We start from the raw sequence: 54,800 nt of genomic DNA on the forward strand, positions 1-54,800 counted from the left end.
GGGCGGCGGCAAAAACTGAGTGCAACACCTGACCTTTCCGGTACGGTGCTGCCCCTATGTCTTATACCGAACTCAGCGTTGAAGAGCGCGCCACCATTCAAATCGGTCGTACCCAAGGCTTCAGCCTGCGCAGGATTGCCTGCTTGATCAACCGATCCCCTTCGACCATCAGCCGTGAGCTGCGCCGTAACCGAGGTGCTTGCGGTGGCTACTCGGCCCGCCTGGCCCAGCAGCAAATGCAGGCCCGCCGCCAGGTTTGTCGACCGATGCGAAAACTGTTGCCGGGTAGCGAGCGCTTCGAACTGGTGACCCATATGCTGCGTGAGCGTTTGTCTCCCGAGCAGATTGCCGGCAAGCTGCGCAGCATGAACATACCCAACCTGCGAGATGCCTACGTCTGTCGCGAGACGATCTACAACGCGATCTATGCCCTGCCAGTGGGTGAGCTGCGTAAGGAGCTGATCATCTGTCTGCGCCAAGGCAAGACGACGCGCCGGCCGCGCTCTGGTGGCGTGGATCGGCGCGGCCAGATCCCCGAGATGGTCAGTATTCATGTGCGCCCGCCGGAGATTGAAGACAGGCTGATGCCGGGGCATTGGGAAGGCGACCTCATCAAGGGTAAGGCCAACGCCTCGTCCGTCGGTACGCTGGTGGAACGCACCAGTGGCTACCTGATGTTGGTGAAGATGAACGACGCGACGGCGACTTCGGCGCTGGAAGGCTTCAGCGCCGCGCTCAATAGCATGCCGCTGGCGATGCGCAAGAGCATGACTTACGACCAGGGCCGGGAGATGGCGCGACACGCCGAGATCACCCAAAGAACCGGCGTGGCGATCTACTTCTGCGACCCGCATAGCCCCTGGCAGCGCGGCAGCAACGAAAACATCAACGGCCTGATTCGCCAGTACTTGCCCAAGGGCACAGACCTGTCGGTACATAGCCAGGAGGAGCTGGACGCCATTGCGCTGCAACTGAACATGCGACCGCGCAAGCGCTTCGACTTCAAATGCCCCATCGAGGTGATGGGAGAGGTCATGCAAAATGCCATGGCAATGCGGCATGATGCTCCGGCTTCAATTCAATAACCGTGTTGCACTCAGCTCCTGCAACCGCCGAGTATCTCTTGAAATCAGTATTATCTGTTGGGGTTTTGGGTACAGCGCTGTTGCTTTCGGGGTGTATTGTTTCGGAAGAGGAGCACCGCAAGTTAGAGGAAAAACTAGATATGGTGCAACAAGAGCTCCGCTCTACGCAGCAGGCGCTCGGTCAGTTTCGCTATATGGCACTCGATCCAGAATTGGAGTTTTCTCTGTCAGATCAGGAGTTTTCTGACGCAGATAATAAATACTCCAGCCCGACCGTAAAATTCAAAGCGAACCTCCGCCAAACAAACAATGACTTCCCTTTGGATAATTATGAAATCCTGATCGGCTTCTCGGTTCTTGCTAACAATGACCAAGAGATAAGTGAGTTTACCGTCAACTCAACAGTAAAAAATGGCGTTCTAGCTTTAGCAGAAGAGAAGAGCCTGTATAGCCTCAAAAACAGGAGCTTGGAGGGCCTGCGGCTAACCGTAAAAGATTACGCTTGGTATCCAACTCGCAGCTTCGAGCCCAAATAATGGTTAACAATTGCAGGCACGGCGACACCCATTACATTGCGCCTTCCGCTCCATCCCATGGGTGCGCATGCTGCAGGCGTTAAATTGGAGCGGTATGACCACCACAATATTACTCACCATTTTATCTTGCTGCGCTGGTTTTGTTGCGTCGGCATGTTTTGCTTTCGGTTCAACATTCAACAATGCGCGGAAGCTTGCCGCACTATCACGCCAGACATGGAAAGCAAATGAGCAGCTTCTTGAGTCTACTGTAATGCAGTCCGCTCAATACATGACCGGCTCAATTTTTTGCAGTTTTCGGGCATTGGCTTCGCTATCGCTCCGCAACTGCGCACTGTCAAAAGCCGGGTTGCAGCGCCCTGTTTTACAAGAAGTAAATTAGAGGGGTAAAAAGGTGAGAGAATTTCTCTCACCCTCCCTGACTGCGATCAGCAGGCTGCGTCAGCGTTTGTTGCTCCGGCTGCCCACAGGCGCGATTAGCGGGTACGGCGACATCCATCATTTTGGGATTCGGCAGATTCAGATTGCTCATCAACTCCACGTAGGCCTGCACATCCTTCACTTGCAGGCGCGGGTTGTGCGCCTTTTCTTCATCAATCGTACTCATGGTCCAGCCCTTATAGTCATGGGCGGGATACACCAAGGTATCGCCGGGCAGTTGCAGCAGTTTGGCAAATAAGCTGTGGTATTGATCTACCGCGCTGCCGTTTTGAAAATCCGTGCGACCGGTGCCGCGAATCAGCAAGGTATCGCCAGTAAATGCGTAAGTTTGTCCCTGATGACGCAACACAAAGGTGTAAGAATCGTCGGTATGACCCGGTGTAAACATCGCTTGCAGCGTGAGCTTGCCAATCGTTACTTCATCACCATCGCTCAGCAATTCAGATACGCAGCTGGATTGCGCTTTTTCACCCAGCAAGGTGATACACCCGGTAGCATCGCGCAAATCACCGGCACCGGTTACGTGATCGGCGTGCGTGTGCGTATCCAGAACATAAACCAGTCGAAGATTCAGCTCGTCCAGCAACTGCAGATATTTGGGCACCTCTTCTTTGACGGTATCAATCAGTGCTGCCTCGCCGGTTTCGCGGCAACCAATGAGGTAAGTGTAAGTGCTGGATTCTCGTTCAAACAGTTGGCGAAAAATCATAAGTCACCTCATGCAATATCAATAACAGGGTTTAGTCTTCAGCTGGGTGTAAACATCACTGGCGCCAGCTTTTGTATCAACGTTAACAGCGCAATCATTAACAGCGTCAGGGCAAATAATTTTTGCAGCAGTGCGTTAGCGATTCGGTGACTGACCTTCTGCCCTGACCACATTCCAATCACCCCGCCAAATACCACCAGCGCCAGCAGCGAAACATTATTTTGCTCGCTCAACAGCAGGTGACTAATAAACCCCGAGCTACTGACCAGCGCGATAACCATCAGCGATGTGTTAACCGCCTGCGCCATACTGATAGGGCTTAACGCCAATAACAGTGGCACGATCAGAAAGCCACCACCGACACCGAATAAACCGGACAACAAACCGACCACCACACCGCCGATCAACAATCCACTGACGCATCGCGGCCGTAATTCAAACTGTCCACTCTGACTCAGGTTACACAGCAGCCCCGGCCGCTCGGTGTGCGAAAAATCACCGGCGCGAACGATGGTCGCCGCTTCAGGATCACGCACCGCGCTGTACCACATACGCAGCGCAATAATTAGCGCCAGCACACTGAAACCCACTACGAGCAGCTGTTCATCAATCCGCAATCCCAGCCATTTTCCGAAAGGTGCGGTGAGCGCACCCACCGTGGCCAGAATGACGCCGGGCTTCCATAAAATCGGATGCTGCTGAAACCCGCCCCGCAGGCTGCCATATAAGGTGCTGGCGGCGACCGTGCCTAATGACAGGCCCACCGCTTCGGTCATAGGCAAACCGGCGAACATCAACAAAGGCACCGCAAAAACCGATCCGCCTGCGCCGGTCAAACCCAGCACCAAACCAATCACCAGCCCGATCAGGATCAAGGTCATCATGAGTCGACTCGCTGCTTATTTATTCCAGGGCGCGCGGGCCAGCAATTTGCCCATCAGGCAGGCATTGGTTACGCCCGCAAAAATCAGCCCCGCGCCGACAAATGCCGAGAGTCCGTAAAAGCCGGCGTGAACCCAGGTTCCTAACACGACACCCACTAAAACCAGTGTTCCCGCCACAATACGCACCTGCTGTTCAAGTGACATTGGCTTTGTTGTCGCGCTCTGCGTCACGGCGATATTGCACTTTTGCACTTCGTTCATGCCGCCTTCAATCACGCACAGTTCCAGATCAACTTTGCCTGTCAATTGCTGCGCCGCCTGTTCCGCCCGCTTACCGCCCTGGCATAACAGATAAACACAAGAACCCTGCTTGCCCGATTTTTCGAGCTCGCTGCGCAAACGCTCCGGCGTCAACTCGTGTAGTGGAATATGCAGCGCTCCGGGCAAGCCCGCCGCCGCGACTTCGGGTGCGGTGCGCACATCTAACACGCACAGCTCGGCAGAGGCATTGGTTAACAAATCTCTCGGATGAATACGTTTCATACTTACCTCTCCTCGGTGGGACAATAAATGGATTGCAACACCGTAATAATTTTGGTCGCGGCATCACCCTTCAGACGGTAATACACCGTTTGCGCTTCTTTGCGCGTCTCGACCAATTCAGACTCGCGCAAACTGGCCAGGTGCTGAGACAGAGCCGACTGACTCAGCGGCACCCGCTCATTGAGTTCGCTCACCGACATTTCGCCACCGACCAGCGTGCACAAAATCATCAAACGATTTTCGTTCGACAGCGACTTCATCAGCGCCGCCGCAGCGCGAGCGTGCTCACGCATAGCGGCTAGACTTTCACTTGTAATCATCAATGCACTACCTCAGCGTAAATCGATATTTTAGTATATTAGCAATTAATAAATTAGCAAGTACTAATGTATTGATCTGCATCAAGCCAGTGCTAAACAGGGCAATTTACTTTCTCGCCACCTTGCGCGGGACTCACTCCAAACCCGGCCGCTAAAGCCGTATAATGCCCGCCTTTTCTCGATGACTGTTCGCACCCGCATTGCTCACTCTCCCACCGGCGATCCACACGTCGGCACCGCTTACATTGCACTGTTTAACCTGTGCTTCGCGCGCCAGCACGGCGGCCAGTTTTTACTGCGCATCGAAGACACCGATCAGACCCGCAGCACGCCAGAATCGGAACAGGCAATATTTGACAGCCTGCGCTGGTTAGGTCTGGAGTGGGATGAAGGGCCAGACATGGGCGGCCCACACGGTCCCTATCGCCAAAGCGAACGCATGGACATCTACGGTAAATACGCCCACGGTTTACCTCACACCGTACTGTCGGTGATAAAGGATACGGATTAATGGCAGATAGGATGGTTGAGCTGGCTTCTTCACAGCCTGGGTTTCTCGGCATTGAGTCCGCAAGAGAAGAGGTCGATATAACCGTTTCGTACTGGGCCGATATCGAGTCAATCACAGCATGGAAGGCTAATGTTGAGCATCGGGAGGCACAGGAGAAAGGTCGTAGAGAGTGGTATTCTGATTTTAGAGTAAGAATATCCAAGGTTGAGCGCGAATATGGCATTTAACAAGCGCAAGCAGTCAGAAATATTTTCCGTTCCTTGTTTTGCGGTTTAACGCTACGCTACCGCAAAACAATCCACTCCAAATATTCCGCTGTTGCGGGCGTTATGAAGGCCAAGGAGGTTCGGGTTGTGATTCATGATTGCCCTTCTTGCTCACTCGCAGAGGCATGGTTTGAAGAAGATGGCTCTGATATCTATCTCAACCTGAACCGGGTGGCGACTGAAGAGGACCTCGAAATTGACCATTATCTTGAGTACGAAGGTCAAACAATCGAGACTGTAAAAATTCTTGTGGCGTTCTGCCCATATTGCGGCCAGAAACTCGGAAGTTCTGATCGAGTAGTCGTTCCGCAGTTTCAGCACCATAATTTTGGCGGTAGGAAATGAGCGTTCATAACCAAGCGCATCACTACGCAGCCTTCGGCTGCCGGATGCTCGCAAGCTCGCACCGGTGTGCGCGGCGTTATGTGATGGTAATAATCGAGTTTAGAGCATGGCCATAAGTGAATTTGAAGTAAAGCGCTGCGAAAAGGAACTCGAAAAATTCCTGGAAGAAAAGCGACCTCCGGCTCATGTTCGAGCGCAGGTTGACCTGGACTATCGCATCTCGGGCCAGAGTGTCGAGATATTCGAAGTCAGGCCAAGTTTTCGAGACCCTAGCGAGAAGACAGAGATGGCGGTTGCTAAAACAACCTATGTGAGGTCCCAGAAGGCCTGGAAGGTGTACTGGATGCGGCAAGACCTAAAATGGCATAGCTATCCTCCGGCCCCGCAGGTACGGCACTTTGAGGAATTCCTTTCCTTAGTCAAGGAGGATGCAAACGGATGTTTTTTCGGGTAGCAAAATCACATAACAATCACATCAAGTCCGCTCACTTCGTTCGCCCGACGCTCGTACCTCGCGCGGCTTATGTGAAGCGTTAGGGATCCGAGTTACCCACATTCAGTAGACACCTTCTATAGTTAGGTAGCCCCTAGCAGGAGGTGCATCATGACCAAGAAGCGGCATGCATATACTGAGGAATTTCGCAGGGAAGCCCTTCCAGGAGGATATCTTCGCTGTAAACGCTGCATAACTACCATCCCCGAACGGGGATTCTCTCCGCTAGAACAATGAGCGTCATTATGGAAGCTGCAAAACTTCAGAAACATTGATCGGCAGGGTTACCTTTCATGCAGACGCTGGAGTCAACCTCACTCCAGCGCGCTCGGATGGCCTTACAGCCAGACGCTAAACGTTAGCTCTGTGGTTTGATCAGGAACTTCTCTCCGGTAGCCTGTTTGCCGTAAACCGAGATCGCATCCAGTTGTAAGGCACCGGCCAGGGATACTTCGTGAGTGTAGTGACTGGCGAACGTGGTCTTGATCTCGGCGGCTATGCGTTTGCGCATGGCGGCGGCGGTGTCCTTGCCCAGCTTTCCCAACGCATTGAATAGCAAGAAGCCGTTCACACCCCAGGCAAAACCGAAGCTGCGGTTCAGAGTAATCGGGCCGCGATCAAGGCCCCCATAAATATAAACCTGTTTATAGATGTCAGATCCGTACACGCTGTATTCAGTCATGTTGCGAGAAACGGCGGCTTCCATGCAGGTGAGAATATCGCTGGCCAATCTACCGCCACCTATAGGGTCGAAGGCGATGGTAGCGCCGGTTTCGATAAGTGCTTCGGTCAGGTCTGCCATAAAGCTGTCGCTGCTGGAGTTGACCACGTATTTGGCGCCCATGTCGCGCAGCAAGGCTTCCTGTTCCGGCTTGCGGACGATGTTGACCAGGTCTATGCCGTCGGCGATGCAGATGCGGTTGAGCATTTGTCCGAGGTTGGAGGCGGCGGCTGCGTGAACGATCGCCTTGTGACCTTCAGCTCGCATGGTTTCTACCATGGCCAATGCAGTAAGCGGATTAACAAAGCTTGAAGCGCCTTCGGCTGCCGTCGTACCCGGCTCCAGTTCCAGACAGCTTTGAATATTGGCACAGAGATATTTGCGGTAGCTGCCACCGCCAATGAACGCAACGGTTTTGCCCAGCAGGCTTTGCGCAGCGGCTGATGAGCCAGCAGCGACGACTGTACCGGCTCCTTCGTTGCCTACGGGTATAGACTTGCCAACCCGCTTTTTAACGGCACCCATGAACTTGGGCGGAACATCGGCACTGATGACCGGGCGATCGGCGCTACCGGATTGGCTGGCGGTTGTCATATCGGCCGCGCTGAACATCACTCCCAGGTCAGACGGGTTGATAGGAGCGGCTTCGATGCGGATGACCACTTGGTTCTCGCCCGGCTGCGGGATCTCAATCTCGCGCAGGGCCAGTTCCAGTTTGTTGTCTTCGCTAATGGTCGAAGTGAGTTCGATGTTGGTATCTGTCACTTTTTTCTCCTGCAAAAGTTGTGTGGTCTGGTATTTCGCTAACCGGTGTTACCGCACAAGATGCGGGGCAAGCCCTTAGCGCTTGCGTGATCCGCCGCTCCGCGGCTACAAATCGGTACGTGTGCCGAGCGTTACAGCATTAAGGCAACATAGCAAGATTCGGGTCGGCAAGCTCGAATCGGCCTCTTAGTATCGTTTCTGTTCCGGTTAGATCCCCATCCATCAAGAACAGAGTCAAAGAGGTCAATTATATGAGTACCCTCGAAAATAAGGTCGCTATTGTTACTGGCGCCAGTGCAGGCATTGGTCGTGAGTCGGCTACACAGCAGGTATGCCGGGGATGGCGGCATATGCAGCTAGCAAGGCAGGGCTGATTGGCCTGACTCAAGTGCTTGCTTCTGAGTATGGTTCCCATAACATCCGGGTGAACGCGCTTTTGCCGGGTGGAACTGATACAGCGGCGGCACAGGAATTTGCGGATACTCCTGAGGCGAAAGAGTTTGTATCCAATCTTCACGCGCTCAAGCGTATCGCGCAGCCTGAAGAAATTGCCCGATCAGCGCTTTACCTGGCTTCCGATGCTTCCAGTTTTACTACTGGGTCAGCGATGCTGGTAGATGGCGGCATATCCATAAATCGTGTCTGAGAGGCGGTGCCACATGTCAGACTATGACCGAATCGCGAGCGCTATGACTTATCTTGTGAATAGGGCATCTGATCAGCCCAATTTGGAGGAAATAGCCGCCCATGTGCATTTGAGTCCTTATCATTTTCAGCGGCTCTTTTGTCGTTGGGCAGGCACGACACCGAAGCGATTCTTGCAGGTCCTCACATTGGAGCGAGGTAAAGGACTGCTGGATAAGTCTAGTTCTCTGCTCGACGTCTCACATGAACTTGGGTTAAGCGGCAGCTCAAGGTTGCATGACCATTTTGTGCAGCTGGAAGCAGTCACGCCTGGGGAATACAAGAACCGAGGAAAGCAGCTAAAAATAGAGTACGGCGTACATTCTACCCCGCTGGGGGCCCTGTTTGTGGCAGTGACCCCGCGTGGTGTGTGTCGGGCGGGATTCATGGACTTCAACAGCAAGGACGAACTGCTGGATGACCTTCGTATTGCTTGGCCATTCAGCTCAATCACAGAAAGCACCTCATCTACGCGCTATGTTATCGATGCTATTTTTAGCGGCAATGCCGGCTCCAAGGAGGGTCCGCTTTCGCTCCATGTGGCAGGGACCAATTTTCAGATCGCCGTATGGCGTGCGCTGCTGAAAATACCTCCGGGCACCGTGGCTAGCTATGGCCAAATAGCGGAGTCATTGGGCGCCTCTAATGCTGCAAGAGCCGTCGGTAATGCGATTGGCTCGAACCCGGTCGCTTTGCTGATTCCCTGTCACCGGGTTATACAGAAAAGTGGCGCGCTTGGTGGATATCGCTGGGGTCCCACAAAGAAACTGATGGTACAGACTTGGGAAAGAATGCAGGATGAGCCGCCTAACAATTCGTTTGAGCCGCCTCCGCGTCCCGACGGGCCTTAACTCAAGCGTTGAGGCCCGACTTACATGCCCCCTTTATCCACTGCATCTGAAACGGTGTTGTCGATCAGCACGCCGCTTGCTTGCGCGGTGTCTTCAAGCTGCACATCCAGCGCCCGCTGGCCAGAGTGACTTGTAGGGTTGAGCTTAGTCGAGCTGCGGTGGCCCTCTCCCCGATGACAGCATGGACATGGTCACCATCACGACGCTGGGGTGCACTGCTACAACCCCAAGTACTCTGCTATCAAAAATGCTTCACCCTTGCCTTCATACTTGCCGAAATAGCTGACCGGCTCGCGGGCATCGTCTTCGATATAACCCACCTCGCAATCAATGCCGTATTGCTCGGCCAGCCTGTTGAACAGGTCCACTGGGAAATTAAGGTGAATGTTCTTCGTCACGGGCTGACTTATTCCCAGCTGCCAGTCTTCGCAATCGTCGCTCTCGCACTCGTTGATCAGCGTGACATTGTTGGCTGCATTGGCATCAACATATGCCTGCAAGGCCGCTTGCAGCTCCGGCAGGTTCTGCCTCAGTTTTTTCTCTCGCTTTTCTTCAAGGCGGTCGCAGGCGATCAGCAGGTATATAAGCATTTGAACTGTCCGGGTTGAAATTTGTGGCTACTTTACCATAGGGGCTTTGGTTTCCATGGCTGGCAAACCTTGGGTTCCTGAGGGACTTCTTTCCGGGAGGGGGTACTGTCAACTGGCTGGAGACTGCTTCATGCAAATCGTTGTGTTAACCCTGACATTTTCACTCCCAGGCTGTCGCTCGCTGAAGGAGAAGCGCCAGCGAATGGGTGGGATTCACGAGCGCTATGGGCGTAACCTGCGGTGGCCGTTTGTGAAAGTGGTGATCGTGAACGACTGGATGCAAGCGAATGGACTTTCGTTGTGGTTGGCACCTCGTCACAGGAACTGGACTCGCTGTGTAGCGAGATTGAAGACCGGATTCAACGTACAGTCGAGGCCAGGGTGACGGATGTGGTTCGCGAACGATTGTAGTGGTGCTGGTACTTGGCAGAGTAAGTATCTCAGCACTTTGCCAACACCGTCTTGAGCCGCTGAACCGACGCCCGTGCCTCTTCAGCCGTTGCAAAATTGGCGAACCCCATCAGCAAACCTCCCTGCGATGAGTTGCACATCTGCCAGTCGCTCAAGGCGTGAACCGCGAGCCCGCTGGTTTGGGCTGCCTTCGCCAGGGCCCTGTCGTCCTGCTCGGTGCGCAGATGCGCCAGGACATGGATGCCGCCCGCCTGTGGCTGGATATACAAGTGCTCCCCCATCTCCTGCTTCAACGCATCAACCAGATAGCCCCGCCGGGTTGCGTATAAGGCTCTCATTTTGCGCAGATGCCTGCCAAAGTGACCCTGTTCCATGAAGTCAGCCACCATGGCTTGGGGCAGGATGGAGCCTGAGCCGGAGCGGTGGTTCACCGCATCTCTGAACTGGCCGATTTGAGAGACAGGGACCACCAGGTAGGCCAGACGTAAACCGGGAAACAGCACTTTGCTGAAAGTGCCGGTGTAGAGCACTCGCCCATCGCGATCCAGGCTTTTCAGCGCGGGCAGGGGCCGGCCGTGGTAACGGAACTCGCTGTCGTAGTCGTCTTCGATAATCCAGGCCTGGCGATGGTTCGCCCACTCCAGCAGCTCCAGCCGTCGCGGCAATGACAAGGCAACACCCAGCGGACTTTGATGGGTTGGGGTGACGACGGCGAAACGCGCATGCGGTGCCCGGCGCTGACCGGTAGCCACGTTCAGACCTTCCTCATCGACCGGCACCGGTTCCAGGCGCATCCCCGTGCGCTCCAGGAACTGCCGGGCCAGGATATATCCCGGGTCCTCGTACCATCCCAGGTCACCCGTCTTCAATAGCGCATGGCATACCAGTTCCAGCGCGCCCAGATAACCTGTCGTCACGAACACCTGCTCGGGTGAACAGGCAATCCCGCGTGAGATTCCCAGATAAGTCGCAATGGCGCGCCGCAGAGGCTCATAGCCTGCTGGATCGGGGTAGGTCATGGCCGTGGTCTGCAACGAGCGCATAGTGCGGCCAGCCAGGCGCGACCAGGTCTTCCGTGGGAATGCATCCAACGCCGGTAAACCGAGCTGAAACGGCAGCACTTCACTGGATATCGCGTGCAGTGGCGGTGATGCAGGAGCGGTAGGCTCTGACAGCTTGGCGTGATCTGCGGCCAGGCTCTCCAAGCGGGGCGAGATGATGGTTCCCGCGGCACCACGCGTCACGAAGTAGCCTTCGTTTGCCAGCATCTGATAGGCCATTTCGACTGTGCCACGCGCCAGGGTTAACTCACTGGCGAGGTTGCGCACGGACAGCACGCGGTCTCCAGGACGGAGTTTGCCAGCGGCAATCGCCTCCCGATAGCGCCGATACAACTGCAGATAGAGCGGCACGCCCTGTTCCTGGCTCGGTCTTAGGTGCTGCAAGTCCATATCGAATGCCCCATTAAATTAGTCAATTCTTGCACCTACCTGCTGGGTCATGATTTTCCTACAGTACTGTCCATGCAACAAGGATCTTCACCTGAGGAAAATCTACATGAGTACCCCAAAACGTTTGCCCTATCACACGCTCTCTCCCGAGGCCTATCGCGGGCTCGGTGCTACGAAAGCAGCGCTGGAGAAAAGCAGTCTCGGTATGGAGCTGATCCAGCTTGTATGGCTGCGAATGTCGCAGATCAATGGCTGCGCTTTCTGCCTGGAAATGCATGCGCAAGCACTGCGTGCCGACAACGTTCCAGATGCCAAGCTCGACAGCGTGGCGGGATGGCGCGTGAGTGATCGTTTCAGCGAACGTGAGCGTGCCGCATTGGCTTGGACTGAGGCCCTGACGCACGTAGATCGCACGCATGCACCCGACGAGGATTTCGAGCCGCTCAAGGCGTATTTCAACGAGGTTGAAATTTCCGACCTGACCTTTGCCATTGCCTTGATGAGCGCATTCAATCGCCTGGCGATCGGGATGCGCCAGTAAGTATCAGTGCACCCCCACAGCCGCCAGGTTCCTGGCGCGCGATTTGATTCAGGAGCATAACGCATGTCGAAACGTATTCTTGTCATAGGTGCCGGTTTTGCCGGTATGTGGAGCGCGCTGGGCGCCGCTCGTCTGCTCGATCAGGCGGGGCGCACCGACGTGGAGGTCGTACTGATTGCGCCAGAACCGGAGCTGCATGTCCGGCCCCGCTTGTATGAGCATAATCCCGAGGGAATGAAGGCATCATTGCAGGACATTTTCCAGGCGACCGGTGTTGCGTTCATTCAGGGGCTGGTCGAGCACATCGATGTGACGAACCAGCAGGTGAACATTGCCGGTACCGGCCTGGATACATCGCGTCGGTCCATCAGCTATGACCGCCTGGTACTCGCTGCGGGCAGCCGGTTGAATTGTCCGCCGATCCCGGGGCTGGCTGAGCATGCATTCAATGTTGACCAGATTGCTGACGCTGCGAAACTCGAGACACATATCCATGGTTTGGCCAGTCGGGCGGAAAGTGCAGGGCGCAATACCGTGGTCGTTGCCGGCGCCGGCTTCACTGGCATCGAGACCGCGGCCGAAATGCCAGCCCGCTTACGGGAAGTCCTCGGTCAGGATGCAGCAGTGCGCGTGATCATGATTGAGCGCAATACCGACGTGGGCCCGGATCTGGGTGCCGGTCCGCGGCCAGTGATTACCCAAGCGCTGGCTGAGCTGGGAGTCACTTGGAAGCTCGGCTCCGGCGCTGCTGGCATCGATGCGAAAGGAGTCACGCTCGAGAATGGGGAATATATCGAGGCTGATACTGTTATCTGGACCGCTGGCGCGCGCGCCAGCAAGCTGACCGCGCAAATCCCGGCGCAGCGCGACAACTTCGGTCGGCTTCATGTTGATCGTAATCTGAAGGTCAACGGCCTCGATACGGTCTACGCCACGGGCGACTGCGCCTACGCGGCCACCGATGAAGATGGGAATTACGCAATGATGTCCTGTCAGCACGCCATGAATCTCGGGCGCTCCGCAGGCCATAATGTGGCTGCAGATCTGATCGGTGAGGAGCCGATCCCGTATAGCCAGCCGCAGTACGTGACGTGCCTGGACCTGGGCCCCTGGGGCGCCGTCTACACGGAAGGCTGGGATCGCCAGGTAAAGCTGGCTGGTGCAGAGGCCAAGGCGCTGAAGACGAAGATCAATACCGAGTGGATCTATCCCCCGAGTGGCGATCGCGCTGAAGTCTTTGCCCTGGCGGATCCCAGCCGCATCGTTGTTGCTTGAACGAACAGAGCGGTCTTACCCGATCGCTCTGCTCCTTTCACGAGGCCATGGCCGGAGGTGATATGAACATACTGCTGATTGACTGTAGTCCCAGGCCCAATTCGCATAGCCGGAAATTGTCGGCAGCCATCATTGCGCGGCTGCTCGCCGTGGATCCCGCTGCTCATGTCACTCGCCGTGATCTGGGGCGGGAGCCCATACCGCACGCGGAGACCAGCTACGCCACGGCGATCTCGTCACCTGGGGAGTTGGCAGCGTGGCAGTCGGATAGCGCCGTGCGTCTGTCGGAGCAATTGATCCAGGAGGTGGAAGCCGCGGACGTGCTGGTCATTGGTACGCCGATGAACAACTTCACTGTGCCTTCGGTACTCAAGGCCTGGATCGATCAGGTTCTGCGGATGGGCCGCACGATTGGTGCCGCAGCCACAGGAGAGAAAATTGGCCTGCTGCAAGACAAGCCGGTCTATATTGGGATTGCCTCCGGCGGTATATTCACAGGTGACCACGCAAAACAGCCCGATTTTCTCATCCCTTACCTGACTGCTGCATTTGGATGCGTGGGCGTAACTTCGTTGCAGTTCTTTCCTCTGCAAGCGACGGCATTTCTCGATGAGGAGCAGCTGAACGCAGATCGGGAAGCTCTGATCTCAACCATGGATACGACGAATATTGGCAGAACCATGCTTGGAGCGGCTCAATGAGCAGCAAGCGGCTCCTGCCGAATGGTGAGTGCGGTAGCCGGGCACTGCAATCGATACTCCTCATCCTGCTATCAAAATAGGACTGATTGATGCGTAACTACCTGATCCATATAAATAAAATTATTTTCATGATGCTGTTCATTGCCACTCACTCCGCTGCCGACGGTTTACCTGATGAGCTGCTGAACGCGCCCATACACCTTATCTCAGGAGAGACTGTCAGCTTGGCCGAATACAAAGGTGAAAAGCCTGTGTATTTGAAGTTTTGGGCAACCTGGTGCCAGCCATGCCGCCAGCAGATGCCGCACTTCCAGCATGTCCAGGAAAAATATGGTGATGAGATCGAAGTCATCGGCATAAATCTGGGCCTCAATGATGACCTGCGTGCGGTACAAGACACGATTGCAGAATTTGGATTAACGATGCCGATGGCCATTGATGAAGGTGGTGATCTGGCCCAGAAATTCCGCCTTATCGGCACGCCTTACCATCTTTTATTTGATAAGCAGATGAACCTGATTCACCTGGGGCATGAAGCCGATTCCTCTCTGGATAATAAGATTGATCTGGTTTCCCGAAGCCTGTCGGAGAAAGATAATATAATTGACTCGTCCGTGCTGAATGAGGACGAGCCTGATATATCGATCGACACCAATGATGGTGACGTACATGCTCTGTTTTTCACTGCCACCTGGTGTGATTGGTATTTGAAAGAAACGCGGCCAGTGTCCGCTGAGCGCTGCGCTGCAGCTCAAAACACAATAAATTCTGTTTTCAAGGAAACAGCCGATATCTCCTGGCTTGGTGTGATAAATCGCTTGTGGACTGGCGATGAAGACATGGCGGAATACAGAAGAAAATACTCAATAGCGCATGCTATGCAGATAGACAAAAGCAATCGGTTGTTTCATAAATACGCTGTCCATGATCTCCCAACACTCTTGATTATTAAGGATGATGCGGTCGTGGCGCGGATAACGGACTTTTCTGACGAAAACAGGATAGTCAGTGAACTGAAACGCCATAAAAAATAAGGGTGGAGCATCCATTGTGCAGCTACGGACCTGAGTGCATACCGTGAAGAAAATTCTACTTGTTCTGGCCTTCGCTTTTGGCCTGTTCCAGCTTCAGCAGGGTGGGCATCTCGATGGCTTGCTTGATGGCGCCGGCCTTACTCAGTCCGGCTCTGCCAACCACTCGCAGCTGTCGGCGCAGGACCAGCAGCTGCACAACACGCTGGAGCGGATTAGCCGGAATGGGCCGTTTCCCTACCAGCGTGATGGCATCACCTTTGAAAATCGGGAACGGCTGTTGCCGATCAAGCCGAGGGGGTACTACCGGGAATACACGGTGGATACGCCGGGCTTATCACACCGTGGCCCGCGGCGAGTGGTGACAGGTGGCAATCCGCCTGTGGAGTTCTATTACACGGAGGATCATTACCGTTCCTTCACCCGCATCAAGGGGCACTGAGATGAGCACAGCAGCCAGCCAGCCAGCGGCAATCACCTGGCGGTCCAGAGGCCAGCTTGATCAACCGGCCATCGCGCTGGATGCAGGTAACAAGCTGAACAAGTCGACCCTGCTGCGGGCGCTCAGCGAGTCTTTCAGTTTTCCGGATTATTTCGGTGGAAATTGGGATGCGGCCTATGACCTGTTGCTTGATGAGGTGGACCAGTTAACAGCACCTGCGCTCTGGCGTTTTTCAATTGATGGCGCGGCGGAGGTGAATAAAGCAGATCTGGCAGACTGGATTCAGTTGATGACGGACCTTTGTGCTTATGCTGACTCCCGGGAGCATGGATTGCGGGTGGAGATATACAGTGATGCACAGGTCGAGTGACTCGACTCGAGCGGCTTGAACTGAGCACGAGCGAGTGCCGGGAGAAAAGCCAGGTATGACGCTTTGCAGTAACAGGGGAACTCCCCTTCTCCCAGTGCCGGGAGAGGGGGAACTCATCAGACCTCTGTTACTGTGGCCTCGGGGGCGTTCTTCTTGACGGACTCGATACCGTTGTCGCGGGACGCTGTTGATTCATATAGCTGGCTGGAGCCGATGATCTGGTGGTTTGCTGCCTTGAGATTGAACATGAACTTGCCAGAGCTGGACTCCTTGCGCTCGTAGCGGTCGTCTTCCGGGGCGTTGGCCTTGACTGATTCGACACCGTTCATACAACTGGCTTTGGTTTTGTACCCTTCACTGGCAAGGATGTTCTGTCCATTGGATGCCTTGAGTCGGAAGCGGTATTCACCAGCCTTGTCCTGATAGACCTCAAATTTACCTGCCATATTGTTCTCCTGGAAAAATGAACCACGGCGAATGTCGGTTCATTGTGTCCATTAAAGCTCAGAGTTTGCCGCTTCGCTAATGCCGGACTGCACAAAAGATTGCACCACGAAAAGCCTTGAGGCGGCTTGACGCACCGCGGACGGTGCGGCTTTTCTCGGGTTTTGGTGCTGCGGAGAAGTTTCAGCTGCGGGCTTCCGATATCATGGCGGCTGATCCGCTGTGCGTAACTGCAGACACGCCGCCGGATGAGGTGGCGTATCTCATGTCGGAGAGAAGGGTTGGCAGTGTGACCATCGAGAATGTGGGCGGTCACATTGCTGGAGATCTTTACGGCTACTGATGCACTGAATGCACTGATTGAAATAGTCCGAGCAGGCAACGCTGCAGCCGCCTCGGAGTGAGGAACAGATGACTGAACAAAGATCGAACGACCCCTTGCATGGCGTCACGCTGGAGCAGGTTGTTACCCGGTTGCAAGGCCATTACGGTTGGGACGGCCTGGCTCTGCGGGTCGATATCAACTGCTTCAAGAATGATCAGTCAATCAAATCATCCCTGAAGTTTTTGCGTAAGACCCAATGGGCCCGGGACAAGGTAGAGAAACTGTATGTTTCAACCTTTCATGGTAAAGGTTACTAGAAGCCTATCTTTAAGAATGCTTACCCCGCCGCAATTCATTAGCTGGGCGCCCCCGGTGCCCCAGCCAACGCCCGATACACATTCACCATCGCCAGCACCATGGCTGTCTGGCTCTGCACCAGGTTATCCCGCATGGCGGTCAGTTCCTGCTCTGCTGCCAACAGTTCGAAGTAGCCGATAAAGCCCTGATCATAACGGTCGCGCGCCTGCTCCACGGCCTGGGTGGCGGCGTCGGTGGCGCTCTGCAGCAACGCCGTGCGTTCGTGGGATTGCTGGTAGCGCAGCAGCCAGGTTTCTGTTTCTTCCAGTGCCAGCAGCACTGTCTGCCGGTAGTCGGCGAGCAGTTCTGCATAGCGGGCGTCGGCGGCGTCTATGCGTGCCTGAACCATGGCCCGATCAAGAAAGGACCAGTCAATACCCAGGGCGACGCGCCCGGTTTGGGCGCCGCCGGTAAAGAGGTCTGACCCGGTGCCGGCCAGGGAGCCGAGCAGGGCACCTAGGGTGAAGCGCGGGAACAGGTCGGCGGTAGCGATGCCGATGCGGGCGTTGGCTGCGGCCAGTCGCCGTTCAGCGGCCTGGATATCCGGGCGACGGCGCAGTACATCACCGGGGCTGCCTGCCGCAATGGACGGCCGACTGTCCGGTAGGTTCGCAGGGACTTCAAGCAGGGAAACCAGTGCGGTGGGTGTCTGGCCGGTCAGTACGCCGATGCGGTGCATGGCGGCGCCTATGTCGGCTTTGATTTGGGGGATCTCTGCCCGGGTGGCATCCAGCTGGGCGCGGGCCCGCACCTGATCGAACAGGGTGCCGCGGCCGGCTTCCAGTCGTGCGCTGACGATATCCAGCGAGGCCTGCTGCAGGCTGATGTTCTCTTCGGCTACCCGCAGTTGCTGTTGCAGGCCGCGCAGCTGGAAGTAGCTGCTGGCCATCTGGCCGGCCAGCGCTACCTGCAGGGTCTGCTGGTCTGCACCGGCGGCCTGCAACTGTGCTTCGCTGGCCTCGGTGGCGCGGCGCAGTCGCCCGAACAGGTCCAGTTCCCAACTGAGCGCGACACCGGCCTGGTATAACTCCACTCGCTCCTGACCCGGCTGAGTGCGCTCCACTTCTGCCAGGCGCTGGCCGGCAACATTGGCACCGGCGGTGACGCTGGGTAACTGATCCCGGCGCGAGCCGCGCAGCAGGGCTTCAGCTTCCTGATAGCGGGCCAGGGCAGCCTGCAGGCTCTGGTTGTCGGCCATGGTTTGCTTGATCAGGTCAGCCAACAGGGGGTCGGCAAAGCCTTGCCAGAACTGCTGTTCGTTGCGTTCCTGCGCCGATCCGGCAGCCTCTGTGGTTGCCTGGTCGTGGGCAAACTGCTCCAGCTGTACTGGCTCAGGCGGCTGATAATCCGGGCCTACGGCGCAGGCACTGAGCAGCGCTGCCATCGAAAAGATACCTGCCAGCTTACTCATGTGACGCTCCTTCAAGTTCTGCTTGTACATCGCTTTCAGGCTTTTCTGCCTTCTCAAAATGCTTGGCCAGCGTCCGCAGCGCGACATAAAACACCGGTGTCAGCAGCAGGCCGAACAGGGTTACGCCGATCATGCCGGTGAACACGGTGATACCCATGGCGTTACGCACTTCGGCACCCGCACCCGTGGCCAGTACCAGCGGTACGACGCCGGCGATAAAGGCGACCGAGGTCATGATGATCGGGCGCAGCCGCAGGCGGCTGGCTTCCAGCGCGGCGCTGATGGTGTCGCGGCCTTGCAGTTCGAGTTCACGGGCGAACTCGACGATGAGGATGGCGTTCTTGCACGCCAGGCCCATCAGCACTACCAGGCCGACCTGGACGAAGATGTTGTTATCGCCGTCTACCAGCCACACGCCAAACAGCGCAGCGAGCAGACACATGGGCACGATCAGGATCACCGCCAGCGGCATTACCCAGCTTTCATACAGCGCGGCGAGTACCAGGAACACCAGCAACAGGGCCACCGGGAAGACCACCATGGCGGCATTGCCCTGGGTAACCTGCTGGAAGCTCAGGTCGGTCCATTCCAATGACATGCCGGCTGGCAGTACCTCGTCGGCCACGCCCATGACTGCGGCCAGGGTCTGCGCCGAAGACAGCAGGGCGGGGTCGGATTGGCCGATCAGGTCTGCCGCCGGGTAGCCGTTGTAGCGGATCACCGGGTCCGGCCCGAAGCTCTCGCGCAGCGTGACCATGGTGTTGAGCGGCACCATCTGGTTGTTGGCGTTGCGGGTATACAGGTGGTCGATGTCGCTGGGGTTGTCGCGGAACGACGCATCCGCCTGGGCCATGACCCGGTAGGTGCGGCCGAACAGGTTGAAGTCGTTGATGTACTGCGAGCCGAAGTACAGCTGCAGGCTGCCGAACAGGTCATCCAGCCGCACACCCTGGGCCTTGGCCTGGATACGGTCTACATCGGCATCCAACTGGGGAACGTTGGCCTGGTAGGAGCTGAACGGGTAGAACATGCCCGGTGTTTCACTCAGCGCCAGCGCCAGATCATTGGTGGCGGTTTGCAGTTCGCCATAACCGGCGCCGCGTCGATCCTGTACATAGAGCGAATACCCCGAGCCTGCGCCCAGCCCGAACACCGGTGGCGGCATGAAGGTAATGGCGAAGCCTTCGTTGACGTCGGCCAGTTTGGCGTTGATCTCATCAGATATTTCCTGGGCGGTGCGGTCGCGGTCGGCGAAGTCATCGAACACCATGAACACCGTACCGACGTTCGGCGTGTTGGTGCCTTGCAGCGCGTTGAAGCCGACAAAGGCCAGGGCATCGGCGACGCCTTCAGTTTCCAGCGCCAGCTCGCTGACCCGCCGCGCAACGGCTTCGGTACGATCCAGCGAGGCGCCTTCAGGCAGACGAATACTGCCGATCAGGTAGGTTTTGTCCTGGGTGGGGATAAAACCACCGGGCACCTGGGTAAACATGAATGCGGTGCCGCCCAGCAGCAACAGATACACCCCGAACACCCAGCCACGACGACTCAGGCTGTGACCGACCAGTGATTCATAGCGCTGCGCGTTGCGCAGAAAAAAACGGTTGAAGGGGCGGAAGATCCAGCCAAACAGGCGATCAATGACCCGCGCCGGCAGATCCGGCGCTGCCCCGTGGGGTTTCAACAGGGCTGCTGCCAGAGCGGGCGACAGGGTCAGGGAGTTGATCGCTGAAATCACCGTGGCAATTGCGATGGTCATGGCGAACTGGCGGTAGAACTGGCCGGTGATGCCGTCCAGAAAGGCCATGGGCACGAATACCGCGCAGAGCACGAGACTGATGGCGACGATGGGCCCGCTCACTTCGCGCATCGCCTGATGCGCCGCGGCCAATGGTGCCAGACCTTCTTCGATATTACGTTCGACGTTTTCCACCACCACGATGGCGTCGTCCACCACGATGCCAATCGCCAGCACCATGGCGAACAGGGTCAGGGTGTTGATGGAAAAGCCCATCAGCAGCAGGACGGAGAAGGTACCAACGATGGACACCGGCACGGCTAGCAGGGGGATCAGCGAGGCGCGCCAGGTCTGCAGAAACAGGATCACCACCAGCACCACCAGCGCGACGGCCTCCAGCAGAGTCATGATCACGGCCTTGATGGAGGTGCTGACGAACACGGTCGGATCGTAGGCAATTTCCCAACTGAGGCCCTGTGGAAAGTTATCTTCCAGCTCGGCCATTTTTTCCCGTATCGCTGCCGAGACTTCCAGCGAGTTGGAGCCGGGGGCCTGGAAGATGGGCAATGCAACCGCTTGGCGGTTATTCAGCAGTGCCCGCAATGCATCCTGCGAGGCAGCCAGCTCGACCCGGGCCACGTCCTTGAGCAGGGTTACCTCACCCTGCTCACCGGTTTTCAGCACGATATTCTCGAACTCTTCGACCGATTCCAGCCGGCCCTTGGCGTTGATGGAAATCAGCAGGTCGGAGCCATTCGGCATGGGCGGTGCGCCGATCTGGCCGGCGGAGACCTGGATGTTCTGCTCGCGTACTGCGGTGCTTATATCGCCTGCGGTGACGCCCAGGGCCGCGGCGCGCTGCGGGTCGATCCACAGGCGCATGGCGTAGTCACCCGAGCCAAACAGGCCGGCCTGGCCCACGCCGGGAATACGCGCCAGCTCGTCACGGATATGCAGTACCGCGTAGTTGCGGATATAGGTGGCGTCCAGGCTGTCATCCGGCGAGGTCAGGTGCACGGCCATCATCAGGTTGGGTGACTGCTTCTGGGTGGTTACACCAAGCTGGCGCACGTCCTCGGGCAGCCGCGGCAGTGCCTGGGATACCCGGTTCTGTACCTGCACCTGAGCCTGATCGGGGTCGGTGCCCAGAGCGAAGGTTACGGTCAGTGCCAGGCTGCCGTCACTGCCGGCCACCGATTTCATGTAGATCATGTTCTCGACGCCGTTGATGGCTTCTTCCAACGGCGTGGCCACGGTTTCGGAAATGGTCTTGGGGTTGGCTCCGGGATAGCTGGCGCTGACCAGCACGCTGGGCGGCACCACCTCGGGGTATTCGCTGACCGGCAGCAGTGGAATGCTGATCAGCCCGACCACGAAGATGATGATCGATAACACCGAGGCGAAGATCGGTCTGTCCACAAAGAAACGCGAGAAATTCACGGCAACAGTCTCCCGGAACGCATCCGGGAGACGCGCCCGTATCAGTTAATTGAAAAATGCAGGCGGGGTCGGGGCGTTACGGCGCCGTGGCCACTACCATGGGTGCCGGATCGGGGCGCATCGCTACCTGCTGGGGCAGCACTTCCATGCCGGGGAAGGCGATCTTCTGCAGGCCGTTGACCACCACCCGTTCGCCTTCGCTCAGGCCGGCGGTAATGACCAGCAGCCCACCCACCCGGCGGCCGGTTTCCACGGTGCGCCGCTCTACCTTGTTGTCGTCACCCAGTACATACAGGTAGCGGCGATCTTGGTCGGTCAGCACCGCCTTCTGATCCACCAGCAGGGCAGCGGAGGCGTTGGCCACCGGCATTTCCACCCGGGCAAACTGACCAGGACGTAATTTGCCGTCGGGGTTGGCTACCTGGGCGCGGTACTGCAGGGTGCCGGTGCGTGCGTTGTACTGGTTGTCGACGAAGTCCAGTTGGCCACGGTAGGGGAAGTCCTGCTGGCCTGACAGCCCGATACGTACCGGCACAGCCTGACCGTGGGGGTTGTCCTGCGCGGTCTGCTGATCACTTTCGAAATACACATACAGCGGATCAACTGAGACGAGAGTTGCCAGCAGGGTGGCATCGATGGTCGCCAGGTTGCCACGGGTTACCTCGGCGCGGCCGATACGGCCACTGACCGGCGCCTTGATCTGGGTGTATTCCAGATCCAGCTGGGCGCTTTGCAGTGCCGCAGCTGCGGAATTCACTGCGGCCTGGGCCATGGTCTTCGCCGCATTGCGCTGTTCGAACTCTTCGCGGGAGATCGCCCGGCGCTCCCATAACTGTTCGGAGCGGGCCGCCTCGCTGCTGGCCAGCGTCAACTGGCTGCGCATGCGTGCCAGTTCGGCCTCGGCCAGTTGCACGTGGGCTTTATAAGGGCGTGGGTCGATGACGAACAGCACGTCGCCTTCGCTGACCAGTTCGCCTTCTTCGAAGTTGACCTGATCAATGTACCCGCTGACCCGCGGGCGCAGTTCCACGGTCTGGGGTGCTTCGACCCGGCCGCTGAATGCGCCCCAGATGGTCACCGGCTCGGCGTTGACCTCGGCCACCTCAACTTCGGGTGGTGGTGGCGTAGCATTATCCTGGGCCTGGCCCCGAGCATCGCAGCCGGCCAGGACGAGCAACAGCAGGCCGCCGAGCAGAGCCACTTTGGCTTGATTGAAGGGGGTTGCATGCATGGTCTGTTCTCGCTTCCCGTCAGGGATCACTGGTTCAAGTCGTTGGCGCGGGGCACCGTGGTGGAACGAACATTAAGGCCAGTGTTGTTGTAACGGGTAGCGCGTTACTGCCGCATGATTGCCTGATCCTATTTATAGCGGTTTCGCAATCTTGCGTTTTCCGGCTCTCGAAGATTGTCAAAACGTGATTGTTTCATCTTTGCAGGGCTTTATACGCGATGGCTTGAGCGATCCTGCTGGATTGTTGCCTATTCCTGCAGAACGTCGGTTCGGGGCTTCTGCCTTGTCTGATCCTGTATATACTGCCTTCACTCCCTGGAGGTCTGCCATGCTCAATATTGTCCACTCGCCCCCCGAATTTGCCTCGATACAGCCCCCCGCCGAACCCATGTGCCGGCAACTGGCCGATCTGGTCTCGTCCAGGATCACCACCGAGGGCATCCACAGAACCATCATTCCCGGCCTGGAGCTGTTTCGCATCGATGCGCCCTCCGGTTGTGTGTCTACCGTGTATGAACCTTCCTTGTGCGTCATTGCTCAGGGCCGCAAGACGGTTGAGTTGGGCGACCGGGAAATCGTTTATGGCGCGCTCAGTTATATGGTGTCCAGTGTCGATCTGCCGGTGCAGGGGCGAGTAATAGACGCCTCTCCCGAGCAACCCTATCTGGCGGTAAAAATCAGCATCGATCCGGCGGAAGTGGCCGATCTGGTACTGCAGTTAGGTGACTCCGCGGCGAGTGACGAGCAAACTGACTGCCCTTATTCAGGCTGCGGTCTGTGTATTGCCCAGATCGATCTGGGCATACTCGATGCCATGACCCGGCTGGTGCAGCTACTCGATTCGCCAACCGATGCGAAGGTGCTGGCGCCCCTGATCCAGCGTGAAATCATCTACCGCGCGCTGGTTGGCGAGATGGGGCCGCGTATGCGTGAGTTTGTCTCGGCCGATAGCCAATCACACCGTATTTCCAAGGTGATATCGGTGCTCAAGAGCCGTTTTGCCGAGCCGCTGCGGGTGCGCGAGCTGGCGGAAGACGTGAATATGAGCGAGTCGGCGTTGTACCACAGCTTCAAGCAGGTCACGCGTATGTCGCCGGTACAGTTTCAGAAGAAGCTGCGCTTGCACGAAGCGCGAAGGTTGATGCTCAGCGAAGGGCTGGAAGCTGCCACTGCAAGCTATCGGGTCGGCTACGAAAGTCCTTCGCACTTCAGCCGCGAGTACAGCCGCATGTTCGGTGCGCCGCCGCGCGCAGACGTTACCAAGCTGCGCCGTGAGACGCGCATGGGTATGCCGGCCTGAAGGTTTCTGAACTATGCTTGAGACGTGCTGGGAGCCCTCCGGAGGATTATCATCATGTCCCGTTTATTCATGCTTTTTGCTGCATTGATGCTCAGTTCTGCCGCCTTTGCCATGCATTGCCCCCAGGATATGGCAAAGATCGATGCCATCCTGGAAAACAATCCCCCCACCGATCAAGCGGTATTGGATCAGGTAGTGGCGTTGCGTGCGCAAGGAGAGGAGTTGCACGATGCTGGGCGGCACGAGGGGTCGGTAACGGTGTTGGCTGAGGCGCTTGAGCTGTTGGATGAGGAACCGCACAGCCATTGATTACACCGCAGGAGTAAGGACCTTTCTGGGCGCGGAATCAGGATCGGTTGCACATGACGTCTATGCTCCCGACCCTGACTCCCGCTTTACGCTACAGCGTTACAGTACGACCGCAGCCACACTGTTACTGTCGTAAACCAGCTCCACGTCTACGTCGCCTGCATCCACGCTATCAAACGCCCCGGTCACCGCCTGACCAGAGAGCAGGGTAATCTGCGTGCCGGTGGCGGGGGTGTTGGCGAAGTCCAGTTGCAGCGAACCTCCATCGATATAGACGATGCCACTGGCTTTCACCGGGATGTCGTTACCATCGGTATTCAGCGACAGGGTGCCGGCATCGATGGTCAGGTTCCCCTCGATCGTCAGCGTACCTTCCACGTCTACCCGCACGGTACCGTCTTCCATATACAGATCCCCTTCGCCGAAGGCGCTGGTGGAACCGGCTTCCAGGGTGCCGCCTTGCACCAGAGTGCCGCCGGTATAGGTATTCTCACCGGTCAGAACCAGGTGCCCGCTGCCGGCCTTGGTCAGGCGACCTTCGCCGGAAATGTCGTTGCGCCACTGGTCGCGCTGGTTGAAGCCATCCTGGCTCGCATCCATGTTGACCGTGACGTCGCCAATGAAAGCGCCGTAGCCATCCGCTGCGGTGACCAGATCAAGACGCCCCCAGCCATTGGTGTCGTCCAGTATCGGGTAGCCCGAATCGATCGCGGTGGTGTACAGCACTGCGCGGCGCTGTTCGGCGGTCAGATAGGGTAGGCGGGTGGCCAGCAGCGCTTCGGCACCTTCCGGGATTACCGGTGCCTGACCGGCTTTAGTCTCGTCATGGGGCAAGCCGTAGGTCATGCGGAAGCGGTACAGCTCCTTGTTCAGCTCGTTGTCGTCATACTTGCTGGTATTGAAGACCTCGGTGCGAACCAAGGCACCATCGATCAAGCCAGGCTCGTTATCCACCGGACGATGGGCGTATTCGTACAGATCCATATCTGCGGCTGCTGCCATATCACCGAAGTACTGCTGCGCGGCCTGGTAGGCGGCCGTGGCGTCATCGAGAAGATGCGGCTGGTTCAGCGCATGGGCGGTGACGATCATGGAATGGATACGGCCACCGATGACATCAACCGGGGAGTGCATGCCAGCAATGATCCGGCTCTCACCCAACAGGGAGGCGCGGGTAAGCATTTCCGAGTAGCGCTGGGGCAGGGCGTAGGCGTAGGCCATGGCGGCGAGGTAGCCGGCATTGGTGTGTCCGCTGGGATAGCCGCCATCCTTGCGGCGGTTCTCGGTATCGATCGTATACAGGCCTTTATCGTAATCGCCTGCGCTGTGCTGACGGCGGGCGCACATCAGGCCGGGGACGACGCTGACGCTGGTGATATAGGTGTCGATGACGCGGCTGGTTGTTGCTCCGCTGGAATCCGTGCACTGGTAGTTCTTGTCGGTGCCGAGATACTCGATCTCGCCGAGGTCGTTCATGCGCCAGGGGCGCGGGGTCGAGAAGATGTATTTGGACGCGTTGGTCGAGGCTGGCGAGCGCTGGCGGAAGGCGTCGACCAGGCGCACCACGGCGCCCAGTTCCGGGGCGTTCTGATCTCCGGCCCAGGCGATCCCGTCGTTCACGCCGGATTGAAAGTGCTCGTCCTGCAGGACCTGACTGACGCTGGGCACTGGAATATCGGTATAGGCGCCGGAGGCCGCTACGTAAGCTTCGGTCAGCGGCCCGAGGCCATCGATGACGCTGTAGTTCTTTGACCGAACGTCATCGAGGAAGGCCAGGATCGCTTCATCATCGGAGCGGTCCTTGGTCACGTCGATCACATATTGAATGTTGGCTTCCCAGGCTGCGGCATCGACGATGGGGTCAGCCAGATAATGGTCTGGACCGTCACCGGATGCGCCTTGCTGGTAATGATCCGAGGTGCCCTGCCATATGGAATTGATACCGTCCAGGAGGTGGGCCATGGGGTTGTCAGCCAATACCCAGCGGGCGGTGCCATCTGCGTTATTGTCCGCAAAGCGGATGGCGGGTAATGGATAGCTGACTTCGGGCAGGGCGACGGTCTGCTCATTGTCCAGACCGGCAGGCTTGGCAGGTTTCTCAATTGCGATGGGTGAGCGGTCGTTGCTCGAACTGCTGCTTTTGCAGGCGGATAGAGACATGGCGACCGCAATTGCCAAAGCCAGGCGTGCCGGCAGGGCGCCACGTAGGGAGTGATAGAGCATGAGTGTCTCGCTTTCAGAGCTGAATGAAACGCGCAAGTGAGGTGCGACCGCTGCTGCAGCGCAGCGACGTGTCTAGCGTGGCACTATAGGAAGGCTGTGTTACGTGGCTATTGCAGTTTCAAGGCAGGAGCCTGGGAAGGGTAGACGGGTCATGCTTCAGCGCATGACCCGTTTCAGCCAGGGTTGTTTTCCCTGCTGACAGTTCCCGGCTGGGGGTGGAACAGGCTCACTCATCCAACAGCATGCGGAAGCCACCATAGATCAGGCGCTTGCCGTCGAAGGGCATGGGATTGGCGTCTGGTTGCAGGCGGGGGTCCTCCATGACCTTGGCCATGCCGGCATCCCGTACCTCGCGGGAGGGCCATTCGATCCAGGCAAAGACCACCGTTTCCTCGGGCTGGCGCTTCACGGCCATGGAAAAAGATGTGGTCTGGCCCTCGGGCACATCATCACCCCAGCACTCCGTTACCCGCAGTGCGCCATGTTCCTTGAAGACCTGAGCAGCCAGGCGGGCGTGGTGGATATAGGCTTCCTGATTGACGGTGGGCACCGCGGCGACAAAGCCATCAATGTAGTTCATGTCGATCTCCTGTTCCGCTGTTCTGGATGTTCAGTCTTTCGGTGGTAGTTCACGGGTGGGCCGTACTTCGATACTGCCCAGGCGCGCCGGCGGAATGCGGCTGGCGAGTCGGATTGCGTCGTCCAGGTCATTGGCCTCGAGCAGGTAGAAGCCGGCGAGCTGCTCCTTGGTCTCGGCAAAGGGACCATCGGTAATCAGCGTCTCGCCGTTGCGCACCCGGATTGTGGTGGCGGTCGTTACGGGTTGCAGTGGCTGACCGGTGACGTACTTGCCCTCGGCGGTCAGCCGTTCGACCCCGGCGATGCATTCCTGGTTGAGGTCATGCCATTCCTGCTCGGTCATGGCTTCGATAAGGCTCTCCTGGTAGTACACCAGCGCGACATATTTCATGGTGCGTTAACCTCCTCTGTGTTTGCGTTTTGGGGACATTGACCGGTGCCGTAACCGATCATCCAATGGGTGCCGAAGCGGTCGGTGGTCATGCCGAAGCGCTTGGCCCAGAAGGTTTCTTCGAAGGGCATGATCGTTTGACCGCCCTGCTGCAACTGATCGAATACTTCGGCGGCGCGTTCCAGGGTGTCGAACTCCAGATGGACGCAGCTGCCCTGCATCGCCTGATGACAATCGCCAGCCATGTCTGCGCCCATCAGGCGCCGGCCACGAATGTTCAGGGAGGCGTGGATGATCCGGTCGGCCAGCTCGGCCGGCACTTCCGCGGCGGCGGGCGTTTCACCATAGGGAATCATGGCTTCCAGGACGCCGCCGGTGACCTGCTGGTAGAAGGTCATGGCTTCACGGCAGTTGCCGGGGAATGACAGGTGGATGTTCAGTTCCATCGGCAGCCTGGTGTGACGCTGATGCTCATCCTTGAGCGCACCGGGTTCGAAATCGCTTAGCTCGAAGTAGCGCCGTAGCTCCAGGGTGACGTTGCCATTGCTGTCTTCGCATGGCCACTGCTTGGCCCAGTCGATGGCCTCTTCCAGGGAATCCACTTCCAGCACAGAATAACCGGCCAGTTGGTCCGAGACGGGGGTGAAAGGGCCGCGGGTGACGGTGGCTTCACCGTTGCGAAAGGCGATGCGACAACCTTCGCTGGTGGGCCGGACGCCATTGCCAAACAGGAATACACCTGCCTGGATCATGCGCTCGTTGTAATCGAGCATGGCTCGATAGACCTGATCGGATGGCAACGAGCCTTTTTCGGTGTCCTCGTCCGCTTTGCGCATCAGCATGAATTTCATTTTTATCGCTCTCCTCTGGTGGGTAGTTACCCTTGAGTCGTGCGGATGTGAACCAGATCGACAGCGGTATCGACTTTCTGATGAAGTTTTTATGATCGGCTGGCGAGTTGCTCTTCCAGTAGGCGCAGTTGGCGCGCCAGAAAACGCCGTTCCGGCTCCTGTACCACCAGTGTGAGTGCTTGCTGGTAGGCCAGTCGGGCCGATTCGAGGTCGCCCGCACGGCGCAGCAGATCGGCGCGCGCTGCATGAAACAGGTGATAGCTGAGGACTTCTTTGCTGGAGTTGAGTTGCTCCAGCAGCCGCAACCCGTCCTGCGGTGAGTCGCGCATGGCCACCGCCACAGCCCGGTTAAGGGTTATTACCGCGGACGGTTGTTGCCGGTGCAGGGCGTCGTAGAGCAGGACGATCCGCTTCCAGTTGGTGTCATTGGCGCTCTTGGCGGTAGCGTGTTCCGCTGCGATGGAAGCCTGCAGGGTGTAAGGAGCGACGGGCGTGAGGCGTAGCGCCTGGGCCAGCCAATCAAGGCCGAGGCGAATATCCTTCTGGCGCCAGAGGCTGCGATCCTGCTGTTCCAGCGTGACCAGTTCGCCATCCTGGTCCTGGCGGGCATCCCGGCGCGAGTGCTGCAGATACATCAGCGCGGCGAGCCCGAACACCTCTCCGTGAGGCAGCAGCCGAGCGAGTGATTCGGCCAACTGGATGGCCTCATCCACGAGGCTGACATCGAGGATATGCTGCCCTTCGCTACGTGAGTAGCCTTCATTGAAAACGAGGTAGATCACCTTGAGCACATCGGGGAGCCGTTGCGGCAGCTCATGCTGGTCCGGCACCTTGTAGGGAATGCCGGCATCGCGGATCTTGCGTTTGGCGCGGACGATGCGCTGCGCCAGAGTGGTGGGTCGCTGCAGCAGGGCACGGGCAACCTGCTCGGTAGTGAGGCCGCACATTTCCCGCAGGGTCAGCGCTACCCGCGCTTCCATGGCCAGCGCTGGATGGCAGCAGGTGAACAGCAATCGCAGCAGATCATCATCGATGGGTGTTTCGTCAGCTTCCACCGTCGATGGGTCGTCGTCAGACTCCACCAGATGGGCATGGCGGCGCACTGTCTGGTTGCGGCGGATCTGGTCGATGCCGCGCCGGTGGCCGGTGCTGATCAGCCACGCGGTGGGGTTATCCGGAATGCCATTCTGCGGCCATTGCCGTAGAGCCGCTATGAAGGCTTCCTGCAGACACTCCTCGGCCAGATTGAAGTCGTTGAGCAAGCGGATCAGCGTCGCCAGGACCCGGCGCGAATGGTCCCGATAAATCTGCTCGATGTGGGCGGGAGAAGCGGGCATGACACTCATAGTCGATAGCTCATCTGTCGTGAACTGCAGTATGGCAAGGCTTGCTGCGAATATTGAGCCTATATTGATCTGACACCCTTTTGCTACCGGAACCATGATGCCCAAGCAGCCATCCGCAGCCGAACAACGCGCCATACTCGAGCGGCTCGATAAGTTCAGCCGTTTCACTGATAGCAGCATTGGTCTGCCTTTCACGCGGTTCAAGATCGGAATCGAGGCCATTATTGGCCTGGTGCCGGGTATTGGTGATCTGATTGGCTTGATAATGTCTGGCTACGTGCTGTTGGAAGCACAGCGGGCGGGGGCGAGTAGCAAGGTGAAGCGGCAGATGCTGCGTAACATCGGCATCGACTTTGTTGGTGGCCTGATACCGGTGGTGGGGGATGCCTTCGATGCTATCTACAAGGCCAATACACGCAATACTCGCCTGCTGAGAAACTATCTGAACGAGCAACTCGCCATAGAGCCGCCCCCGGCAACTTTTCCCTGGAAGGTATTGGTTGGTTTGTCTGTGCTGTTTGCCGTGGTTATTGGCGGGGTGGTGATATTGCTGTGAAAGCGGGGAAGTTGATCAGGTTATATTGAGTCCCGCTTGCATGAATACACCTCTCACTTGTTCCGCGCAGCAACCGTCTGGCTCAGCTGTTCACCGACCTCTGGGCGAACTGTTCCTGAATCAGCTGCTCGAGCCTGGCGCTCAACCGCTTGCGCAATTCCGCCTCGATCACCGGCAAGATCTCGTCGATCACATCCTGCATGACCAGTTGCGCTTCGGCCTGCAGGCGAGCCTCCATTCGTACCTCCCGCGCGCCAGTATGCAGCCCGCCGGATGAGGGCTGTTGCATGCTCTGCTGCAGCAACTGCTCAAGATGCACTCGCTCGCCGGCGAGGCGGGCCAGTGATTCGTAGGGGAGGAAAGGATTTACCTTGAGGGAAGCAGGCGCTGCCGCTGGCGTGACAACGGGCGGCGCGTCACTGCCGGAGGTGATGATGTCCTGCAAGAGAGGAATGTCGAGCTGTAGGTCTGGTTGCTGATCCGTCCCGGAGGAAGGCTCATCCAGCAATGTGCGGATGGACTCCAGGTCTTTCAGCAAGCGAGACGGGTCCGTTGGTTCGCGCTGCGTCATACATCATCCTGCTATCCGTATCTGATGTGTGCTCAGAGGATAGCCCCGTTTGCGGTAAAAACGAAATCGTTCCCGCCCCGGAACCAGGATTGGGTCGTGTTCGACCAATATTTCCGCCAGACGGTTGAAGCGGCTGAAGAAATCGGGGGTGTCATCGCTGAGATTGATCAGCAGATCATGGTGGGGTGTCGGATCATCTCCCCAGCCACAGACCACCGCCTCGTTAGGTTGGTCGGCATGCAGGGCGTGCGGCAGAAAGCTGTCTGCCCGGAATGACCACAGCAAGTCGTCCAGCTGGCTGGCCTCGGCCTCGTCCGCGCAATGCAAATAGACATGCCGGCTCTGCTGCCAGGCCTTGTGCGCCAGGCGGCAGGCATATTGCAGGCGGGCGTCGGGGCTGGGGCTGTTGAGGATGTAGAAGTCGATTCGGGTCATGGGTGCCGTTGGTTGTGGGAAGTGCGGTTAGGTTCCGGAAATATCGACGGCTCGGCGTTCGTGTGTTGCCAGCTCCGGTAGCGCCGGTCACAGACACGCGGCAAGTACATCCCTGTAGCTCGCGATAGCCATCCCTGGCTATCGACGGTCTAGGTCTGGCGTTACCGGCCCGGCACGCGCAGGTCGGTGTGGTCAATATTCCCGGATTGCGCCGTGTAGCCTCCGCCCTGCACCTGATTCAACAGATACTGGGTCAGCAAGGGCACTGGCCGCCCAGTGGCGCCCTTGTCCTTGCCGCCACTGATCCAGGCGGTACCGGCGATATCCAGGTGCGCCCAGGGGTAGGCCTTGGTGAAGCGTGACAGGAAGCAGGCGGCGGTGATGGTGCCGGCTTTCGGGCCGCCGATATTGGCGATGTCCGCGAACGGGCTGTCCAGCTGCTCCTGATATTCATCGAACAGCGGCAGTTGCCAGCCGCGGTCGTCAGCCTGTTTGCCGGCATCCAGCAGTTGCTCTACCAGTACGTCATTATTACCCATGACGCCGGTCGTGTGGCTACCCAAGGCAACGATGCAGGCGCCGGTGAGAGTGGCGATATCGACCACGCTGGCGGGCTTGAAGCGCTCGGCATAGGTCAGCGCATCGCACAGCACCAGACGGCCTTCGGCGTCGGTATTGAGGATTTCGATGGTCTGGCCGGACATGCTGGTAACGATGTCACCCGGCTTGGTGGCGGTGCCACTGGGCATATTTTCGGCGGCGGCGATGAGTATGGTCAGATTGATCGGCAATTGCAGGCTGACAACCGCCTTGAACACGCCCAGTACGGTTGCCGCGCCGCACATGTCGTATTTCATTTCATCCATACCAGCGCCGGGCTTGAGGCTGATGCCGCCGGTGTCGAAGGTGATGCCCTTGCCGACCAGCACATGGGGCTGGGTCTTGGTGTCCGCTCCCTGATAGCTGAGGCGGATCAGTTTGGCCGGTTCGGCGCTGCCGGCGCTGACCGACAGCAGTGAGCCCATGCCCAGTGCCTGCATGTCCTTCTCTTCCAGCACTTCGACTTCGGTGCTCTTGAACTGCTTGGCCAGCGCCTTCGCTTCCTTGGCCAGGTAGGTTGGGGTGCAGACATTGCCGGGCAGGTTGCCCAGGGTGCGGGTCAGGTCGGTACCGTCACTGATGGCCTGTCCGTGGGCGACGGCCTGTTTGAGTACGCCGGCGTCGGCCTTGTCGGCCGACCAGAGCACGCATTTCTTCAAGCGTGGCTTGTCGGCTTTCTTGCTCTTGTACTGATCGAACTGGTACAGGCTTTCGCGAATGGTTTCCACCGCCAGGCGCGCCCGGGAATACAGATCCCGGCCCTGGACGGGCAGCTCGCTGAGGGTGAGCAGCGCGTCGGTAGCGCCACCATCCTTGAGAATCGCCACGGCTTTCTGCAGCAACTTGCGATAGTCGCGATCGCTCAACGCCGGTTTCTTGCCGCTGCCGATCAGCAATACACGCTGGGCGCTGATGCCGGGGAGGGCGAACAGCATCAGGGTTTGCCCCGATTTGCCGGTGATGTCGCCACGCTTGACGGCAGCGCTGATCTGGCCGCCGCAGACACTGTCGAGGTGGGCCGCGGTGCCGGTGAGGGTGCGTGCTTCGTTGATGCTGACGACCAGGCAACCGGTTTTGATGGTTTCCGGTGCGCCGTGTTTGACGTTGAACTCCATGGTGCTCCCCAAGACAAATCGTGTGGATTGACCGATAATGCAGCCCATTATGACCGGCATCGTGCCGACGCTGGCCGAACAACTGCAGACAGTCACGCTGTAGCTGCATTCTGGCCTATTCCCGAGAGCCCTTAAAGCCCCCGGAATCAAGGAAACCAATGTGATCATATTCCGATACCTCAGTCGTGAGGTACTGACCACCCTTGCGGCCGTCAGCGGTGTGCTGCTGCTGATCATCATGAGTGGGCGTTTCATCAAGTACCTGGCCCAGGCGGCGGCGGGGCAATTGGACCCCGGTGTGCTGTTCATGATCATGGGTTATCGCCTGCCAGGTTTTGTCGTGCTGATCCTGCCGCTGGGCATGTTCCTCGGCATCCTGCTGGCCTACGGCCGCATGTATCTGGACAGCGAGATGGCCGTGCTGTCGGCGACCGGCGTCAGTGATCGCAAGATCCTCGCCTATACCCAGGGCCCAGCGTTGCTGGTGGCGTTGCTGGTGGCCTGGTTGAGTTTGTGGGTGGCGCCGGCCGGCGTACTCAAGACCCAGCAATTGTTCAATGAGCAGGATGCCATGACCGAGTTCGATACCTTGGCGGCGGGTCGTTTCCAGTCGTTGGGCAGCGGTCAGCGCGTCACCTACGCCGGTGGGTTGTCCGATGACCGCACCGAGCTGGAAACCATCTTCATCGCTGAAAGTACTGGCTCGGGTGAGGATGCCAGTGTCGGTGTGCTGGTGGCCGAAACCGGACGACAGCAGATGAATGCGGATGGCAGTCGCTATCTGGTATTGCAGAACGGCTATCGTTATGACGGTCGTCCCGGCGCGGCGGATTTCCGGACTATCCAATACGATACCTACGGCGTACTACTGCCCAAGCCGGAGGTGGTCACGGAGGTAACCGACCGCGAGGCGATGCCATCCGCTCGGCTGTTGGATAGCCCGGACCTGAAGGACCGCGCCGAGCTGCAGTGGCGTCTGGCGATTCCGCTGCTGGTGCCCATTGTGGCGTTCTTCGCGGTGCCGCTGTCCCGGGTCAATCCGCGGCAGGGTCGCTTTCTCAAGCTGCTGCCGGCGATCATTCTGTATATGGCCTACCTGGCATTGCTGGTCAGCGCCCGCGGCTGGATGGAAGCCGGCAAGACCCCGGCAGCGCTGGGGCTGTGGTGGGTCCATGGCTTGTTCCTGGCCATCGGTGTGTTGCTCAACTTCCGTGCCCTGACCGCACCCAATGCCCCAGCGGGAGACCAGCATGCGACTGCTTGATCGCCATATCGGCAAATCGATCTTCCTCAGTGTGCTGACGGTGGCGCTGATCATTGTTGGCCTGGATCTGCTGTTCGCCTATATCAGCGAGCTGGAAGACCTGGAAGGCAACTATGGTGCTATCGAAGCGCTGACCTATATCTTCCTGACCAGCCCGCGCCGCCTCTACGAGCTGTTGCCGATGGCGGCATTGGTCGGTTGCCTGATCGGGCTGGGCACGCTGGCAAGCAATTCGGAGCTGACCGTCATGCGTGCCTCGGGCGTCTCCATCGCCCGGATCATGGGCGCGGTACTCAAGCCGCTGCTGGTGCTGATGGTGGCCGGCGTGCTGCTGGGCGAGTATGTCGCGCCCTACAGTGAAAACCTGGCGGAAAGTCGGCGGGCGCTGGCGGTTGGCAGCGGCGACGCGGTCAAATCCAAGGGGCTATGGCACCGTGAAGGTGACGACTTCATCCATATCAATGCGGTGCAGCCCAACGGCGTGCTGCACGGCATCACCCGCTATCGCTTCGATGACCAGCGCGAACTGCTGGAGACCAGCTTCGCCCAGCGGGCCAGCGTTCAGGACGAGCATTGGTTGCTGGAAGAGGTCGCCACCACCTTGTTCGACGTTGATGGCACCAGTAGGGTCGAGCAACATGAGCAGCAGCGCTGGGATGTGGGATTGTCTCCACGGCTGCTGCGGGTGGTTCTGCTCGATCCTGACGTGCTGCCGCTGACCGGTATCTGGCACTACCAGAATTACCTTGCCGAGCAGGGCCTGAACAACAGCCAGTACTGGTTGGCATTCTGGAAAAAGCTGCTGCAGCCACTGACCACGGCGGCGCTGGTCTTCGTTGCCATTTCCTTCATCTTCGGCCCGCTGCGCTCGGTCACACTGGGGCAGCGCGTCTTTACCGGGGTGCTGGTTGGTTTCAGCTTCCGTATTCTGCAGGATCTGTTGGGGCCATCCAGTCTGGTATTCGGTTTCTCGCCATTGATCGCGGTGGTACTACCTATCCTGATACTGGTCGTGATGGGTGGCTGGTTGATGCGTCGAGCGGGCTGAGCCTGATCATCCGCTGGGCAACTTATTGCACAGCGGATCATTGATAATCCTGTTGCGGCGATCCTGCAGGCCGTATTCTGAAAGGCCTGCAGGGCAATGCGCAAGAACTTGCACAGCTTTGCGCAACTTCTTGCGCAGTTTCATGTGATGGTGTTCACAGTAGCTTGGCTGGGCTTGCCAGATTATTAGTAACCTACTGATTTATATTAACTATTTTTAGCTGGCACGGCTCTTGTAATACGTCTGGTCCCGGATCGTTGTGATCCACTCAATCCAGGCAAGGAGAGCATCATGCCAACACCCGCGTATATGACCATCGAAGGCACCAAGCAGGGCCTCATTACCGCCGGTACCTTCACCGAAGATTCGGTCGGCAACATTTTCCAGGAAGGTCATGAAGATCAGATCCTGGTTCAGGCCTTCGATCATCAGGTCATCATTCCCCGCGATCCGCAATCCGGCCAGCCGACCGGCCAGCGCGTCCACAAGCCGCTGATGATCACCAAGGTCTTCGACAAGTCCTCCCCGCTGATCTTCAACTCGCTGACTTCCGGCGAGCGCCTGAACAAGTGCCGCCTGGAATGGTACCGCACCTCATCCACAGGCACTCAGGAGCACTACTTCACCATCGAACTGCATGACGCCATCATCGTGGATGTGCAGTCGCGCATGCCGAATTGCCAGGATCCGAACCTGTCGCACTTCACCCATCTGGAAGACGTCTATTTCACCTACCGCAAGATCGTCTGGACCCACGAAGTATCCGGCACTTCCGGTTCTGATGACTGGCGTACCCCGATCTCTGCCTGAGCCGCGCAGTAATCGATGCCATCGACCGGAATTCCGGTCGATGGCTTTTTCCATGACATGCAAGGAGCTTCTGGAAAACGCAACGCGTCACCCGGCATGGTCACGCGCGATGGTTTTCCAGAGTCTCCAAGAAGGAACACAGGATGTTCGCCCCGGCCAATACCGCGCACTTCAGCCTCGCCATTCCGCACCTGGAACACGACTTCAAGGTGCTGGCCTTCCAAGGCACCGAAGCCATCAGCCAGCCTTATTGCTTTGAGCTGGACCTGGTCAGCGAACGGCCGGACCTGGATATCGAAGGGTTATTGCACCAGCCGGCATTTCTCAGTTACGCCGGCCCGGACCAAGGCGTGCACGGCCTGATCCACAGCGTCGCCCAAGGCGAATCCGGCAAACGCCTGACCCGCTATCGCATCACCCTGGTCCCTCGGCTGGCCTATCTGCAGCACGCCACCAACCAGCGCATCTTCCAGCACCGCACTGTGCCGCAGATCATCACCGAGGTGCTCAAGGGCCACGGCATTTTCACTGATTCGTTCCGCTTCCAATTGCGCGAAGACGGGCCCGAGCGGATCTACTGCACCCAGTACAACGAAACCGACCTGCACTTCATCCAGCGTTTATGTGAAGAAGAAGGCATCCACTACCACTTCCAGCACAGCCCCGAAGGCCACCAGCTGGTGTTCGGCGAAGACCAGACCGTCTTCCCCAAACTGACCCCGACCCGCTTCAACCAGGGCAGCGGCATGGTCGCCGACGAGCCGGTCATCAAACGCTTCAACCTGCGCCTGCAAACCCGCCCCAGCCACGTCAGCCGCCGCGACTACAACTTCGAAAAGCCGCGCCTGCTGATGGAAAGCAAAGCGCAAAGCGAAGCCCTGCCCACCCTGGAAGACTACGACTACCCCGGCCGTTTCCAAGACCGCACCCGCGGCCAACACCTGGCCACCAGAACCCTCGAAGCCCACCGCAGCGACTACCGTGTAGCGCAAGGCGACAGCGACCAGCCAACCCTGATCAGCGGCCACTTTCTGGCCCTGACCGAGCACCCACGCCAGGAATGGAATGATCTCTGGCTGCTGACCTCTGTGACCCACGAAGGCAAACAGCCCCAAGTGTTGGAAGAATCGGTGACCAGCGTCACCAACCCCGGGGATGACTTCACCCAGGGCTACCGCAACACCTTCACCGCCACCCCTTGGGACGTGATCTTTCGACCGCCAACGCAGCACAAGAAGCACCCCATCAACGGCACCCAAACCGCGGTCGTCACCGGCCCCGAAACCGAAGAGATCCACTGCGACGAACACGGCCGCGTCAAAGTCCAGTTCCACTGGGACCGTCAAGGCCAGGCCAACGACAAAACCAGTTGCTGGCTCCGCGTCGCCAGTAACTGGGCCGGCGACCGCTACGGCGGCATCGCCATCCCAAGGATAGGCATGGAAGTGCTGGTCACCTTCCTCGAAGGTGACCCCGATCAACCGCTGATCACCGGTTGCCTGTACCACAAGACCCACCAGGTCCCGTACAGCCTGCCGGAGCACAAAACTCGCAGCGTCTTTAAAACCCTCAGCAGCCCCGGCGGCGACGGCTTCAACGAGCTGCGTATCGAAGACAAGGCTGGCGAAGAACAGATCTTCATCCACGCCCAGCGCGACTGGGATCAGAACATCCAGAACGACCAACATATCCGCGTCGGCAATGAGCGCCACGACCGCGTCGAAGCCAACAGCTACACCGAGCTGCTGGCCGAAGAACACCGCACCACCCATGCCGACCGCAAAACCGAAATCAAGGCCGATGACCACCTGACCGTCGCCAATAACCAGCACGTCAAACTCGGCACTGCACATCTGCTGGCCGCCGGTCGCGAAATACACCTCAAGGCCGGCCAGAAAATGGTTATCGAAGCCGGCATGGAAATCACCCTTAAAGCCGGCGGCAGTTTCATCAAGATCGATCCCAGCGGAGTCACTTTGGTCGGGCCACAGGTGCGGATGAACTCGGGTGGCAGTCCGGCAAATGGCAGCGGCGTTTCGGCGTTGCTTCCGACAATCGCGGGCGCCGCGGATTCAGACGCCGCAGGTCAGATCACTCAATGGCCATTGGCAAATAGTCCGGAGCGGTTAGTAGCGGCTGCGAAAGACAACTTGCTGCTGAGCAGCCAATGTCACCGTCAGCCTGACGGCAACTGTTCGCTGGAGGCGTGCCCATGCCTGAGCAACTGAGCCACCTTCGTTACGTGGTTTATGGCGAGCTACCTGCGGCTGATGATGGCCTTTATTTGCTACTGGACGGCGCTCTGCTCAATGCTCCCCGACTGGTTTATGAGCACGATAGCAATCCGCAGCTGGAGCAGCTTTATCGCGGTACACGACACGCCTCGGCGTTGGGAGTGAGCCCCTGTCTTGTCAAACCTTCGATCGACTCACAACTGTGGACAGAAGAGCACCGATGGAATACGTCGGGCATCGTGATTCGATCAGAGCTGCCGATGGCTCAATTGATAGATCACCTCCGTAGCCTTATCAGCGCACGCCTGCCCTCAGGTCAATTGGCCTATTTGCGCTATTACTCGCCTGAGTGGTTGCTGCGTTTGTTGAGTTCATTCACGGCTACGGAAGTCAGTGCATTTGCCGGCCCGGTCAGTGCCTGGGTGGTCTTCAGAGAAAATGAATGGTTTGAACTTGCTCCTGACTGCACCGGCGACTGTCGAAGTGCATCAGAAGAAGGTTGGTTTACTATCCGTTCCGCGCAGCTCGAACAGTGGGAGCAGGAGCAGCGAGAGCAGTTTCTTGAACGCATGGCGGACCACTTTGGCGGCGCCAGTATTGATGAGCAGGAAGGGTTGCAACGGCGTGAGTGGCTTTCTCAATTGATCATGCGGGCAAATGAGTACGGGTTCGATCGGGAACATCTTTGTATCCATTATCTGGAGCTGGCGTGGGCTTTTCCCGATCAGATAAGTTCCGCATCGATCATCAGTTCTTTGACGGATCGAACCCAGGCGGGCGCCGCGAGATTGCGACGGGTAGAAGAACAGCTTTTTGGACTCGCCAGGGAGGCATGATATGTCCTACACCGTGAAATCAGGTGATAACCTCAGCCTCATTGCCCGGGCAAACGGCACAACCGTCGCCACATTGATGCGCCTTAACCCAGATGTTCAGGATGCCAATACGATCTATCCGGGACAACAGATTCAATTACCTGCCGGCCAGCCAAGTCGAGAGACGCGTACTGTGGGTCAGGTAGCGGACTGCAGCGACTGTTCTGACGAATATATAGATCTGATCCACCAGGCAGAGGAAGGGGTTTTCATCCCTATTACTGAGCAGGAACAGCAGCAGATCGAACGGGAAGAGGCGTTTTTGGAACAGATGATTCGTCAGTTCTATGCCGGCCTGGACGGCGCAGAGCAAGACATCGTGGCGCATAAAGCGGCGTTTATGGAGCGACTGATGCGCGAGCGTGTGATTGACGAAAGCAACCCGGCGCAGCCCTTTCAGCTGACCGAAATCCGCCGTCTGGCAGGGAATAGGCATTATGCTTATGTGCGCAAGGACAGCGGCTGGCGCCGTCACAGAAGCTACAGCATCGAATCTCAAGACCGGGCACGACAAGAAGGTTGGTTTGATCATGCTACCGGCAAGGTAGATCCGCGCAAGCTGGGCGAGACAATTAAGAAAGATTTGAAAATCCAGTTCAACGCTCCTATTTATCAGGCGTTCGTTGACTGGTGTCTCCTGGAATGGCAAAGCGATGATGCAAAGTGGACGCCGATCGAAGGTATGCCGCCCATCATCTCCAGAGCGGAAGCGCAAGCCATGCGATTCGCCATGGGAGCGAGCTTGAGCGCAGGATACGATCCCAAACAACTGACCGCCCACATTGCCGCCAAGGCTACTGCCAGTGCCAGTCTTGTAGAAGGCAAAGCTTATAGCGAAATAGCTTGGCCCGCCGAAGAAGAAAGCGAGTGGACGATCCGTTATCGAGACGAGACCAACCAACTGCAAACAGCCTCTCTGGGCAGATTCCGCGCTCTCGCCCGTATTGAGCTTGCCGGCTTCGCCGGCGCCAGCGCCATCCTCGCCGCCAATGTACATGTCACCGCTGAGAATGGTATTCCTACACTGCGTGGCGTCGGCGGCACCCAAAGAACCGGCAACGAAGCCGCAAATGCCGAAGCAGGTGCCTTCGCTGGGGTTAGAGCGGATGGGAAAGTGGAGGGCACGATTGAATGGATGGACATGCTGGAGGACCGCCCTACATGGACGACGCTTTGCAGCTTGGGGGTGGGGGCTGGCGCTGCGTTGGGACTAGGGGCGGAGGCTAGAGTGCAATTGAAATGGAGTGCTCGAGCTCAGAGTTTTTATTTCAACGTTCATGCAGGGGTAGTGGTTGGCCCCGGTGCTTCGGGAGAGCTTGGGGCTGAAGTGGGGGCTGGTGCATTCCTGACAATGTTGCATTGTGTATACAATGCGCTTTTAGAAGTGGATTTTAGAAGACTGGAAGACGTAGATTATGGCGCCTTTAAGCAGCTCTGCGCTATTGCTATGCATGGTTTGTTGACGGGCTCATCCATTGCTAACGAAGCCGCTAGGTTTGGAAAGGAAGTCATGAATGAAATTGTTCCAGAAGTTACACGGCTAGTTAATCTGCATAAAACATCAATGCAAAGAGAGCAGCTCGCGATCAGACTGGCGGAAAATATTCTTGCGGATGCTGGAAGGGGAACCGCCAGTTGGCTTATGTATGCTCCTCCTGAGGTAAAGGGAGCCTTGCTAGATATAGTGTGTTATGACTATTGGTTGACACCGGAGCGGATTGGGTCCATTAGAGCTGATAAGCGGGATCGCGCGATTTTACTGATTCTTGAGGCTAGTCAGTCATGGCGTGATTTTGAAGAAGTGGTGTCGCGGATGAACTCTGATGGTTCCAAAGGAAGTTATTCTGAAAATAGGAGGCGGCTGTTTAAACTGATGGATTGGCTACCTTCTTTAGAAATGCATCTCATAGAATATAAACTTAAAAATACAGTGGCGGTGTCTGATCAGCCGGTCAGAGTAGCCCGTTATGTCCAGCTGACGGGGGGGCAATATGCTTAATTTTATTAGAATGGGCATTCTGGTACTGGTCGTCTTTTTCTTGTCAGGATGCCCGTCTGAAGGCACCGCCAAACCTGACGGCGATATTGACTCCCTCGCATCCGAAATGGTAGGCGAAGTCATTCAAAATCTGGTTTTTATTGAAGGTGGTCATTTCAAAATGGGTGACTTCGGTGTTATACAAAATGGACGTTGGCTACCCTATTTTCCGCCCTCAGCTGACGAAGACGTTGCGCATGCGGTCGAGCTTTCTAGCTTTTATCTTTCTAAGTATGAAGTTTCATGGCGCGAGTGGGACTTGTATAGATTGAGTGTTGGGAAACCAATTTTTTTTCAAGGGCTTGATGGCAAAGAGGAGAGGGCAGCATTTGATCAAGACGCTGATAGTTTGTATTACATAAATAAACCTGCCCGGGTAGAGTGGCAGGAAGCAAAAGACTTCTGTTTATGGGTCGGGCAACTGACGGGACACTCATTCGAGCTTCCTACCTCAGCACAATGGGAGTTCGCAGCGAGAAATCGAGGCAGCAAGGCTTGGCTTTACCCGACCCATGACGGTCAACCCACCCCCAATGACCAGCAAAAACATATGCAGGGCTGTGATGCTTGGACTGGTATTTGCCCAGTTGGGCAGCGTTATCCTCCCAATCCCCTAGGGTTATATGACATGGCAGGCAACGCCAAAGAGTGGGTCGAAGACTGGTTTTCTCCGACATACTATCGTGAAAGCGAAGGGGTTAAAAATCCAACCGGGCCTTCTGAGGGTAAAGAGAAGGTACTTCGGAGTACCGGGCTCGGCTCGCTTGACTTTAGTTTCACTATAACTAAAGCGCCACTGATTCCTCAGGATGGCATCCTAGTGAGAGCTGGGTTTCGCTGTGCGGTTCAAAGTTCAGAGCCCATTCGCTAATGTTCTTCCTGTGCATGCCGGTCCCTAGCATCGAGCTCACCTTTCAGCTGCGCGAAGAAGGCCCTGAGCGGGTCTACTCCCCCAAATACAGCGAAACCGACTTGCACCTTATCCAGAGCGGTTGGATAGTATTGCCAGTCGAGTGGTTATGTCTCACCTACAAGTTCGGCAATACAACAAATAAAATTCACGTCGGCGTTACGGTAGGTGCACCGGTACTCATGGTCGCTGGGCTTGTGGGAGCAGTATGCCTTTGCTGAAACAAGGAGCCGATAGTCTTGCCCTAAATTGGAGTCGTTTCACGCCCCTCACCTCCACGGGAACTCAGGTAATTGACTGGGTTTCATATTAGCTCTGACAACGGAAATGTTATGCTCAAAATATGGGTAGCTATATTGGCTCTGCTTAATGTGGTCTTGTTAAGTGCTTGCAATAGTGGGGTTGAACAGGTCGAGCTCGAATCTAATCTAGTAGAACTGCTCTCAAGAGCGGAGCGCGACCAGGTGTATATTGAGGAGGGTGACTTTGTTATGGGGGATTTCGGTGCCGTGCAAAACGGTCAGTGGTTACCGTATTTTCCACCAACCGCCGAGATAGATGAGGCTCATGCAGTAGAGTTGTCTGGCTTCTCTCTATCTGCGTATGAAACTACTTGGAAAGATTATGACACTTATAGCTTGATACATGATAAGCCGATCGTAATTCGAAGCGGGGGAGAGGAATACCCGAGAGAGGCTTATCTGCAAAATCTGGAGCATGATCATGATTTACGGAAGCCGGCACGAGTGACATGGCAAGAGGCCAAGGACTATTGTCTATGGCTTAGGGATAAAACGGGTATTGCTTTCGACCTGCCTACCTCCGCTCAATGGGAGTTCGCAGCTAGAAACCGGGGTAGCAAAGATTGGATATACCCGACTCATGATGGGAAAGCGACCCCCAACGGGGCGCGAAGGGGTGGTGAAGGATGTATTTTCTGGACGGGCGTATGTTCGGTAGGAACGAACCTTCCGCCCAATCCTCTAGGCCTTTATGACATGGCGGGCAATGAGGAGGAGTGGGTTGAAGACTGGTATTCGGAGACGTATTACCGGGAAAGTAATGGAGTAAAGAACCCCACCGGACCGCTAGAAGGTACAAAAAAAGAAGTGCGCAGTCTGGAGGTGGGGTCGCTGAGTTTCAGTTTTTCAAGGCGCGCTATGCCGGCAGTGCTTTCCAATGGCTCCGTTGCACTCGCAGGTTTTCGCTGTGCTGTTCAAAGCCCAGAATCTATTCACTAATCATCACGGGGCATACGACCTGGCCCTGATTGTCGGTGGGTGATACTGTTGCTTCTGTAAGGATATAGTTTCATGTATTGTGTGGAGTTAAGGCATTCTTTAATTCCATGGGTAATGGCTTTATGGTTATATGTCGGCTTTTCAAGTTTGATGGTGTCTTGGATGGCTATGACAGGTCCGGGTGGTTCGGCACAATGGATTTGCTGAGAGGAACTATGCTTAAGGTAATCAAATATAGCTTATTGCCCGTTATCTACTCTGGCATGTTCGGGTGTCAATCAGACTCCGCATCTGATATAGATGGAATGGTTTCCGAACTTACTGAAAAAGCAGTCTTGGATCAGGTGTTCATCGAGGGCGGCACCTTCGAGATGGGTGACTTCGGCGCTACGCAAAACGGTCAATGGCTGCCGTATTTCCCGCCGACAGCTGAAATCGACAAAGCTCATACAGTGCACCTATCGAATTATTCTCTTTCCGCTTATGAAACTACTTGGCAAGATTTTGACACTTTTAACTTGATACATGATGGGCCGATTATGATCCGGGGAGGTGGGGAGGAATATGCCAGAGAGCCTTATGTACAAAATGTAGAAGATGAATACCACAATTCGAAACCAGCTCGCGTAACGTGGCGAGAGGCTAAGGATTATTGTTTATGGCTGGCCGATAAAACAGGTATCGCTTTTGATCTACCCACTTCTGCCCAATGGGAATTTGCTGCGAGAAATCGCGGTAGCAAAGACTGGCTTTACCCAACCCACGATGGAAAAATAGCCCCTGACAGCGACGAAAGGAATGGTAAAGGATGTAGCTTCTGGACTGGAAGGTGTTTTGTAGGTACGGACCTTCCTCCTAATCCGCTGGGGCTATATGATATGGCGGGTAATGCCACCGAATGGGTGAATGATTGGTATTCTGAAACCTATTATCAGGAAAGCGATGGAGCTAAAGACCCTCAAGGGCCGCTAGACGGTACCGAGAAAGTAATTCGCAGTTTGAGGTTGGGCTCTCTCAGTTTTAGCTTCTCACTAACGAGCTATCCCGAGACTCTTTCGGATGGCTCTCTTGGTCTCGCCGGCTTTCGTTGCGCAGTACAGAGTACAGAACCGATTAGTTCATTTGCCAGTGCACCGTAACGACAATCATATTAGTTTTCTCTGGAGTAGGTGTCGCAGGCTTTTATAGGCGAGAGAGTATGAGGGGTAACAGAATATTTGATGTCGTCAATGAGGTGTCAGACGATCAGGCAGCGACGCACTTTTTCTCCCGAGCTCAAGCAGGAGGTAGCTAGCCTAGTGCTTGATAAAAGTGCGGCATTCTTCAGGCGCGTTCTTCGCCAAAAAAATCGGTGCGAAGAATGAGATTAAGTATTATTGATAAAGAGACCGACCCCAGATCGGTCCACTCACTTAGTCAGGTGCATCAGGTGCATGGAGATGGACTATGCTTAAGGTAATCAAATATATCTTATTGCCGGTTACCTGCTCCGCCGTATTTGGATGTCAACCAAATCACTCTGCGTCTGATATAGATAGAATGGTTTCTGAACTTACTGAAAAAGCAGTCTTGGATCAGGTGTTCATCGAGGGCGGCACCTTCGTGATGGGAGATTTTGGTGCAGTGCAAAATGGCCAATGGTTGCCTTATTTTCCTCCCGCTGCGGCTGAAGATATTGCCCATGAGGTTACTGTCTCCAGTTTTTCCCTCTCGAAATATGAAACTACCTGGGGAGATTTTGACCTTTTCAGCATAGAAACCGGGAGGCCCGTTGTCCTGAGGTCAAGAGGTGAAGAAATAAAAAGAGCGCCGTTTGAGCAGAACGTCGGGCAATCGTATTATGAAAAAAAGCCCGCAAGAGTTTCTTGGCAGGAAGCGAAGGATTACTGCCTGTGGCTAGCAGAGAAAACTAACCTTGCTTTTGATCTTCCGACCTCCGCGCAATGGGAGTTTGCTGCCAGAAACCGTGGCAGTAAGGAATGGCTCTATCCGACACACGACGGGCAGTTATCCGCAGGGTATGAAGCGTCAAACATGGACGGCTGTGTTACGTGGACGCGCGTTTGCCCGGTGGGCCAACAATTTCCGGCCAACCCTCTGGGTTTATATGATATGGCCGGGAATATTGAGGAATGGGTAAATGATTGGTATTCGGACACCTATTATCAGGGAAGTCACGGTGCAAAAGATCCCCTGGGTCCCCCCGAAGGCCAGTTGAAAGAAACACGTGGTCATGGTCTGGGCTCGCTCGATTTCAGCTTTACCAGGGCTCCGACCGTTCTGGTTTCTCAAGAAGGTTTTCTGACAGCGGCCGGCTTCCGCTGTGTGGTTCACAGATCAAAGCCGATTCGATAAGGATTAAATCCAATAATGGTCGGGGATAAATCATGCCACCATATATAAGTTATCGTTTCCCTTGGTTGTTTTCTCGATCTTGTCACTTGAACGCGTCAGTTTCGGAAAGAATGAAGCCCGACTCGGCACCGATCTTGGTGGAGCAGTCAGCCAATAATCACGCGATATTGCTATGAAAAAACGGTTTTGGTTGGGTTTGATATTGGCTATAAATTCAACAATAGCGCAGGCAGCGCCAAGCCCTTGTGAAGAGGTTACGCACAATCTGCAGATTCTCCCCTGTGCAGAATCTGCCTGGGCAGGAGCACAACAGAAGACGGATGCAGCTCTCGTTTCATTGAAAAGCAGAATCCGTAAGGAATACATTGCTGACCCATCTCTAGGAGCCCGTCTAATAAACAGGATTGACCAGGCGCAGCAGCTTTGGGGGGAATCTGTTGAAGCGGACTGCGGGGTAGAGGCATTCGAAATCGAAGAGGGTGCCCAAGCACATCAAGTGGTTTTTCTTCACTGCTCCACAAAACGGTACGAAGAGCGAGCAGCCTATCTGGATCACCTGTTGGCTATCTGATTAGACCTTATGCGCCGGCAGCTGGCCGGCGAGCCCGAGCTGTGACTTCTGTGGCAGTGGTTACGAGACGCAGTACAAGGGCGGGTAACCCGTACTTGGGAAACGGGGTATCAATGGCGCCTGATACTCCGTGAACCCCGGGATAGCCTTTATTTCTTCGGCAACACCACCGTTTGGGTACCGGAGGCGATGTCATGCCAGGTGCGCGATTGCTTGTCCCATAATGCCCACCAGATGCCCAGGCCACCGCAGAGCCAGGAGAGTAGTCCGATGGTGACCCGGATGATTGATTGCCGCCAGGTGATAGAGCGGCCGTCGGGCTGCTGCACGCGGACCCGCCAGGCTTGCGCTCCCAGCGTCTGGCCGCGCAGGGTCCAGAACAGGCCGAAGAAGCCGTAGATGGCGAGGATCATCAGGGCGGTCAGCAGCGGATCGCGGTCCAGGGTGCCAGCGTCGGACATCGCCTGCAGTGCTTCGCTGCCATAAACCATGCGCAGAATGCCCTGCTGGTAGGCCAGGATCAGCACCATGAGCAATGCCAGCATCAGCATCAGGTCATAGAAAGCGCTGGCCAGGCGGCGGAACAGGCCGGGAGCGGGGAAATCCCCGGTGGGTAACAGTTGCTTGACCGCCATGCGGGCTCCGTCTGTGTCAGTTTGCCGAAATCGTTCAGCGCCGGGTCAGCGGCGGGTGTTCAAAGGCGATGCCGGCCAGGCCATGTTGCATCAAGGCGCGGATATTGGCGTGCTCGGTACCGTCCGGGTTGGCCAGCACGGCCTGGTAATGCTCAGCGAAGCACTGCAGGGCCTGCTCATCATTCAGCCCTTGATCCAGCGCCATGGCGATAACCTTGCAGGAGCCCTGGTTCTGCTCCGCGCTATTGCGTACTGGCCCGTTGCTGAACGCGCTGGGTCGATAGTGATAGTGCTGCTCAATGAACGCGAGCGTATCGGCAAAGCAATGTTCGGGCGACCCCAGGCGGGTCTTGAGTTGCTCGGCGGTCATGGGCGTTCGGCGCTCAGGGTGATGGATACGGACTCGGCAAACCGTAGGGCGTGGGGTTTATCCACTTCAACCTCGGCATAGCGCACCTGCGCATGCTGCATGATGATATCCAGCAGCTCCTGGGTCAGCCGTTCCAGCAGGGCAAAGCGGTTGTTTTCCACGTGACTGATCAGCGCCTTGGTGATGGTGCGGTAGTTCAGGGCGTGATCGATCTCGTTTTCGGCCACCGCGCTGTCGGCCGGATAGAGGATGCGGGCATTGATCAGTACATCCTGCCGGTTGTTGATTTCCTCTTCCTTGATACCGATGAAGGTCCGCAGGCGCAGGTTCTTGATCCGGATGCGCGCCATGCCGGGCTCCAGACGCTCCATATCAGTTGCTCCGACCGATCAGTTGCAGGAATTCCTGGCGGGTATTGACCGACTCGCGGAAGCTGCCGAGCATGACCGAGGTGAGCATGGAGGAATTCTGTTTTTCGACGCCGCGCATCATCATGCACATATGGCGCGCTTCGATGACCACCGCTACGCCTTTGGCATCGGTCACCGATTGCACGGCCTCGGCCACCTGGCGGGTGAGGCTTTCCTGAATCTGCAGGCGGCGGGCGAACATGTCGACGATGCGCGCGACCTTGGACAGCCCCACCACCTTGCCGTTGGGCATGTAGGCGACGTGGGCCTTGCCGATGAAGGGCAGCATGTGGTGTTCGCACAGGGAATACAGTTCGATGTTCTTGACGATAACCATCTCGTCGCTGGAGGACTCGAACAGGGCGCCATTGACGATCTCTTCCAGTGACTGGTCGTAGCCGCGGCAGAGAAACTGCATGGCCTTGGCCGCCCGCAGCGGGGTGCCCTTGAGGCCTTCGCGTTCGGGATCTTCGCCCAGGTTGCTGAGGATGTCGTGATAGTTGCTGGTCAGTTTTTCAAGGCTCATCGGAATTCTCTTGTGGATTCACTTCAGGCTTCTGCCGCCATTCAGGTCGAGGCAGGTACCGGTTACGTAGGGATTGTCCAGCAGATAGCGGACGGCCTGGTAGACCACCTCCGGGCCGGGCTCGATGCCCAGCGCAGACTTGGCCAGCGCCTTCTCGCGGTACTCTTCGGCGTCACCCTCATTGAACATGATCAACGCCGGAGCGATGGTATTGACCTTGATCCGTGGCGCGAAGCGGGCGGCAAAGGAACGGCTGAGGCTTTCCAGACCGGCCTTGGTGGCGCTGTAAGCGATGTGGTTGGCACTGCCGCGTTGGGCCACATGATCACTGATATGGATGATGTCGCCCGTGACCTCGGGATCGAATAGCTCGGCGCAGGCCAGATTCAGCAGGTAAGGCGCCTGCATATGTACCATGAACATCTGCTGGAATGCCTCGGCGGCGTGATCGTCATTTTGCCATTCCGACGCATTGTGGATCAGGGCACGCAGGCGGATATTTCGTCGGGTCAGGGTATCGATCAACTGCCGGATGCCGACCTCGGTGGAAAAGTCGGCCAACAGCACCTCGATATTCTCCAACGGCTCATCCTGCCACTGCGGGCGTGGCCGGCGGCAGGTGATGATCACCCGGAAACCCTCAGCCGCAAGACGCTGGGCACAATGCAGGCCTACGCGCTGAGCTGCTCCGGTAATCAGAATGGTCTGCTGATCGTTCATGGTGCCGGGGGTCTGGTGGTCGATCGAATGCCGCATCTTAGCATGTTCGCCCCGCCGGGTCCGGCAGCTGGATGCCGATTCGGGCATACTATGCGCCCGGTTATTCTTCCAAGGGGGCGAAGATGCGTTTGGCAATACTCAGTGGTTCAGTGTTCGGCACGGCCGATTTTCTCGCGGATGAGGCAGCCGAGCGTTGCGCGGCGGCAGGGTTGCAGGTCAGTCGTATCAAGCCGGCCTCGGTCGATGCGCTGCTCGATGCTGGTGCGGATGCCATTCTGGTGTGCTGTTCGACCACTGGCATGGGTGAGTTGCCGGAAACCATCATGCCGTTCTACAGCGAAATGCAGACACGCTTTCCTTTGCTCACCGATATTCCCTTCGGCGTCATTGGCCTGGGTGATTCCTCCTATGGCGATACCTATTGCCAGGGCGGTGAACTGATGCGTGAGCTGCTGCTGGAGTTGCAGGCGCGGGAGGCGTTGCCCATGCTGCAGCTCGATGCCAGCGAGACGGTCACGCCGGAAGTAGACGCCGAGCCGTGGCTGGATGAGCTGATCGGTGTGTTGAAAGGCGCCTGACCTGCTTCAAACCAGATTGTCGGTACCATTGGCCAGGCGGGTCAGTGCCTCTTCATCGAGAATGGTGATCTGGCTGTAATGGATGCGAATCCAGCCCGCTTGTTCGAGCCTCTTCAATAGTTTATTGATGCTCTGGCGCGAGCTATTGAGCATCAGTCCAAGTACTTCCTGGGACAGCTGGATCGACAGCCGCTCGTTCTCTTGCGCCACGTCGCCATAATACTGCGCATGCATCAGCAGCCGCTTGGCCAGGCGGGCGGGCAGTGGCAGCAAGGCGCTGTCTTCCATCATGTTGAAGGATTGGCGCAGCCGCCGGCACAACAGCCGCATGAAGTGCGGATACAGCTCGGGGCGGCGTTCGAGCAGTTGTTGAAAACCCGTGCGGGGGATCAGCAGGAGTTCGGTGACGCCCATGGCGTGGGCATCGTGGGTGCGCGGCAATCCATCGAACAGGGAAATCTCACCGAACCAGTTCCCGGGGCTCAGCACCGTCAGCAGGGCTTCGCGTCCATCGGCGCCGGTATTGCTGATGCGCATGGCGCCGGTGCTGATGCCATACAAGCCATCCGGCAGGTCACCGCGGGCGTGCAGCCGCTGGCCATCCTCCAGCCGGCGCAGCCGGGCCATCGATACCATCTCGCTGATGCATTCCGCCGGCAGGTCGCGGAACCAGCGGTTGCGCTGCAACAGCGCCGCATGCCGGTCGCCATCGCCCGGTGACACTGTAAGCTGGTTGACAGTGCTATCTGCTGTCACGTTCTAGACTCTCCTGAAGATGCCTGGCCGATGGATATGCGCAGTATGCCGCAATTGGCTGAAAAGTCCTGCCCCGGCAAATCCCAACATACAAGAGGATCATCCCTATGAATGCAATGCAGCCCCTGCCCGCAACCGATATCCAGGCTCTGGTAAGCGCCGAGGAATGGCAAACCCGTGTGAATCTGGCCGCCTGCTACCGCCTGATCGCCATGCATGGCTGGGATGATGTGGTCTTCACCCACGTGTCGGCCAAGATTCCCGGTACCGAGCATTTCCTGATCAACCCCTACGGGCTGATGTTCGAGGAAATGACCGCCTCCAACCTGGTCAAGATCGACCTGCAGGGCAACAAGCTCATGGACTCGCCCTATGAAATCAATCCGGCGGGTTTCACCATCCACAGCGCGGTACATGAAGTACGCCATGACGCCGGCTGTGTGCTGCACACCCATACTCCGGCTGGGGTCGGTGTGTCCTGCCAGAAGGATGGCATTCTGCCGATCTCCCAGCAGGCGCTGTTCGTGTTGTGCAGCCTGGCCTACCACGATTATGAAGGCGTGGCGCTGAATGAAGAGGAAAAGGTGCGGCTGCAAGCGCATCTGGGCAATGCCAACAACCTGGTGTTGCGCAACCACGGCTTGCTGACCTGCGGCAAGACGATATCCGATGCCTTCCTGACCATGTATACCCTGCAGCGCTGCTGCGAGATTCAGGTGGCTGCGCAGGCCGGTGGCAGCGAACTGCTGACCATCCCGCAGGCCATTCTGGGTGGGGCCAAGGAAAGCATGCGCAAAGTGACCCGTGGCGCCGGCAGCGGCATTGCCTGGCCGGCCTTGCTGCGCAAGCTGCAGCGGGTCAACCCGGGCTTCGATGTCTGATATGGACCGGCTCGCGGGTATCGCGCTGGCGGATTGGCGGGCCCAGGCGCGGGAGTTCGAGTTCCGTGGTCATCAACTGCGGTATTGGGAGGCCGGGCAGGGCGAACCGCTGCTTCTGATCCACGGTTTCCCCTCGGGTTCCTGGGATTGGCATTACCTGTGGCAGCCACTCGCTGAGCGCTACCGGGTGATTGCCTGCGATATGCTGGGTTTCGGCTTTTCCGCCAAGCCGCGTGGGCATGCCTACAGTTTGTTGGAACAGGCTGATATCCAGCAGCACCTGCTGCAGATCCTGGGCGGGTCGCACTATCACATCCTGGCCCATGACTACGGCGACAGCGTGGCCCAGGAGCTGCTGGCCCGGGATCTGGAGGGTGAGCGGCAAATGGGCAGCCTGTGCTTTCTCAATGGTGGGCTGTTTCCAGAAACCCACCGGCCGGTGCTGCTGCAGAAATTGCTGATGAGCCCCATTGGCTTTCTGATCGGTCGGCGGTTCAGTCGGGAGCGGCTGGCGGCGAATTTCGGCAAGGTGTTCGGTGCCGATACCCAGCCGGACGAGCAGGAGCTCGATGCTTTCTGGGCCATGATCGAAGCCAATAATGGCCCGGCGGTGATGCACCGGCTGATTGGCTATATGGCTGAACGGCGGGTGCACCGCGAGCGCTGGGTCGGTGCCATGCAGCGCACCTCAGTGCCGCTGCGGGTGATCGACGGCGCGGCTGATCCAATCTCCGGTGCCCATATGGTGGCGCGGTACCGGGAGTTGATCCCGCAGCCCGACACCATGCTGCTGGAGGGTATCGGGCATTACCCGCAGGTCGAGGCGCCGGAGCAGGTATTGGCCGGCTACCTGGCTTTCCGCGACAGGCTGAACTGAGTCGGGCAGCGCCGCTGCCCGCGCCTCATTGCTGTTCGTCGCGCAGGAACACCAGCTTGTCGGGGCTGGAGCTGGCCTTGTCGAAGTAGTAACCCTCGAGATTGAAATCCTTCAGGCCTTCCGGATCGCTGAGGCGCTCCTTGATGACATAGCGCGCCATCAGGCCGCGGGCTTTCTTGGCGTAGAAGCTGATGATCTTGTATTGGCCGTTCTTCTGATCCTTGAACACGGTCTCGATCAGCCGACCCTTGAATGCCTTGGGTTTGACCGCGCCGAAGTATTCCTGGGAGGCGAGATTGAGCAGCACATCATCGCCTTGTTCCTGCAGGTCCTGATTCAACCAGTCGGTGATGTGATTGCCCCAGAAGGCATACAGATCCTTGCCGCGTGGGTTGACCAACTTGGTGCCCATTTCCAGCCGGTAGGGCTGCATCAGGTCCAGCGGCCGCAAAATGCCGTACAGGCCGGACAGCATGCGCAGATGCTGTTGGGCGAAGTCGAAGTCGGCTTCGCTGAAATCCTCAGCCTGCATGCCGGTGTAGACGTCGCCTTTGAATGCCAGCAGCGCCTGCTTGCTGTTCTCGGTCGTGAAATCATCACTGTAGCTGCCGAAGCGGGCGACATTCAGCGCGGCCAGCTTGTCGGACAAGGACATCAGCTTGGCGATGTCCTGGGGGGACTTGTCCCGGAGCACGTCGATCAGCTCCCGGCTGTGCTCCAGATAGCGTGGCAGGGAATGGCGCTCGGTGGCCGGGGCTGTCTCGTAATCCAGGGTCTTGGCAGGGGAAATCACCATCAGCATGGCTAGGGCTCCTTGAAATGCAATGCCCGTCATTATGCCGCAAGCGAGACGCGAAGGCTGCTTATGGTGCCGATAAAGCCAGTCAATGGAACGGGCCGGGCAGGGGTGCCCGACCCGATTGGGTCACAGGTGGGTTTCGGCGTATTCCGCCAGCACGGAGCGTGGTACGCCCTGCAGGTGGATATGCACGCCATGGGGGAAGTCTTTGAAGCACTCGGTCAGATAGGTCAGCCCCGAGCTGGTGGCGTTCAGATAGGGCGTATCGATCTGTGCCAGGTTGCCCAGACAGACCACCTTGGAGCCGGCACCGGCGCGGGTAATGATGGTCTTGATCTGGTGCGGGGTGAGGTTCTGGCTCTCGTCGATCAGGATAAAGCTCTGCTGGAAGCTGCGCCCGCGGATGTAGTTCAGCGACTTGAACTGCAAGGGTACCCGGTCGAGGATGTATTCCACGCTGCCATGGGTGCACTCATCATCCATATGCAGAGCTTCGAGGTTGTCGGTGATTGCCCCCAGCCAAGGCTCCATCTTCTCCTTCTCGGTGCCCGGCAGAAAACCGATATCCTCGTCCAGCCCCTGGGTGCTGCGGGTGGCAATGATGCGCCGGTAGGTCTTGCTGACCATGGTCTGCTCGATGGCCGCGGCCAGCGCCAGGATAGTCTTGCCCGAGCCGGCAGCGCCGGTGAGGTTGACCAGATGAATATCCGGGTCCAGCAGCGCGTGCATGGCCAGTGCCTGGAACAGATCACGTGGCCGCAGCCCCCAGGCTTCCTGATGCATCAGCGGCTCGCGGTGCATGTCCAGCAATCGCAGATCCCGCCCATCGACTGCCTTGACCTGACCGACGAAGCCCTGCTCATCGATGATGAAATCATTGATATGCAGGGCCGGCAGGTTGTCGGTGAGTTGAACATCATGCAATGTCTGGCCGGTAAGCTGGCTAGTTTCCACTTTGCTGGCGCGATCCCAGAACGAGCCCTCGATCTGGTGGTAACCGCGGGCCAGCAGGCTGATGTCATCCAGCAGTTGGTCGGTATGGTAGTCCTCAGCGTCGATACCGCAGGCTCGGGCCTTGAGGCGCATGTTGATGTCTTTCGATACCAACGCAATGCGGTTGTCCGGATGGCGTATCTGCAATTGGCAAAGCTGGTTGATGATCTTGTTGTCGTTGAGATCGTTGGGCAGGCAGTGAGCGGGGAGAGGTGCCTTGTCCATCAGGATGGCGAGAGTGCCGTTGGGTTTCAGTTTGCCGCGTTGGATGGGAACGCCTGATTCGACCAGTTCGGGTGGTGCATCGGCCAGGGTCTGGTCGATCAGTCGGATTGCCTGGCGGCAGTCCGCTGCGGTGCTGGTCTTGCCGGATTTGAGCTTATCGAGTTCTTCAAGGACGGTCATCGGGATGATGACGTGGTGTTCTTCGAAATTGAGCAGTGCGTTGGGGTCGTGGATGAGAACGTTGGTATCAAGTACGTAGAAGGTGTGTCGGGTCGCTCCGCACGCTTCCATGGGCTATTACCTCGCAATGGTCGCAGTCACGAGACTGGATCAGGCGCCGGTCCGCACCTGGCAGTCCGCAAGGCCGACTCGCATTACCTGGCGGTATCAATGGATCACTGCCAAGCATCGGTCGGTTAATTGAGGTATAGCGCAAATCATGTGACAGCAACAAGCGTCATGGCGCAGAAAAATGACAGTTTTTGACTGGCGGGGC

General features: G+C 57.3%; 61 protein-coding genes and 3 pseudogenes. 36 read left to right on the top strand and 28 right to left on the bottom strand.

Going from position 1 to position 54,800, the window contains the following annotated elements; all coding sequences use genetic code 11:
• Positions 1-56 precede the first annotated feature (56 nt).
• The 3 genes from BM267_RS14675 to BM267_RS16755 all read left to right on the top strand — a co-directional run bounded on the left by BM267_RS14675 (position 57) and on the right by BM267_RS16755 (position 2,003).
• Complete coding sequence (locus BM267_RS14675) at positions 57-1,085, top strand: IS30-like element ISPsp7 family transposase (protein ID WP_022964810.1); 1,029 nt, start codon at positions 57-59, stop codon at positions 1,083-1,085.
• 38 nt (positions 1,086-1,123) lie between these two features.
• Positions 1,124-1,621, top strand: coding sequence for a hypothetical protein (locus BM267_RS14680; RefSeq protein WP_143063091.1), 498 nt, complete (start codon positions 1,124-1,126; stop codon positions 1,619-1,621).
• Between the two features lie 94 nt (positions 1,622-1,715).
• Positions 1,716-2,003 carry a hypothetical protein gene (locus tag BM267_RS16755; RefSeq protein WP_143063092.1) on the top strand — a complete coding sequence of 96 codons (288 nt, stop codon included), beginning with the start codon at positions 1,716-1,718 and terminating at the stop codon, positions 2,001-2,003.
• A 27-nt stretch (positions 2,004-2,030) separates the two neighbouring features.
• Here the strand turns inward: BM267_RS16755 and BM267_RS14685 are convergent, their stop codons facing one another.
• The 4 genes from BM267_RS14685 to BM267_RS14700 are packed head-to-tail and all read right to left on the bottom strand — an operon-like array spanning position 2,031 to position 4,518.
• Positions 2,031-2,771, bottom strand: a complete 741-nt coding sequence (locus BM267_RS14685; protein WP_051611372.1) for an MBL fold metallo-hydrolase — start codon at positions 2,769-2,771, stop codon at positions 2,031-2,033.
• A 38-nt stretch (positions 2,772-2,809) separates the two neighbouring features.
• A complete protein-coding gene (locus BM267_RS14690) occupies positions 2,810-3,655 on the bottom strand; it encodes a sulfite exporter TauE/SafE family protein (RefSeq protein WP_218144735.1) in 846 nt (281 codons plus the stop codon).
• Between the two features lie 15 nt (positions 3,656-3,670).
• The gene (locus tag BM267_RS14695; RefSeq protein WP_036992889.1) at positions 3,671-4,198 is read right to left on the bottom strand and encodes a rhodanese-like domain-containing protein; all 528 of its coding nucleotides are present in this window, start codon (positions 4,196-4,198) and stop codon (positions 3,671-3,673) included.
• Between the two features lie 2 nt (positions 4,199-4,200).
• Entirely contained in the window at positions 4,201-4,518 is a 318-nt protein-coding gene (locus BM267_RS14700; RefSeq protein WP_036992888.1) for an ArsR/SmtB family transcription factor, read from the bottom strand.
• Between the two features lie 181 nt (positions 4,519-4,699).
• Between BM267_RS14700 and BM267_RS14705 the strand changes: the two are divergent.
• The 4 genes and pseudogenes from BM267_RS14705 to BM267_RS17050 all read left to right on the top strand — a co-directional run.
• Positions 4,700-4,990, top strand: a pseudogene (locus tag BM267_RS14705) (glutamate--tRNA ligase family protein); the annotation flags it as partial.
• Between the two features lie 50 nt (positions 4,991-5,040).
• Complete coding sequence (locus BM267_RS14710; protein ID WP_407920289.1) at positions 5,041-5,256, top strand: antibiotic biosynthesis monooxygenase family protein; 216 nt, start codon at positions 5,041-5,043, stop codon at positions 5,254-5,256.
• A 126-nt stretch (positions 5,257-5,382) separates the two neighbouring features.
• Positions 5,383-5,640 (top strand): hypothetical protein, encoded by a 258-nt coding sequence (locus BM267_RS16760; RefSeq protein ID WP_143063094.1) that lies wholly within the window; start codon positions 5,383-5,385, stop codon positions 5,638-5,640.
• A 106-nt stretch (positions 5,641-5,746) separates the two neighbouring features.
• Positions 5,747-6,094: a DUF3024 domain-containing protein gene (locus BM267_RS17050; RefSeq protein WP_036992884.1), complete on the top strand. Its 348-nt coding sequence runs from the start codon at positions 5,747-5,749 to the stop codon at positions 6,092-6,094.
• 397 nt (positions 6,095-6,491) lie between these two features.
• Here the strand turns inward: BM267_RS17050 and BM267_RS14725 are convergent, their stop codons facing one another.
• Positions 6,492-7,619 carry a zinc-binding dehydrogenase gene (locus tag BM267_RS14725; RefSeq protein WP_036992882.1) on the bottom strand — a complete coding sequence of 376 codons (1,128 nt, stop codon included), beginning with the start codon at positions 7,617-7,619 and terminating at the stop codon, positions 6,492-6,494.
• Between the two features lie 331 nt (positions 7,620-7,950).
• Between BM267_RS14725 and BM267_RS14730 the strand changes: the two genes are divergently transcribed.
• Positions 7,951-8,265: an SDR family oxidoreductase gene (locus BM267_RS14730; RefSeq protein WP_211242612.1), complete on the top strand. Its 315-nt coding sequence runs from the start codon at positions 7,951-7,953 to the stop codon at positions 8,263-8,265.
• A 13-nt stretch (positions 8,266-8,278) separates the two neighbouring features.
• On the top strand, positions 8,279-9,154 hold the full coding sequence (locus tag BM267_RS14735) for a bifunctional helix-turn-helix domain-containing protein/methylated-DNA--[protein]-cysteine S-methyltransferase (RefSeq protein ID WP_051611370.1): 876 nt from the start codon (positions 8,279-8,281) through the stop codon (positions 9,152-9,154).
• 218 nt (positions 9,155-9,372) lie between these two features.
• Here BM267_RS14735 and BM267_RS14740 read toward each other — a convergent pair whose 3' ends face one another.
• Positions 9,373-9,744, bottom strand: coding sequence for a hypothetical protein (locus tag BM267_RS14740; protein WP_036992881.1), 372 nt, complete (start codon positions 9,742-9,744; stop codon positions 9,373-9,375).
• Positions 9,745-9,874: 130 nt separating this feature from the next.
• Between BM267_RS14740 and BM267_RS17020 the strand changes: the two are divergent.
• A pseudogene (locus BM267_RS17020) lies at positions 9,875-9,964 on the top strand (DUF503 family protein); the annotation flags it as partial.
• Between the two features lie 20 nt (positions 9,965-9,984).
• Positions 9,985-10,155, top strand: coding sequence for a DUF503 family protein (locus BM267_RS17025; protein WP_407920288.1), 171 nt, complete (start codon positions 9,985-9,987; stop codon positions 10,153-10,155).
• Positions 10,156-10,184: 29 nt separating this feature from the next.
• On the opposite strand, the gene pdxR is transcribed toward BM267_RS17025, so the two are convergent.
• Positions 10,185-11,606, bottom strand: a complete 1,422-nt coding sequence (gene pdxR, locus BM267_RS14750) for a MocR-like pyridoxine biosynthesis transcription factor PdxR (protein WP_074781239.1) — start codon at positions 11,604-11,606, stop codon at positions 10,185-10,187.
• A 106-nt stretch (positions 11,607-11,712) separates the two neighbouring features.
• On the opposite strand from pdxR, the gene BM267_RS14755 reads away from it, so the two are divergent.
• From BM267_RS14755 to BM267_RS14780, 6 genes are all read left to right on the top strand, one after another.
• Positions 11,713-12,147, top strand: a complete 435-nt coding sequence (locus BM267_RS14755) for a carboxymuconolactone decarboxylase family protein (protein WP_074781240.1) — start codon at positions 11,713-11,715, stop codon at positions 12,145-12,147.
• Positions 12,148-12,210: 63 nt separating this feature from the next.
• The gene (locus BM267_RS14760) at positions 12,211-13,422 is read left to right on the top strand and encodes an NAD(P)/FAD-dependent oxidoreductase (RefSeq protein WP_074781241.1); all 1,212 of its coding nucleotides are present in this window, start codon (positions 12,211-12,213) and stop codon (positions 13,420-13,422) included.
• Positions 13,423-13,484: 62 nt separating this feature from the next.
• Positions 13,485-14,123 carry an FMN-dependent NADH-azoreductase gene (locus tag BM267_RS14765; protein ID WP_074781242.1) on the top strand — a complete coding sequence of 213 codons (639 nt, stop codon included), beginning with the start codon at positions 13,485-13,487 and terminating at the stop codon, positions 14,121-14,123.
• Between the two features lie 89 nt (positions 14,124-14,212).
• Entirely contained in the window at positions 14,213-15,157 is a 945-nt protein-coding gene (locus tag BM267_RS14770; RefSeq protein ID WP_074781243.1) for a redoxin domain-containing protein, read from the top strand.
• Positions 15,158-15,191: 34 nt separating this feature from the next.
• Positions 15,192-15,596, top strand: coding sequence for a guanyl-specific ribonuclease (locus BM267_RS14775; RefSeq protein WP_051611369.1), 405 nt, complete (start codon positions 15,192-15,194; stop codon positions 15,594-15,596).
• A 1-nt stretch (position 15,597) separates the two neighbouring features.
• Positions 15,598-15,966, top strand: coding sequence for a barstar family protein (locus tag BM267_RS14780; protein WP_036992871.1), 369 nt, complete (start codon positions 15,598-15,600; stop codon positions 15,964-15,966).
• 116 nt (positions 15,967-16,082) lie between these two features.
• On the opposite strand, the gene BM267_RS14785 is transcribed toward BM267_RS14780, so the two are convergent.
• Positions 16,083-16,412 carry a YegP family protein gene (locus BM267_RS14785; RefSeq protein WP_036992870.1) on the bottom strand — a complete coding sequence of 110 codons (330 nt, stop codon included), beginning with the start codon at positions 16,410-16,412 and terminating at the stop codon, positions 16,083-16,085.
• Positions 16,413-16,615: 203 nt separating this feature from the next.
• Between BM267_RS14785 and BM267_RS17030 the strand changes: the two genes are divergently transcribed.
• A complete protein-coding gene (locus BM267_RS17030) occupies positions 16,616-16,753 on the top strand; it encodes a CBS domain-containing protein (RefSeq protein ID WP_407920291.1) in 138 nt (45 codons plus the stop codon).
• Positions 16,754-16,821: 68 nt separating this feature from the next.
• On the top strand, positions 16,822-17,052 hold the full coding sequence (locus BM267_RS14795; RefSeq protein ID WP_036992869.1) for a VF530 family protein: 231 nt from the start codon (positions 16,822-16,824) through the stop codon (positions 17,050-17,052).
• A 38-nt stretch (positions 17,053-17,090) separates the two neighbouring features.
• Here the strand turns inward: BM267_RS14795 and BM267_RS14800 are convergent, their stop codons facing one another.
• The 3 genes from BM267_RS14800 to BM267_RS14810 form a co-directional block, all read right to left on the bottom strand.
• Complete coding sequence (locus BM267_RS14800) at positions 17,091-18,503, bottom strand: efflux transporter outer membrane subunit (protein WP_051611365.1); 1,413 nt, start codon at positions 18,501-18,503, stop codon at positions 17,091-17,093.
• Positions 18,496-21,681: an efflux RND transporter permease subunit gene (locus BM267_RS14805; protein ID WP_036992866.1), complete on the bottom strand. Its 3,186-nt coding sequence runs from the start codon at positions 21,679-21,681 to the stop codon at positions 18,496-18,498. The genes BM267_RS14800 and BM267_RS14805 overlap by 8 nt, the downstream gene beginning before the upstream one ends.
• Positions 21,682-21,757: 76 nt before the next feature.
• Positions 21,758-22,912 carry an efflux RND transporter periplasmic adaptor subunit gene (locus tag BM267_RS14810; protein ID WP_036992865.1) on the bottom strand — a complete coding sequence of 385 codons (1,155 nt, stop codon included), beginning with the start codon at positions 22,910-22,912 and terminating at the stop codon, positions 21,758-21,760.
• A gap of 328 nt (positions 22,913-23,240) precedes the next feature.
• Between BM267_RS14810 and BM267_RS14815 the strand changes: the two genes are divergently transcribed.
• A complete protein-coding gene (locus BM267_RS14815; protein WP_083392534.1) occupies positions 23,241-24,212 on the top strand; it encodes an AraC family transcriptional regulator in 972 nt (323 codons plus the stop codon).
• 54 nt (positions 24,213-24,266) lie between these two features.
• Positions 24,267-24,521, top strand: coding sequence for a hypothetical protein (locus tag BM267_RS14820; RefSeq protein ID WP_036992864.1), 255 nt, complete (start codon positions 24,267-24,269; stop codon positions 24,519-24,521).
• Positions 24,522-24,620: 99 nt separating this feature from the next.
• Here BM267_RS14820 and BM267_RS14825 read toward each other — a convergent pair whose 3' ends face one another.
• From BM267_RS14825 to BM267_RS14845, 5 genes are all read right to left on the bottom strand, one after another.
• Complete coding sequence (locus BM267_RS14825) at positions 24,621-26,744, bottom strand: phosphatase PAP2 family protein (RefSeq protein WP_051611363.1); 2,124 nt, start codon at positions 26,742-26,744, stop codon at positions 24,621-24,623.
• A 226-nt stretch (positions 26,745-26,970) separates the two neighbouring features.
• Entirely contained in the window at positions 26,971-27,324 is a 354-nt protein-coding gene (locus BM267_RS14830; RefSeq protein ID WP_036992862.1) for a DUF1428 domain-containing protein, read from the bottom strand.
• A gap of 30 nt (positions 27,325-27,354) precedes the next feature.
• Entirely contained in the window at positions 27,355-27,714 is a 360-nt protein-coding gene (locus tag BM267_RS14835; RefSeq protein ID WP_036992859.1) for a YciI family protein, read from the bottom strand.
• Positions 27,711-28,565, bottom strand: coding sequence for a YciI family protein (locus BM267_RS14840; protein WP_051611362.1), 855 nt, complete (start codon positions 28,563-28,565; stop codon positions 27,711-27,713). The genes BM267_RS14835 and BM267_RS14840 overlap by 4 nt, the downstream gene beginning before the upstream one ends.
• 89 nt (positions 28,566-28,654) lie before the next feature.
• Positions 28,655-29,911, bottom strand: a complete 1,257-nt coding sequence (locus BM267_RS14845) for an RNA polymerase sigma factor (RefSeq protein WP_218144736.1) — start codon at positions 29,909-29,911, stop codon at positions 28,655-28,657.
• A gap of 97 nt (positions 29,912-30,008) precedes the next feature.
• Here BM267_RS14845 and BM267_RS14850 point away from each other — a divergent pair, with 97 nt between their 5' ends.
• Positions 30,009-30,467: a DUF4112 domain-containing protein gene (locus BM267_RS14850; protein ID WP_036992857.1), complete on the top strand. Its 459-nt coding sequence runs from the start codon at positions 30,009-30,011 to the stop codon at positions 30,465-30,467.
• A gap of 82 nt (positions 30,468-30,549) precedes the next feature.
• On the opposite strand, the gene BM267_RS14855 is transcribed toward BM267_RS14850, so the two are convergent.
• The 3 genes and pseudogenes from BM267_RS14855 to BM267_RS14865 form a co-directional block, all read right to left on the bottom strand.
• Positions 30,550-31,038 carry a hypothetical protein gene (locus tag BM267_RS14855; RefSeq protein WP_036992854.1) on the bottom strand — a complete coding sequence of 163 codons (489 nt, stop codon included), beginning with the start codon at positions 31,036-31,038 and terminating at the stop codon, positions 30,550-30,552.
• A 3-nt stretch (positions 31,039-31,041) separates the two neighbouring features.
• Entirely contained in the window at positions 31,042-31,473 is a 432-nt protein-coding gene (locus BM267_RS14860) for a DNA polymerase III subunit chi (protein WP_036992852.1), read from the bottom strand.
• A 227-nt stretch (positions 31,474-31,700) separates the two neighbouring features.
• Positions 31,701-33,188 (bottom strand): annotated as a pseudogene (locus tag BM267_RS14865) (leucyl aminopeptidase); the annotation flags it as partial.
• A 160-nt stretch (positions 33,189-33,348) separates the two neighbouring features.
• On the opposite strand from BM267_RS14865, the gene lptF reads away from it, so the two are divergent.
• Together lptF and lptG are read left to right on the top strand one after the other, a co-directional pair.
• Complete coding sequence (lptF, locus tag BM267_RS14870; RefSeq protein ID WP_051611360.1) at positions 33,349-34,452, top strand: LPS export ABC transporter permease LptF; 1,104 nt, start codon at positions 33,349-33,351, stop codon at positions 34,450-34,452.
• Positions 34,439-35,500 carry an LPS export ABC transporter permease LptG gene (gene lptG, locus BM267_RS14875; RefSeq protein WP_036992851.1) on the top strand — a complete coding sequence of 354 codons (1,062 nt, stop codon included), beginning with the start codon at positions 34,439-34,441 and terminating at the stop codon, positions 35,498-35,500. The genes lptF and lptG overlap by 14 nt, the downstream gene beginning before the upstream one ends.
• Positions 35,501-35,506: 6 nt before the next feature.
• Here the strand turns inward: lptG and BM267_RS16835 are convergent, their stop codons facing one another.
• Positions 35,507-35,644: a hypothetical protein gene (locus tag BM267_RS16835; RefSeq protein ID WP_177173414.1), complete on the bottom strand. Its 138-nt coding sequence runs from the start codon at positions 35,642-35,644 to the stop codon at positions 35,507-35,509.
• 147 nt (positions 35,645-35,791) lie between these two features.
• Between BM267_RS16835 and BM267_RS14880 the strand changes: the two genes are divergently transcribed.
• The 9 genes from BM267_RS14880 to BM267_RS14925 all read left to right on the top strand — a co-directional run bounded on the left by BM267_RS14880 (position 35,792) and on the right by BM267_RS14925 (position 46,534).
• Entirely contained in the window at positions 35,792-36,310 is a 519-nt protein-coding gene (locus BM267_RS14880; RefSeq protein WP_036992849.1) for an Hcp family type VI secretion system effector, read from the top strand.
• A 143-nt stretch (positions 36,311-36,453) separates the two neighbouring features.
• Complete coding sequence (locus tag BM267_RS14885; RefSeq protein WP_036992848.1) at positions 36,454-38,538, top strand: type VI secretion system Vgr family protein; 2,085 nt, start codon at positions 36,454-36,456, stop codon at positions 38,536-38,538.
• Complete coding sequence (locus tag BM267_RS14890) at positions 38,523-39,380, top strand: DUF4123 domain-containing protein (RefSeq protein ID WP_036992846.1); 858 nt, start codon at positions 38,523-38,525, stop codon at positions 39,378-39,380. Before BM267_RS14885 ends, BM267_RS14890 begins: the two co-directional genes overlap by 16 nt.
• A 1-nt stretch (position 39,381) precedes the next feature.
• On the top strand, positions 39,382-41,418 hold the full coding sequence (locus BM267_RS14895) for a LysM peptidoglycan-binding domain-containing protein (RefSeq protein ID WP_036992844.1): 2,037 nt from the start codon (positions 39,382-39,384) through the stop codon (positions 41,416-41,418).
• Entirely contained in the window at positions 41,411-42,328 is a 918-nt protein-coding gene (locus BM267_RS14900) for a formylglycine-generating enzyme family protein (protein WP_074781245.1), read from the top strand. Before BM267_RS14895 ends, BM267_RS14900 begins: the two co-directional genes overlap by 8 nt.
• A 371-nt stretch (positions 42,329-42,699) precedes the next feature.
• On the top strand, positions 42,700-43,608 hold the full coding sequence (locus tag BM267_RS14910; RefSeq protein WP_074781246.1) for a formylglycine-generating enzyme family protein: 909 nt from the start codon (positions 42,700-42,702) through the stop codon (positions 43,606-43,608).
• Positions 43,609-43,823: 215 nt separating this feature from the next.
• Positions 43,824-44,747 (top strand): formylglycine-generating enzyme family protein, encoded by a 924-nt coding sequence (locus BM267_RS14915; protein ID WP_169304575.1) that lies wholly within the window; start codon positions 43,824-43,826, stop codon positions 44,745-44,747.
• Between the two features lie 307 nt (positions 44,748-45,054).
• Positions 45,055-45,963 carry a formylglycine-generating enzyme family protein gene (locus BM267_RS14920; RefSeq protein WP_074781248.1) on the top strand — a complete coding sequence of 303 codons (909 nt, stop codon included), beginning with the start codon at positions 45,055-45,057 and terminating at the stop codon, positions 45,961-45,963.
• Between the two features lie 172 nt (positions 45,964-46,135).
• Positions 46,136-46,534: a lysozyme inhibitor LprI family protein gene (locus BM267_RS14925; protein ID WP_074781249.1), complete on the top strand. Its 399-nt coding sequence runs from the start codon at positions 46,136-46,138 to the stop codon at positions 46,532-46,534.
• 149 nt (positions 46,535-46,683) lie between these two features.
• Here BM267_RS14925 and BM267_RS14930 read toward each other — a convergent pair whose 3' ends face one another.
• The 5 genes from BM267_RS14930 to folM are packed head-to-tail and all read right to left on the bottom strand — an operon-like array spanning position 46,684 to position 49,231.
• A complete protein-coding gene (locus BM267_RS14930; RefSeq protein WP_036992839.1) occupies positions 46,684-47,169 on the bottom strand; it encodes an RDD family protein in 486 nt (161 codons plus the stop codon).
• 34 nt (positions 47,170-47,203) lie between these two features.
• On the bottom strand, positions 47,204-47,539 hold the full coding sequence (locus tag BM267_RS14935; protein WP_036992838.1) for a HopJ type III effector protein: 336 nt from the start codon (positions 47,537-47,539) through the stop codon (positions 47,204-47,206).
• Positions 47,536-47,910, bottom strand: a complete 375-nt coding sequence (gene folX, locus BM267_RS14940) for a dihydroneopterin triphosphate 2'-epimerase (RefSeq protein WP_036992837.1) — start codon at positions 47,908-47,910, stop codon at positions 47,536-47,538. The genes BM267_RS14935 and folX overlap by 4 nt, the downstream gene beginning before the upstream one ends.
• A gap of 1 nt (position 47,911) precedes the next feature.
• Complete coding sequence (gene folE, locus BM267_RS14945; protein ID WP_036992835.1) at positions 47,912-48,475, bottom strand: GTP cyclohydrolase I FolE; 564 nt, start codon at positions 48,473-48,475, stop codon at positions 47,912-47,914.
• Positions 48,476-48,493: 18 nt separating this feature from the next.
• Complete coding sequence (gene folM / locus BM267_RS14950) at positions 48,494-49,231, bottom strand: dihydromonapterin reductase (protein ID WP_235818295.1); 738 nt, start codon at positions 49,229-49,231, stop codon at positions 48,494-48,496.
• Between the two features lie 86 nt (positions 49,232-49,317).
• On the opposite strand from folM, the gene BM267_RS14955 reads away from it, so the two are divergent.
• Positions 49,318-49,773 (top strand): flavodoxin domain-containing protein, encoded by a 456-nt coding sequence (locus tag BM267_RS14955; RefSeq protein WP_074781250.1) that lies wholly within the window; start codon positions 49,318-49,320, stop codon positions 49,771-49,773.
• 6 nt (positions 49,774-49,779) lie between these two features.
• Here BM267_RS14955 and BM267_RS14960 read toward each other — a convergent pair whose 3' ends face one another.
• Complete coding sequence (locus tag BM267_RS14960; RefSeq protein WP_083392536.1) at positions 49,780-50,529, bottom strand: Crp/Fnr family transcriptional regulator; 750 nt, start codon at positions 50,527-50,529, stop codon at positions 49,780-49,782.
• A 107-nt stretch (positions 50,530-50,636) separates the two neighbouring features.
• Here BM267_RS14960 and BM267_RS14965 point away from each other — a divergent pair, with 107 nt between their 5' ends.
• Positions 50,637-51,410, top strand: a complete 774-nt coding sequence (locus BM267_RS14965; RefSeq protein ID WP_036992834.1) for a class II aldolase/adducin family protein — start codon at positions 50,637-50,639, stop codon at positions 51,408-51,410.
• 1 nt (position 51,411) lies between these two features.
• Positions 51,412-52,287: an alpha/beta fold hydrolase gene (locus tag BM267_RS14970; protein WP_036992833.1), complete on the top strand. Its 876-nt coding sequence runs from the start codon at positions 51,412-51,414 to the stop codon at positions 52,285-52,287.
• 25 nt (positions 52,288-52,312) lie between these two features.
• Here the strand turns inward: BM267_RS14970 and yaaA are convergent, their stop codons facing one another.
• Both yaaA and BM267_RS14980 read right to left on the bottom strand, forming a co-directional pair.
• Positions 52,313-53,089, bottom strand: coding sequence for a peroxide stress protein YaaA (yaaA, locus tag BM267_RS14975; protein WP_036992831.1), 777 nt, complete (start codon positions 53,087-53,089; stop codon positions 52,313-52,315).
• 123 nt (positions 53,090-53,212) lie between these two features.
• Positions 53,213-54,595: a PhoH family protein gene (locus BM267_RS14980; protein ID WP_036992829.1), complete on the bottom strand. Its 1,383-nt coding sequence runs from the start codon at positions 54,593-54,595 to the stop codon at positions 53,213-53,215.
• Between the last annotated feature and the right edge of the window lie 205 nt (positions 54,596-54,800).

This window comes from Halopseudomonas bauzanensis, from assembly GCF_900114735.1.
Lineage (GTDB): Bacteria > Pseudomonadota > Gammaproteobacteria > Pseudomonadales > Pseudomonadaceae > Halopseudomonas > Halopseudomonas bauzanensis.

Excerpts from the sequence above, each read along its gene's own strand:
- BM267_RS14850 (WP_036992857.1), top strand. The coding sequence starts at position 30,009 with ATGCCCAAGCAGCCATCCGCAGCCGAACAACGCGCCATACTCGAGCGG.
- BM267_RS14825 (WP_051611363.1), bottom strand. The coding sequence starts at position 26,744 with ATGCTCTATCACTCCCTACGTGGCGCCCTGCCGGCACGCCTGGCTTTG.
- BM267_RS14690 (WP_218144735.1), bottom strand. The coding sequence starts at position 3,655 with ATGATGACCTTGATCCTGATCGGGCTGGTGATTGGTTTGGTGCTGGGT.
- BM267_RS14885 (WP_036992848.1), top strand. The coding sequence starts at position 36,454 with ATGTTCGCCCCGGCCAATACCGCGCACTTCAGCCTCGCCATTCCGCAC.
- lptG (WP_036992851.1), top strand. The coding sequence starts at position 34,439 with ATGCGACTGCTTGATCGCCATATCGGCAAATCGATCTTCCTCAGTGTG.
- BM267_RS14820 (WP_036992864.1), top strand. The coding sequence starts at position 24,267 with ATGTCCCGTTTATTCATGCTTTTTGCTGCATTGATGCTCAGTTCTGCC.
- pdxR (WP_074781239.1), bottom strand. The coding sequence starts at position 11,606 with ATGGACTTGCAGCACCTAAGACCGAGCCAGGAACAGGGCGTGCCGCTC.
- BM267_RS14730 (WP_211242612.1), top strand. The coding sequence starts at position 7,951 with ATGCCGGGGATGGCGGCATATGCAGCTAGCAAGGCAGGGCTGATTGGC.
- BM267_RS14910 (WP_074781246.1), top strand. The coding sequence starts at position 42,700 with ATGCTCAAAATATGGGTAGCTATATTGGCTCTGCTTAATGTGGTCTTG.
- BM267_RS16835 (WP_177173414.1), bottom strand. The coding sequence starts at position 35,644 with ATGAAACTGCGCAAGAAGTTGCGCAAAGCTGTGCAAGTTCTTGCGCAT.
- folX (WP_036992837.1), bottom strand. The coding sequence starts at position 47,910 with ATGGAGCGTCTGGAGCCCGGCATGGCGCGCATCCGGATCAAGAACCTG.
- BM267_RS14830 (WP_036992862.1), bottom strand. The coding sequence starts at position 27,324 with ATGAACTACATTGATGGCTTTGTCGCCGCGGTGCCCACCGTCAATCAG.
- BM267_RS14760 (WP_074781241.1), top strand. The coding sequence starts at position 12,211 with ATGTCGAAACGTATTCTTGTCATAGGTGCCGGTTTTGCCGGTATGTGG.
- BM267_RS14765 (WP_074781242.1), top strand. The coding sequence starts at position 13,485 with ATGAACATACTGCTGATTGACTGTAGTCCCAGGCCCAATTCGCATAGC.
- BM267_RS14740 (WP_036992881.1), bottom strand. The coding sequence starts at position 9,744 with ATGCTTATATACCTGCTGATCGCCTGCGACCGCCTTGAAGAAAAGCGA.
- BM267_RS14795 (WP_036992869.1), top strand. The coding sequence starts at position 16,822 with ATGACTGAACAAAGATCGAACGACCCCTTGCATGGCGTCACGCTGGAG.
- BM267_RS14860 (WP_036992852.1), bottom strand. The coding sequence starts at position 31,473 with ATGACCCGAATCGACTTCTACATCCTCAACAGCCCCAGCCCCGACGCC.
- folM (WP_235818295.1), bottom strand. The coding sequence starts at position 49,231 with ATGCGGCATTCGATCGACCACCAGACCCCCGGCACCATGAACGATCAG.
- BM267_RS14925 (WP_074781249.1), top strand. The coding sequence starts at position 46,136 with ATGAAAAAACGGTTTTGGTTGGGTTTGATATTGGCTATAAATTCAACA.
- BM267_RS14880 (WP_036992849.1), top strand. The coding sequence starts at position 35,792 with ATGCCAACACCCGCGTATATGACCATCGAAGGCACCAAGCAGGGCCTC.
- BM267_RS14920 (WP_074781248.1), top strand. The coding sequence starts at position 45,055 with ATGCTTAAGGTAATCAAATATATCTTATTGCCGGTTACCTGCTCCGCC.
- BM267_RS14855 (WP_036992854.1), bottom strand. The coding sequence starts at position 31,038 with ATGACGCAGCGCGAACCAACGGACCCGTCTCGCTTGCTGAAAGACCTG.
- BM267_RS14755 (WP_074781240.1), top strand. The coding sequence starts at position 11,713 with ATGAGTACCCCAAAACGTTTGCCCTATCACACGCTCTCTCCCGAGGCC.
- BM267_RS14955 (WP_074781250.1), top strand. The coding sequence starts at position 49,318 with ATGCGTTTGGCAATACTCAGTGGTTCAGTGTTCGGCACGGCCGATTTT.
- BM267_RS14735 (WP_051611370.1), top strand. The coding sequence starts at position 8,279 with ATGTCAGACTATGACCGAATCGCGAGCGCTATGACTTATCTTGTGAAT.
- BM267_RS14815 (WP_083392534.1), top strand. The coding sequence starts at position 23,241 with ATGCTCAATATTGTCCACTCGCCCCCCGAATTTGCCTCGATACAGCCC.
- BM267_RS14890 (WP_036992846.1), top strand. The coding sequence starts at position 38,523 with ATGCCTGAGCAACTGAGCCACCTTCGTTACGTGGTTTATGGCGAGCTA.
- BM267_RS14900 (WP_074781245.1), top strand. The coding sequence starts at position 41,411 with ATGCTTAATTTTATTAGAATGGGCATTCTGGTACTGGTCGTCTTTTTC.
- BM267_RS14840 (WP_051611362.1), bottom strand. The coding sequence starts at position 28,565 with ATGAAATTCATGCTGATGCGCAAAGCGGACGAGGACACCGAAAAAGGC.
- BM267_RS14970 (WP_036992833.1), top strand. The coding sequence starts at position 51,412 with ATGGACCGGCTCGCGGGTATCGCGCTGGCGGATTGGCGGGCCCAGGCG.
- BM267_RS14980 (WP_036992829.1), bottom strand. The coding sequence starts at position 54,595 with ATGGAAGCGTGCGGAGCGACCCGACACACCTTCTACGTACTTGATACC.
- BM267_RS16755 (WP_143063092.1), top strand. The coding sequence starts at position 1,716 with ATGACCACCACAATATTACTCACCATTTTATCTTGCTGCGCTGGTTTT.
- folE (WP_036992835.1), bottom strand. The coding sequence starts at position 48,475 with ATGAGCCTTGAAAAACTGACCAGCAACTATCACGACATCCTCAGCAAC.
- BM267_RS14935 (WP_036992838.1), bottom strand. The coding sequence starts at position 47,539 with ATGACCGCCGAGCAACTCAAGACCCGCCTGGGGTCGCCCGAACATTGC.
- BM267_RS14915 (WP_169304575.1), top strand. The coding sequence starts at position 43,824 with ATGCTTAAGGTAATCAAATATAGCTTATTGCCCGTTATCTACTCTGGC.
- yaaA (WP_036992831.1), bottom strand. The coding sequence starts at position 53,089 with ATGCTGATGGTGATTTCCCCTGCCAAGACCCTGGATTACGAGACAGCC.
- BM267_RS14810 (WP_036992865.1), bottom strand. The coding sequence starts at position 22,912 with ATGCATGCAACCCCCTTCAATCAAGCCAAAGTGGCTCTGCTCGGCGGC.
- BM267_RS14785 (WP_036992870.1), bottom strand. The coding sequence starts at position 16,412 with ATGGCAGGTAAATTTGAGGTCTATCAGGACAAGGCTGGTGAATACCGC.
- BM267_RS14800 (WP_051611365.1), bottom strand. The coding sequence starts at position 18,503 with ATGAGTAAGCTGGCAGGTATCTTTTCGATGGCAGCGCTGCTCAGTGCC.
- BM267_RS14700 (WP_036992888.1), bottom strand. The coding sequence starts at position 4,518 with ATGATTACAAGTGAAAGTCTAGCCGCTATGCGTGAGCACGCTCGCGCT.
- BM267_RS14675 (WP_022964810.1), top strand. The coding sequence starts at position 57 with ATGTCTTATACCGAACTCAGCGTTGAAGAGCGCGCCACCATTCAAATC.
- BM267_RS17030 (WP_407920291.1), top strand. The coding sequence starts at position 16,616 with ATGGCGGCTGATCCGCTGTGCGTAACTGCAGACACGCCGCCGGATGAG.
- BM267_RS14710 (WP_407920289.1), top strand. The coding sequence starts at position 5,041 with ATGGTTGAGCTGGCTTCTTCACAGCCTGGGTTTCTCGGCATTGAGTCC.
- BM267_RS14685 (WP_051611372.1), bottom strand. The coding sequence starts at position 2,771 with ATGATTTTTCGCCAACTGTTTGAACGAGAATCCAGCACTTACACTTAC.
- BM267_RS14965 (WP_036992834.1), top strand. The coding sequence starts at position 50,637 with ATGAATGCAATGCAGCCCCTGCCCGCAACCGATATCCAGGCTCTGGTA.
- BM267_RS14845 (WP_218144736.1), bottom strand. The coding sequence starts at position 29,911 with ATGAGTGTCATGCCCGCTTCTCCCGCCCACATCGAGCAGATTTATCGG.
- BM267_RS14835 (WP_036992859.1), bottom strand. The coding sequence starts at position 27,714 with ATGAAATATGTCGCGCTGGTGTACTACCAGGAGAGCCTTATCGAAGCC.
- BM267_RS14780 (WP_036992871.1), top strand. The coding sequence starts at position 15,598 with ATGAGCACAGCAGCCAGCCAGCCAGCGGCAATCACCTGGCGGTCCAGA.
- BM267_RS14930 (WP_036992839.1), bottom strand. The coding sequence starts at position 47,169 with ATGGCGGTCAAGCAACTGTTACCCACCGGGGATTTCCCCGCTCCCGGC.
- BM267_RS14770 (WP_074781243.1), top strand. The coding sequence starts at position 14,213 with ATGCGTAACTACCTGATCCATATAAATAAAATTATTTTCATGATGCTG.
- BM267_RS17050 (WP_036992884.1), top strand. The coding sequence starts at position 5,747 with ATGGCCATAAGTGAATTTGAAGTAAAGCGCTGCGAAAAGGAACTCGAA.
- BM267_RS14695 (WP_036992889.1), bottom strand. The coding sequence starts at position 4,198 with ATGAAACGTATTCATCCGAGAGATTTGTTAACCAATGCCTCTGCCGAG.
- BM267_RS14895 (WP_036992844.1), top strand. The coding sequence starts at position 39,382 with ATGTCCTACACCGTGAAATCAGGTGATAACCTCAGCCTCATTGCCCGG.